At 40.8% G+C, this 57671-nt stretch carries 49 protein-coding genes, 1 tRNA gene and 3 pseudogenes (1 of these 53 only partly in view); 26 read left to right on the forward strand and 27 right to left on the reverse strand.

Going from position 1 to position 57671, the window contains the following annotated elements; all coding sequences use genetic code 11:
* On the reverse strand, positions 1-106 hold the 5' portion of the coding sequence (locus tag GWK51_RS00260) for an aspartate aminotransferase family protein (protein WP_161932231.1). 1229 nt of this gene lie to the left of the window's left edge; only the first 106 of its 1335 coding nucleotides appear in the window; its start codon is at positions 104-106; the stop codon falls past the left edge of the window.
* A gap of 582 nt (positions 107-688) precedes the next feature.
* Between GWK51_RS00260 and dapA the strand changes: the two genes are divergently transcribed.
* The 9 genes from dapA (at position 689) to GWK51_RS00305 (ending at position 15504) form a co-directional block, all read left to right on the forward strand.
* Positions 689-1564, forward strand: a complete 876-nt coding sequence (gene dapA, locus GWK51_RS00265) for a 4-hydroxy-tetrahydrodipicolinate synthase (RefSeq protein WP_161932232.1) — start codon at positions 689-691, stop codon at positions 1562-1564.
* A gap of 95 nt (positions 1565-1659) precedes the next feature.
* On the forward strand, positions 1660-2916 hold the full coding sequence (locus GWK51_RS00270) for an NAD(P)/FAD-dependent oxidoreductase (protein ID WP_161932233.1): 1257 nt from the start codon (positions 1660-1662) through the stop codon (positions 2914-2916).
* A gap of 27 nt (positions 2917-2943) precedes the next feature.
* Positions 2944-4422: an aldehyde dehydrogenase family protein gene (locus tag GWK51_RS00275; protein ID WP_161932234.1), complete on the forward strand. Its 1479-nt coding sequence runs from the start codon at positions 2944-2946 to the stop codon at positions 4420-4422.
* Between the two features lie 12 nt (positions 4423-4434).
* Entirely contained in the window at positions 4435-5457 is a 1023-nt protein-coding gene (locus GWK51_RS00280) for a proline racemase family protein (protein ID WP_161932235.1), read from the forward strand.
* A gap of 42 nt (positions 5458-5499) precedes the next feature.
* Positions 5500-6201: a GntR family transcriptional regulator gene (locus GWK51_RS00285; protein WP_328703721.1), complete on the forward strand. Its 702-nt coding sequence runs from the start codon at positions 5500-5502 to the stop codon at positions 6199-6201.
* Positions 6202-6735: 534 nt separating this feature from the next.
* The gene (locus GWK51_RS00290; protein ID WP_161932237.1) at positions 6736-8253 is read left to right on the forward strand and encodes an alanine/glycine:cation symporter family protein; all 1518 of its coding nucleotides are present in this window, start codon (positions 6736-6738) and stop codon (positions 8251-8253) included.
* Positions 8254-8351: 98 nt separating this feature from the next.
* On the forward strand, positions 8352-9521 hold the full coding sequence (locus GWK51_RS00295; RefSeq protein ID WP_161932238.1) for a TonB-dependent receptor: 1170 nt from the start codon (positions 8352-8354) through the stop codon (positions 9519-9521).
* Between the two features lie 231 nt (positions 9522-9752).
* Positions 9753-13190: a pyruvate carboxylase gene (locus tag GWK51_RS00300; protein ID WP_161932239.1), complete on the forward strand. Its 3438-nt coding sequence runs from the start codon at positions 9753-9755 to the stop codon at positions 13188-13190.
* A 259-nt stretch (positions 13191-13449) separates the two neighbouring features.
* Positions 13450-15504, forward strand: coding sequence for a TonB-dependent siderophore receptor (locus GWK51_RS00305; RefSeq protein WP_171519121.1), 2055 nt, complete (start codon positions 13450-13452; stop codon positions 15502-15504).
* Between the two features lie 202 nt (positions 15505-15706).
* Here GWK51_RS00305 and GWK51_RS00310 read toward each other — a convergent pair whose 3' ends face one another.
* From GWK51_RS00310 to GWK51_RS00330, 5 genes are read right to left on the reverse strand one after another with little or no spacing between them, the layout of a single operon-like run.
* Positions 15707-16894: an MFS transporter gene (locus GWK51_RS00310; RefSeq protein WP_161932241.1), complete on the reverse strand. Its 1188-nt coding sequence runs from the start codon at positions 16892-16894 to the stop codon at positions 15707-15709.
* A gap of 41 nt (positions 16895-16935) precedes the next feature.
* The gene (locus tag GWK51_RS00315) at positions 16936-17961 is read right to left on the reverse strand and encodes an alcohol dehydrogenase catalytic domain-containing protein (RefSeq protein ID WP_161932242.1); all 1026 of its coding nucleotides are present in this window, start codon (positions 17959-17961) and stop codon (positions 16936-16938) included.
* On the reverse strand, positions 17958-19070 hold the full coding sequence (locus GWK51_RS00320; protein ID WP_161932243.1) for an FAD-dependent oxidoreductase: 1113 nt from the start codon (positions 19068-19070) through the stop codon (positions 17958-17960). The genes GWK51_RS00315 and GWK51_RS00320 overlap by 4 nt, the downstream gene beginning before the upstream one ends.
* Positions 19063-19749, reverse strand: coding sequence for a cupin domain-containing protein (locus tag GWK51_RS00325; RefSeq protein WP_161932244.1), 687 nt, complete (start codon positions 19747-19749; stop codon positions 19063-19065). Before GWK51_RS00325 ends, GWK51_RS00320 begins: the two co-directional genes overlap by 8 nt.
* A 10-nt stretch (positions 19750-19759) precedes the next feature.
* Positions 19760-20260: a DUF2938 domain-containing protein gene (locus tag GWK51_RS00330; RefSeq protein ID WP_161932245.1), complete on the reverse strand. Its 501-nt coding sequence runs from the start codon at positions 20258-20260 to the stop codon at positions 19760-19762.
* A gap of 143 nt (positions 20261-20403) precedes the next feature.
* On the opposite strand from GWK51_RS00330, the gene gcvA reads away from it, so the two are divergent.
* Complete coding sequence (gene gcvA / locus GWK51_RS00335; RefSeq protein ID WP_161932761.1) at positions 20404-21321, forward strand: transcriptional regulator GcvA; 918 nt, start codon at positions 20404-20406, stop codon at positions 21319-21321.
* Between the two features lie 68 nt (positions 21322-21389).
* On the opposite strand, the gene rarD is transcribed toward gcvA, so the two are convergent.
* A complete protein-coding gene (rarD, locus tag GWK51_RS00340) occupies positions 21390-22289 on the reverse strand; it encodes an EamA family transporter RarD (RefSeq protein ID WP_161932246.1) in 900 nt (299 codons plus the stop codon).
* Between the two features lie 109 nt (positions 22290-22398).
* On the opposite strand from rarD, the gene GWK51_RS00345 reads away from it, so the two are divergent.
* Both GWK51_RS00345 and GWK51_RS00350 read left to right on the forward strand, forming a co-directional pair.
* The gene (locus GWK51_RS00345) at positions 22399-22860 is read left to right on the forward strand and encodes an Lrp/AsnC family transcriptional regulator (protein WP_161932247.1); all 462 of its coding nucleotides are present in this window, start codon (positions 22399-22401) and stop codon (positions 22858-22860) included.
* 190 nt (positions 22861-23050) lie between these two features.
* Positions 23051-24386: pseudogene (locus GWK51_RS00350) on the forward strand (ISNCY family transposase).
* Positions 24387-24649: 263 nt separating this feature from the next.
* On the opposite strand, the gene GWK51_RS00355 reads toward GWK51_RS00350, so the two are convergent.
* Genes GWK51_RS00355 through GWK51_RS00365 form a run of 3 tightly spaced genes read right to left on the reverse strand, consistent with a single transcriptional unit; the run spans position 24650 to position 26313 of the window.
* Entirely contained in the window at positions 24650-24910 is a 261-nt protein-coding gene (locus GWK51_RS00355) for a hypothetical protein (protein WP_161932248.1), read from the reverse strand.
* The gene (locus tag GWK51_RS00360; RefSeq protein ID WP_161932249.1) at positions 24900-26084 is read right to left on the reverse strand and encodes an Arm DNA-binding domain-containing protein; all 1185 of its coding nucleotides are present in this window, start codon (positions 26082-26084) and stop codon (positions 24900-24902) included. The genes GWK51_RS00355 and GWK51_RS00360 overlap by 11 nt, the downstream gene beginning before the upstream one ends.
* A 19-nt stretch (positions 26085-26103) precedes the next feature.
* Positions 26104-26313 (reverse strand): hypothetical protein, encoded by a 210-nt coding sequence (locus tag GWK51_RS00365; protein WP_161932250.1) that lies wholly within the window; start codon positions 26311-26313, stop codon positions 26104-26106.
* Positions 26314-26428: 115 nt separating this feature from the next.
* Here GWK51_RS00365 and GWK51_RS00370 point away from each other — a divergent pair, with 115 nt between their 5' ends.
* Positions 26429-26638, forward strand: a complete 210-nt coding sequence (locus GWK51_RS00370; protein WP_161932251.1) for a helix-turn-helix domain-containing protein — start codon at positions 26429-26431, stop codon at positions 26636-26638.
* A 424-nt stretch (positions 26639-27062) separates the two neighbouring features.
* On the opposite strand, the gene GWK51_RS00375 is transcribed toward GWK51_RS00370, so the two are convergent.
* Positions 27063-27138 (reverse strand) — tRNA-Gly (locus GWK51_RS00375).
* Positions 27139-27203: 65 nt separating this feature from the next.
* Positions 27204-28625, reverse strand: coding sequence for a cysteine--tRNA ligase (cysS, locus tag GWK51_RS00380; RefSeq protein ID WP_161932252.1), 1422 nt, complete (start codon positions 28623-28625; stop codon positions 27204-27206).
* Positions 28626-28880: 255 nt separating this feature from the next.
* Here cysS and GWK51_RS00385 point away from each other — a divergent pair, with 255 nt between their 5' ends.
* The 8 genes from GWK51_RS00385 (at position 28881) to GWK51_RS00420 (ending at position 34594) form a co-directional block, all read left to right on the forward strand.
* Complete coding sequence (locus tag GWK51_RS00385; protein WP_142770022.1) at positions 28881-29858, forward strand: KpsF/GutQ family sugar-phosphate isomerase; 978 nt, start codon at positions 28881-28883, stop codon at positions 29856-29858.
* Between the two features lie 3 nt (positions 29859-29861).
* On the forward strand, positions 29862-30401 hold the full coding sequence (locus tag GWK51_RS00390; protein WP_161932253.1) for a KdsC family phosphatase: 540 nt from the start codon (positions 29862-29864) through the stop codon (positions 30399-30401).
* Between the two features lie 44 nt (positions 30402-30445).
* Complete coding sequence (gene lptC, locus GWK51_RS00395) at positions 30446-31000, forward strand: LPS export ABC transporter periplasmic protein LptC (protein WP_100242973.1); 555 nt, start codon at positions 30446-30448, stop codon at positions 30998-31000.
* Complete coding sequence (lptA, locus tag GWK51_RS00400) at positions 30984-31550, forward strand: lipopolysaccharide transport periplasmic protein LptA (protein ID WP_161932254.1); 567 nt, start codon at positions 30984-30986, stop codon at positions 31548-31550. Before lptC ends, lptA begins: the two co-directional genes overlap by 17 nt.
* Entirely contained in the window at positions 31550-32296 is a 747-nt protein-coding gene (gene lptB, locus GWK51_RS00405; RefSeq protein ID WP_100242971.1) for an LPS export ABC transporter ATP-binding protein, read from the forward strand. Before lptA ends, lptB begins: the two co-directional genes overlap by 1 nt.
* A gap of 126 nt (positions 32297-32422) precedes the next feature.
* Positions 32423-33019, forward strand: coding sequence for an IMPACT family protein (locus GWK51_RS00410; RefSeq protein ID WP_161932255.1), 597 nt, complete (start codon positions 32423-32425; stop codon positions 33017-33019).
* Positions 33012-33629: an acyltransferase gene (locus GWK51_RS00415; protein ID WP_100242969.1), complete on the forward strand. Its 618-nt coding sequence runs from the start codon at positions 33012-33014 to the stop codon at positions 33627-33629. Before GWK51_RS00410 ends, GWK51_RS00415 begins: the two co-directional genes overlap by 8 nt.
* Before the next feature lie 122 nt (positions 33630-33751).
* On the forward strand, positions 33752-34594 hold the full coding sequence (locus GWK51_RS00420) for a universal stress protein (protein ID WP_161932256.1): 843 nt from the start codon (positions 33752-33754) through the stop codon (positions 34592-34594).
* Positions 34595-34722: 128 nt separating this feature from the next.
* On the opposite strand, the gene GWK51_RS00425 is transcribed toward GWK51_RS00420, so the two are convergent.
* From GWK51_RS00425 to mutS, 4 genes are all read right to left on the reverse strand, one after another.
* The gene (locus tag GWK51_RS00425; RefSeq protein ID WP_161932257.1) at positions 34723-35388 is read right to left on the reverse strand and encodes an O-methyltransferase; all 666 of its coding nucleotides are present in this window, start codon (positions 35386-35388) and stop codon (positions 34723-34725) included.
* A gap of 126 nt (positions 35389-35514) precedes the next feature.
* Positions 35515-36231 carry a D-Ala-D-Ala carboxypeptidase family metallohydrolase gene (locus tag GWK51_RS00430; protein WP_100242966.1) on the reverse strand — a complete coding sequence of 239 codons (717 nt, stop codon included), beginning with the start codon at positions 36229-36231 and terminating at the stop codon, positions 35515-35517.
* A gap of 134 nt (positions 36232-36365) precedes the next feature.
* Positions 36366-36689, reverse strand: coding sequence for a ferredoxin FdxA (fdxA, locus tag GWK51_RS00435; protein WP_004938070.1), 324 nt, complete (start codon positions 36687-36689; stop codon positions 36366-36368).
* 462 nt (positions 36690-37151) lie between these two features.
* Positions 37152-39788 (reverse strand): DNA mismatch repair protein MutS, encoded by a 2637-nt coding sequence (gene mutS / locus GWK51_RS00440; RefSeq protein ID WP_161932258.1) that lies wholly within the window; start codon positions 39786-39788, stop codon positions 37152-37154.
* Positions 39789-40224: 436 nt separating this feature from the next.
* Here mutS and GWK51_RS16535 point away from each other — a divergent pair, with 436 nt between their 5' ends.
* Positions 40225-40548: a hypothetical protein gene (locus tag GWK51_RS16535; RefSeq protein ID WP_235941026.1), complete on the forward strand. Its 324-nt coding sequence runs from the start codon at positions 40225-40227 to the stop codon at positions 40546-40548.
* Positions 40549-40893: 345 nt separating this feature from the next.
* Here GWK51_RS16535 and GWK51_RS00450 read toward each other — a convergent pair.
* A pseudogene (locus tag GWK51_RS00450) lies at positions 40894-41708 on the reverse strand (IS5 family transposase).
* Positions 41709-41784: 76 nt separating this feature from the next.
* On the opposite strand from GWK51_RS00450, the pseudogene GWK51_RS00455 reads away from it, so the two are divergent.
* A pseudogene (locus tag GWK51_RS00455) lies at positions 41785-42600 on the forward strand (amino acid permease); the annotation flags it as partial.
* Between the two features lie 65 nt (positions 42601-42665).
* On the opposite strand, the gene GWK51_RS00460 reads toward GWK51_RS00455, so the two are convergent.
* The 8 genes from GWK51_RS00460 to GWK51_RS00495 all read right to left on the reverse strand — a co-directional run bounded on the left by GWK51_RS00460 (position 42666) and on the right by GWK51_RS00495 (position 52422).
* Positions 42666-44420 carry a tannase/feruloyl esterase family alpha/beta hydrolase gene (locus tag GWK51_RS00460; RefSeq protein WP_161932259.1) on the reverse strand — a complete coding sequence of 585 codons (1755 nt, stop codon included), beginning with the start codon at positions 44418-44420 and terminating at the stop codon, positions 42666-42668.
* 32 nt (positions 44421-44452) lie between these two features.
* The gene (locus GWK51_RS00465) at positions 44453-44845 is read right to left on the reverse strand and encodes a PaaI family thioesterase (protein ID WP_161932260.1); all 393 of its coding nucleotides are present in this window, start codon (positions 44843-44845) and stop codon (positions 44453-44455) included.
* 54 nt (positions 44846-44899) lie between these two features.
* The gene (locus GWK51_RS00470) at positions 44900-45436 is read right to left on the reverse strand and encodes a DUF3237 domain-containing protein (protein WP_161932261.1); all 537 of its coding nucleotides are present in this window, start codon (positions 45434-45436) and stop codon (positions 44900-44902) included.
* A 55-nt stretch (positions 45437-45491) separates the two neighbouring features.
* Positions 45492-46745 (reverse strand): OprD family porin, encoded by a 1254-nt coding sequence (locus tag GWK51_RS00475; RefSeq protein ID WP_216071651.1) that lies wholly within the window; start codon positions 46743-46745, stop codon positions 45492-45494.
* An 81-nt stretch (positions 46746-46826) separates the two neighbouring features.
* Positions 46827-47966: an acyl-CoA dehydrogenase family protein gene (locus GWK51_RS00480; protein WP_161932262.1), complete on the reverse strand. Its 1140-nt coding sequence runs from the start codon at positions 47964-47966 to the stop codon at positions 46827-46829.
* Positions 47967-48041: 75 nt separating this feature from the next.
* Positions 48042-49919, reverse strand: a complete 1878-nt coding sequence (locus GWK51_RS00485) for a feruloyl-CoA synthase (protein WP_161932263.1) — start codon at positions 49917-49919, stop codon at positions 48042-48044.
* A gap of 89 nt (positions 49920-50008) precedes the next feature.
* The gene (locus GWK51_RS00490; protein WP_407925950.1) at positions 50009-51550 is read right to left on the reverse strand and encodes an aldehyde dehydrogenase; all 1542 of its coding nucleotides are present in this window, start codon (positions 51548-51550) and stop codon (positions 50009-50011) included.
* A 38-nt stretch (positions 51551-51588) separates the two neighbouring features.
* Positions 51589-52422 carry a p-hydroxycinnamoyl CoA hydratase/lyase gene (locus GWK51_RS00495; RefSeq protein WP_142767939.1) on the reverse strand — a complete coding sequence of 278 codons (834 nt, stop codon included), beginning with the start codon at positions 52420-52422 and terminating at the stop codon, positions 51589-51591.
* A 259-nt stretch (positions 52423-52681) separates the two neighbouring features.
* Between GWK51_RS00495 and mhpT the strand changes: the two genes are divergently transcribed.
* The 3 genes from mhpT to GWK51_RS00510 all read left to right on the forward strand — a co-directional run bounded on the left by mhpT (position 52682) and on the right by GWK51_RS00510 (position 55272).
* Positions 52682-53914, forward strand: coding sequence for a 3-(3-hydroxy-phenyl)propionate transporter MhpT (gene mhpT, locus GWK51_RS00500; RefSeq protein WP_161932264.1), 1233 nt, complete (start codon positions 52682-52684; stop codon positions 53912-53914).
* 92 nt (positions 53915-54006) lie between these two features.
* Positions 54007-54435, forward strand: coding sequence for a MarR family winged helix-turn-helix transcriptional regulator (locus tag GWK51_RS00505; RefSeq protein ID WP_216071652.1), 429 nt, complete (start codon positions 54007-54009; stop codon positions 54433-54435).
* A 150-nt stretch (positions 54436-54585) separates the two neighbouring features.
* Positions 54586-55272, forward strand: coding sequence for a GntR family transcriptional regulator (locus GWK51_RS00510; RefSeq protein ID WP_161932266.1), 687 nt, complete (start codon positions 54586-54588; stop codon positions 55270-55272).
* A 39-nt stretch (positions 55273-55311) separates the two neighbouring features.
* On the opposite strand, the gene GWK51_RS00515 is transcribed toward GWK51_RS00510, so the two are convergent.
* Both GWK51_RS00515 and GWK51_RS00520 read right to left on the reverse strand, forming a co-directional pair.
* Positions 55312-56256, reverse strand: a complete 945-nt coding sequence (locus GWK51_RS00515; protein WP_161932267.1) for a PDR/VanB family oxidoreductase — start codon at positions 56254-56256, stop codon at positions 55312-55314.
* A 10-nt stretch (positions 56257-56266) separates the two neighbouring features.
* Positions 56267-57343: an aromatic ring-hydroxylating dioxygenase subunit alpha gene (locus tag GWK51_RS00520; protein WP_161932268.1), complete on the reverse strand. Its 1077-nt coding sequence runs from the start codon at positions 57341-57343 to the stop codon at positions 56267-56269.
* Between the last annotated feature and the right edge of the window lie 328 nt (positions 57344-57671).

A 57671-nucleotide genomic window follows, 5' to 3' on the forward strand; every position in this document is an offset into this window, starting at 1 on the left:
TTAAATTTCCCTGTACAGACCATGAGTGAAATACATATTCACGATCCTTGTCATGAACTTCATCATTATTAATGACAGATACATGTGCAATTGAAGACATATCCATAATTGTTCCTATTAATGGTTAAAAAATTAACCGTTTACACTCATCAACGAATAACCACTTCTTAATTCTAGATGGGCTGATTATTCAATCGGTTCACAGAGGTCATGTTAGACATATGAAATTAATGTATGCAATATTGTATGCACTGAGATTATGGTATGAAAATTCTCCTGTCAATCAATAAATGAGAGTTTTTTTCATATTATTGTTTTTTATCGACTTTAATTTTATTAAGTTATTGATATATATGATTTAGATATTTTAAAAATAGATTCTGTTAATGTTCTAGTAAGAATAGTTTGAAATTACTCGAAAAAATAAAATATAAAAAATAAATTTATCCAATTAAGTTTATTTTTAGAATTTAAAGTTATTAAGTGACTGAAATTTAATAATAATATTTGAGTATTTTTGATGGTTGTAAAATTATTGACATTTAAATGAAATAATTATAATGTTTGTGTATGCAATATTGTACGCAAATCAAAATCTGATGCTAATCAAGCTGCCATAAACTTATTTAGTACATGCTGATTATCTGAAAAGAGCAAAGGATTTATAAATTAATTTAAGGAGATAAAAATGTTAGAAGGTATTCTTCCTGCATTGGTTACACCATTTGATGACAACAACCAAGTGGACTACAAGACTTTAGTTGACATTATTGAGTATCAATTAAAAGCAGGCGTAAAAGGTTTTGTACCGTTAGGTTCTACTGGTGAATACTATGCTTTAACAAATGAAGAGCGTCGTGAAATTCTCAAAGTCGTAAAAGAAACAGTGGGCGACCGTGGCATTTTGATTGCTGGTGCGAATGGTTCTTGTACACGTGAAGTTCTAGAACAAGTACAGCAAACAGTTGATCTAGGTTATACAAACCTACTTATTGCACCACCGTATTATGCATTACCTTCTCAGGAAGAATTGATTGCGCATTACAATGCAATTCTTGAAGCTTTCCCACAAATTAATATTGTTTTATATAACTATCCAGTTCGTACAAATGTCGAAGTGGGCTACGATGTTCTAGAAGCGTTTAAAGATCATCCGCGTGTAATCGGTATTAAAGAAAGTAGTGGCAACTTGTTGCGCGCAATTGAAATTGGCGGGAAATATAAAGATAACTATCAGTTATCTTGTGGTTCAGATGACCAAGCCCTTGATTTCTTCTTGTGGGGTGCTTCTAGCTGGATTTGTGGGCCTGCGAACTGTTTCCCAAATAAAGTAGTGGACATTGTTAACAAGCATACTTCAGGTGATATCAAAGGTGCGCAAGATGTAATGCGCCAATTATTCCCTGTAATGGCTATTATGGAAAATGGAAAATTTGTTCAGAAAGTCAAATACGGTTGTGAATTGTCAGGTTTTAAAGTTGGTAATGCTCGTATGCCATTATTACCTTTGACTGATGCAGAAAAAGCTGAATTTAAAGCTGCTTTTGATGCAATCAATGGTTAATCAGTGAAATGGAATCCATGTATGTAACTACATGGGTTCTATCTCGACTTTCTTAATCAAGAAGTTTACTTGATATTAATCAATGGAATGCTGAAATGTCAGAAGAGTCTAATACAAAAAAAGCAGTAGTAGTGGGTGGCGGTATTGTTGGGATTTGCTGCGCATTGTATCTACAAAAACAAGGTTTCAATGTTACTGTAATTGATCCTGCAGAAGCAGGAGAAAGCACAGCTAAGTGGAGTTGCGGTCAAATGGCTGTGAGCGAAATTATTCCACTTTCTAAAAAAGGAATCTTGAAAAAAATCCCTGGCTGGCTAATAGATCAGCAAGGTCCATTGGCTTTAAGACCTTCAGCATTTCCAGGCATTATTCCATGGTTTTTACAGTTTTTAGCATGTTCTCGTGATGCGCGAATTGAAGAAATTGCGAGTTCTTTAGCTTCATTAACTCATCATGTTTATGAGGATTATGAAATACTGCTAGAAGATTGTGCAGATAAAAGTTTGTTAGGCACTCGACCAATTCTTGAACTTTTTGATAGTCCAGATGATATTGAGCATGAAAAGAAATATCTCGAGCTTAGACAGCGCTTTGGTTTCAAGCATCAAATTTTAGATGAAAAAGATATTTCAGATCTTGAACCAGTTTTTGCAGGAAAATTTAAACACGGTCTTTTATTTAATGATTGGACTGCTGTAAAAGATACCAAAGGATTCATTGCTGCGTTGACTGAAAGTTTCATTGCAAAAGGGGGTAAAAGAATATCCTCTGAAGTGGTTGAACTAAGAGAAAATGGGAATAAAGTAAACCAAATTCTTTTAAGTAATAATCTGTTAATTGATACTGATTATGTTGTTATGGCTGCTGGCGTAGGTTCAAAACTGTTCTCTAAACAATTAGGTATTAATCCACCTTTAGAGGGAATAGCTGGATACCAAGTTGTACTTCCAAATTCAGGTGTTGAAATTAAACATTCTACAATTTATGCCTCTGGCGGTTTTTGTTTTGCGCCAATGACAAGAGGATTGCAAATTGGCGGAACAATTGAATTTGCTGCAGCTGGTGCTAAACCGAATATGAAGCGTGCTGAAATTATTTTAAATAAGGCCACTAAAATCATACCTGAGTTAAATACGGATGGTATTGAATATGGGGTTGGATACCGCCCATTTTTGCCAGATACCAAGCCTATTATTGATATCAGCCCACGTCTCCCTAATGTTGCCTTGGCTTTCGGACATGGGCAACTCGGTCTTACTTTAGGTGCAACCACTGGACGTTTAGTTGCAGAAATCCTGACCCAAAAAACCCCAAAAATTGATTTAACACCTTTTAAAGCTACGCGATTTTAAGTTTTTAAGAAATTAAGGAAAATAGAAATGAGTTATGACCAACTTTATATTAATGGACAATGGATTCCGACACAAAAAGGTGGAACCTTTGCAAGTATCGATCCGAGTAATGAACAAGTAATTGCTCAAGTTGCAAGTGCAACAAAGGAAGACGCAGAGAAGGCAGTTATTGCAGCTCGTGAAGCATTTGATAATGGTCCGTGGTCAAAATTTACGGGTAAAGAAAGAGCGGTCTATTTAAGAGCAATCGCAAATGAAATTCGTAATAACTTACATGAAATTTCTTCCTTAGAAGTTAAGGATAACGGCAAACCATATCCTGAAGCTGAATGGGATATTGCAGATGCAGCGGGTTGTTTTGAATTCTACGCAAATCTAGCTGAAACTTTAGATGAGGAAAAAGAACAAAATATTCAATTAGGTGATGATCGTTTTAGCTGCGTAGCAACTAAAGAACCTGTTGGTGTGGCTTGCGCGATTATCCCTTGGAATTATCCTTTATTAATGGCTGCGTGGAAAGTCGCTCCAGCATTAGCTGCGGGTTGCACTATGATTTTGAAGCCGGCAGAAGTAACCTCTTTGACTGCGATTGAACTTGGACGGATTGCTGAAAAAGTTGGTCTTCCAAAAGGTGTTTTAAATATCCTAACTGGTTCAGGTCGTGAAATTGGTCCATATTTAACAGATCATCCAGATATTGATAAAGTTGCTTTTACTGGTAGCGTCCCAATTGGTCAACAAATCATGCGCTCAGCAGCGTCTAATGTGAAGAACATTAGTTTAGAGCTGGGTGGAAAATCGGCATTCATTGTTTTTGATGATAGTGATATTGAAGACGCTGTTGAATGGATTATGTTTGGTATCTTTTGGAATCAAGGACAGGTTTGTTCAGCAACTTCCCGTGTATTAGTGCAAGAAGGGATTTATCCAAAACTATTAGCACGCTTAGCTGAAGAAAGTCAAAAGATTAAAATTGGTAATGGGTTTGAGGAAGGCGTCAAGCTAGGACCTCTTGTCAATCAAAAGCAATATGAAAATGTCACAGCTGCGATTCAACGTGGTGTCGAGGACAATGTAAAACTTCTAAGTGGTGGTAAAAAGCCAGAAGCTTTTACTCAAGGCTATTACATTGAGCCAACGATTTTTGTTGATGTACCAGAAGATCATCCACTCTGGGTAGAAGAAATTTTTGGTCCAGTCGTCAGTATTCGTTCATTTGCAACTGAAGATGAAGCGATTAAATCTGCAAACAATTCTATCTTTGGTTTGGCTGGTGCAGTAATGTCAAAAGATATAGAGCGTTGCAATCGTGTAGCTCGTAAACTTCGTGCCGGCATCATCTGGATTAATTGTTCTCAACCGACATTTACAGAAGCACCATGGGGTGGTTACAAACAAAGTGGTATTGGCCGTGAATTAGGAATCTGGGGACTTGAAAACTATTTAGAAGTTAAGCAAATTACGAGCTATAACAGTCAAGAACCTTGGGCTTGGTATATTCAATAAGGAAGTAGCATCATGCGTTGGGAAAAAACGATTCAACTTGTAGATGTTCATTGTGAAGGTGAAGTTGGAAAAGTGATTACTGGGGGAGTATTAAATATTCCTGGTAATACAATGGTCGATAAAGTGAATTACCTGAATGAAGTTGATGATAGTTTGCGTCGGTTCGTAATCCAAGAACCGAGAGGATGTTTACAAATATCGGTCAATCTATTGTTACCTCCTACAGTACCTAACGCTGATGCTGCGTTTGCAATTTTCCAAGCCGATAAAACTCATCCCATGTCTGGAAGTAATAGTATTTGTGTGACGACAGCGCTATTAGAAATGGGTATGGTTCCTATGCAAGAGCCAGTGACAACTGTTGTCTTAGATACAGCCGCAGGACTGGTTACCGCTCAAGCGCATTGTAAAGATGGGCGATGCGAAGGAGTTACATTGGAAATGATGCCAGCCTTTGTCGAGCAATTAGATGCTGAGATTGAGGTTGAACCCTTTGGGAAAATCAAATTTGATATCGCATTTGGCGGTGTTTATTACGCATTAATTAATGTTGATCAAGTAGGTTTAACTATAACGCCAGATAATGCGCGTAAATTAGCTAATTTAGGAATTGAGCTTAGAAATATCATTAATAAAAGATTTCATGTGCAACATCCAATATATTCAGATATTAATGAAATTGCTTATGTAATGTTTAGAAACCAATTAGATCGCACAACTGTGCAAACTTGTACAACACTACCTCCAGGTCGAGTTGATCGTTCCCCATGTGGTACAGGTAGTTCTGCAAATCTTGCAACGCTGGCTAAAAGAGGTCTCGTTCAACTTGGTGATGAACTGATTTCTCAGTCAATTATTGGTGGCAAATTTAAAGTAAAATACGCAGATAATGCTCAGATTGGTAATAAGTCAGCGATTATTCCTAATATCACTGGTCGAGCATGGTTATATGGTATTCATCAACTTGGGGTAGATCCGACTGATCCATTATCTGAAGGCTTTATGGTGAGTGATACGTGGGGAGAAGGTCTATAATTAAATATATTCAAAATTTGGGCAACGTCTATGAATAGTATAGTGAAGAAAGAAACGGAAGGCGTTAAGAGAAGGCATAATGGTAAATATGTCTATGATCAATTACGTGAAGAAATCTTAACTTTACAACTTAAACCGAATTCACAGCTAGATGAAATATCTCTAGCTGAAAGGTTTGATGTGTCTCGTTCACCTGTCAGAGATGCTTTAGCTCGTTTAGTGGCTGAAGGTTTGGCAATGACCTTACCGAATCGAACCACGATTGTACGACCATTTAATTTGCAAGATTTTTCTCAATACATTAGTGCATTAGACTTATTGCAGAGAGCAGTAACTCGTCTTGCTGCTGCCAATTGTACATTAGCTGATATCAGGAAAATCAAAGAGTTTGATATCTCTTACGTTCAAGCAGCAAAAGAAGGTGATTACAAACTTATGCTGGAACAAAATAAGCTGTTGCATCTTGAAATTGCCCGTGCAGGACGTAATCCTTATTTAGTTGAATACTATGAACGGTTACTAGAAGAGGGGCAGCGGTTATTTTATTTACATTTCGATTATTTAGCTAAATCAACAAATTTTGAAAATTTAGAGAGTGATCATTTCGAGCTTATAAAAGCAATTTCTAATAAAGATATGGACCGAGCTGAACAAGAAGCCCATATTCATACAATATTATTTAGAGATCGTTTTATGGATCATATGAGAGAAAATTTAGTACAAGACATAAGCGTATCAATTTAATAACAATAATAAATCATACAGTTTTCAATTATACCAGTTCAGACTTAACTATCGGTCTGAGCTGGTTTTTTTATTTAAAAAACAATTAATTATATTGCAATAAAATGGTCATTTTTTTGTCATTTTTTTTGTTGACACAGCTTAATTATGAAGATATTTTAAATGTATGCAATATTGTACACATTGATTGAGCGTTAAAAATTTCATGTTCCTCTGCTCAGGAATTTTTAACAGAGAATCTCTTATTTTATTAAGAATTTTAAATGTGCAGTAGCTAAGACATATGTAGAGCAATTTGTGCATTTATTCTGATGTCAACAATATTGATTGTACGCGTGCTAAAAAATCGAGGTAACCCAAAGTTAGATCAAGGGATATTGATCTGACTTGAAATAAACCGAGCACCAAACTTATTAAAGAAGTAACTAATAATTTTGGTTAATAAGATAATTGTAAATATAAATGGAGTTAGGTTTTTATCTCTACAGACATAAACCTACGATATTTATAGGATGTAAAAATAAGGTGAAGGGAATGGAGCAAGTAATAGAAACAATAGTAGGGTATTTATGGAGCGATGCGCTTGTCTATCTGGCATTGATAGTAGGTATTTACTTTACTGTTATTACTCGTGGTATTCAATTTCGTTATTTCCGCGAAATGTTTCGAGTTATTCGTGAAAAGAAAGAAGATAGTACAGGTATTTCACCACGACAAGCACTATTTATGGCATTGGCTGGTCGTATTGGTGTAGGAAATATTGCTGGTGTAGCTTTTGCTATCGGTATGGGTGGACCTGGTGCAATCTTCTGGATGATTGTAATGGGTTTCCTAGGCAGTGCTTTAGCATTTTCTGAATCTACAATTGCACAACTCTATAAATTCAAAGAAGGTGATCAATACTATGGTGGTGTTCATTACTACATTGATCGTGGATTAAAGCTTAAACCTTTTGCTGCAATCTCCGCCTTAATTTTAATCGTTGCTTATACAGTCATGATGCCTGGTATTCAAATGAATACGATTGCAACAACATTCAAAGCAACCTTTGATATTCCACCATATGTTTCCGGTATTTTTGTCACGATTGGTATTGGCTTAATTATTTGGGGTGGAGTGAAAAGCATTGCACGTGCAGCAGAAAAAATTGTACCAACAATGTCTGGCTTATATGTTCTAGCTATGGTTGTACTATTGATTGCTCACTATGACCAAATCCCAGCTACTTTCATGTTAATTATAAAAAGTGCTTTTGGGATGGATGCTGTGTTCGGCGCCATTATTGGACATGCAGTGAACTGGGGTGTACGTCGTGCAGTATTTGCAAGTGCTGCAGGTGCAGGTGAATCTACATTTGCTTCTGCTGCGGCGATGACCTCTCATCCTGTAAAACAAGGATTAATACAAGCATTTTCTATTTTCTTTGAAACAGCCTTTATTTTAACAAGCTCAGGTTTAATGGTTTTAATTACAGGGATGTACAACGTTACTCCTCCAGGAAGTTCAACGCCTTTAGTAGAAAATGTACCTGGTGTTGCTGCTGGTGCTGAATGGACATCACTTGCCTTACAAACCACCTTCCATCAAGCAGGGTCATGGCTAATTTCTTTAGCAATTCTAGTATTTGCATTTACGACTTTAATGACCTATTACTACATTGCTGAATCAGGCATCTCATATTTTGATCGTAAAGGGAAATATCCAATTATTAAAACTATTGCAAAAATAGCCAGCTTAATTGCTCTATTCATGGGAAGTATCATGAATACGAAAACATTGTGGGCACTAGGGGATATTACTTTTGGCAGTATGGCATATGTCAACTTAATTACATTGGTGCTATTAAGTAAACCACTCATGAAAGCCTTAAAAGATTACGATTATCAACGTAAGCTTGGGCTAGATCCAGTCTTTGATCCGAGAAAAGCGGGTATTCAGGATGCTGGCTATTGGGAAGCTTATGCTGACAAAAAAAATGCATCAAATTCTGCTGTAATCAACAATGATCAAATAAATTCTATAAAAAAAAACTCCGATCGTAAAAGTGCATAAATCTGATTACTTATAAAAAGTTGTCAGGTGTCTCAATAATTTCTCTCTTCTAATTTCGAATTTTAAGAGAGAAAAGACCTACATAAAGGAAGTATGAAATGGTTAATTGGAGAAATTATCTTCTTCTTGGCGGAGCTTTATCTATAGTTTCAACTCAGGTACTTGCCGAAAATTTTAGCTACGGCAATAGTGATACTGATTTAGGTAAAGTTACAATTTCTGGATGGTTAAGAGCGAATATTCAAGATAAAGATTATTCAGACAATGACCATAAATTAAAATTTGACGCAGCTAAGCTGGCTGTGAAATATGATGCAAAGCATTTCTTTGGAAATTTTGAATATCGTTGTTACCAGTTCGATAAAATCTGTGATTTTTCATCACTTGTAGATGCAAACTTAGGATATAAAGTTAATGAAAATAATAAATTAACTTTAGGTATTCAAGAAGTTCCATTTGGTCCTGGTCGAGGCTGGTCAACTAGCTGGTATGGTGGCGTTTTGATTAATGCTGGCTTGGAAGATGTGCATAACCTAGGCATTGGTTATTCAACTAAACTTTTTAATTCAACAACAATAGATGCGACTTATTTTGTTAAAGATGCAGGTAATTATGTTGGTAAAAGTTTAGATTCTTCGCGTTATTCAGCTAACTATGTAAAACCTGATGATACGACGGATCCAAATGTAGAAGAAAAGAATATGTTCATTGGTCGTATACAGCAAGATATACCAATTTCGAGTTTTCCTGATTTTAAATTGAATTTAGGAGCATCCTACTGGTACTCCGATATTGAAAACCAAGATAACAATGAAACAGGACATAGAAAAACTTGGTCAGTGTTTAGCAAAATCAATTACAAGGATGCCAACATTACTTTAACTGCTGGAAAGCATGAATTAAGTAATCGAGACAGTTTAGGTCGTGATTATTCGGTAGTTGGCTCTTTTGATAGCTCTTATCGTTTAGCAAATGATGGAGATTTTTATACTGCTGATATCAATTATGTCTTTAAAGATATTCTATATGGTTGGTCATTAACACCTTATGCAACCTATAGTGCATATCATAAAGATAATAAAGAATATAAAACATCAACTCGAAATATATTTGGTGCACAAGCGGATAAAAATGATTTTTCAGTCGCAGTTGAGTATGTCGTAGGTAAGAATGATCCATTTGTTGGTGGTAATGCTAACTCATTCGCCGAAGGTGATAGTGGTGAATGGAGTAAATTATTGAATATATTGTTTTTTTATAGATTTTAACGATGCAAAGGTCTTCAAATATTCAATAGATTTGAAGATCTGAATTTTATTTAAATAATTTCTTATTTCTCCAAGTCTATTAAAAATGAAAGTTCGTTTTCATTTTTAAAAAATATAAAACTTGGCTGGTTATCCTTTTATAACAAAAGGATAACTAGCCAAAGAGATCACTATTTAAATTCTATCTCGTGATAACTACTAGGTAGAATTAATATTAATTGTTAGCTGACTATGAACACTATCCAAAAAATCCTCGTAGCAAACCGTGGTGAGATCGCTATTCGCGTCATGCGTGCAGCCACAGAATTAGGCATCCGTACCGTGGCGATTTATGCTGAAGAAGATAAATCAGCACTGCATCGCTTTAAATCCGATGAAGCTTATCGCGTAGGTGCAGGGAAAAAACCCATTGCTGCGTATCTAGATATACAGGACATCATACGCATTGCCCTTGAAGCTGGCGTTGATGCGATTCATCCTGGCTATGGTTTTTTATCTGAGAACCCAGAGTTTGCCGAAGCCTGTGCCGCCGCGGGTATACACTTTATTGGTCCAAAGCCCGAGGTTATGCGCCAATTAGGCAATAAGGTGATGGCGAGAAACGTGGCCATTCAAGCCAATGTACCGGTTATTCCAGCCACCAAAGCTTTACCGATGGAGATTGAACAATGCCAGCGCTTGGCAGCAGAAGTCGGTTATCCATTGATGCTGAAAGCCAGTTGGGGTGGTGGTGGTCGCGGCATGCGCGTGGTCGAGCATGAAAATGAGTTGGAAGATGCAATTCATGTTGCACGACGTGAAGCCAAATCTGCCTTTGGCAATGACGAAGTTTATCTAGAGAAGTTAATTCGTAATGCCCGCCATGTCGAAGTCCAGATTTTGGGCGATACCCACGGTAACTTGGTGCATTTATTTGAGCGCGATTGTACCGTTCAACGCCGCAATCAAAAGGTGGTTGAACGCGCACCCGCTCCGTATTTATCTGAGACACAACGCGAAGAATTATGTGAAGCTGCACTACGCTTAGCCCGTGCGGTGGATTATACCCATGCAGGAACCGTTGAATTCCTCATGGATGCAGTGACAGAACAGTTCTACTTCATTGAAGTGAATCCGCGGATTCAGGTTGAACATACCGTAACCGAAGAAATTACCGGCATTGATATTGTGAAAGCACAAATTCGAGTGACGGAAGGTGCACAGGTGGGGGATGGCAAAAGCTTTATTCCAGAGCAAGCCAACATCAAATTATTGGGGCATGCCTTACAATGCCGACTCACCACAGAAGACCCTAAAAATGGCTTTATGCCAGACTACGGACGCTTAACCGCCTTCCGCAGTGCGACGGGTTTTGGTGTACGTGTTGATAGTGGTACAGCCTATACAGGTGCGGTGATCACGCCTTATTACGACTCCTTACTCGCCAAAGTCACCGTTCGAGGTGCCAGTCGTGAAGAAGCCAATGCTCGTATGCTACGTGCATTACGTGAATTCCGAATTCGTGGGGTATCCAATAATTTGGCATTTTTAGAAAATGTCATTACCCATCCTTTATTTACCTCAGGGCATTGCACCACCAAATTTATTGATACCGCAACCGAATTATTTGAATGGAAGCCCAAACAGGATCGCGCGACCAAACTGCTCGATTTTCTCGGGGATATTACCGTCAATGGTCAGCCTGAAATGAAAGGGCGACGGATCCCCGCCGATGTTCCGACTGTGGTGGCCACCCCGAAGTTTGATCTGACTCAGCCACAAGCAGCGGGAACACGAGACCGGTTTAAATCACTGGGTGCTGAAGGTTTTTCAAAATGGATGCGCGACCAAAAACGCGTCTTGATTACAGACACCACCATGCGTGATGCCCATCAATCATTATTTGCTACGCGTATGCGTACTGAAGATATGTTGGAGATTGCACCTTACTATTCACACATGGCCAGCGATTTGTTCTCCATGGAATGTTGGGGTGGTGCGACCTTTGATGTGTCCATGCGCTTCTTAAAAGAAGATCCTTGGGAGCGATTAGCCAAGTTACGCGAAGCGGTGCCGAATATCTTATTCCAGATGTTACTGCGCTCATCCAATGCAGTCGGTTATACCAACTACCCAGACAATGTGGTGCGTCACTTCATTGCTCAGGCTGCGGCAGGAGGGATTGATTTATTCCGTGTATTTGATTCGCTAAATGCGGTGGATAACATGCGCGTCGCGATTGATGCGGTACGAGAATCTGGCATGTTGTGTGAAACCGCCATTTGCTATACCAGTGATATCTTTGATCAGAGCCGTCGCTATAACCTCAACTATTATGTGGATATGGCGAAACAACTACAGAAAGCCGGTGCCAATATTCTGGCGATTAAGGATATGGCCGGTATCTGCAAGCCAGCTGCAGCACATGCCTTGGTCAAAGCCTTAAAAGAAGAAACAGGCTTGCCGATTCACTTCCATACCCATGACACCAGTGGGATTGCGGCAGCAAGTGTGCTGGCAGCCATCGATGCAGGTGTAGATGCGGTAGATACGGCCATGGATGCCATGAGTGGCTTAACCTCACAACCGAGCATGGGTTCCATCATTTCGGCACTCAAACACAGTGAACGAGATACAGGACTCAAATCCGAAAATATCCAGCAACTGTCGAATTACTGGGAAGATGTACGCCAGATTTATGCGCCATTTGAAGCAGAAATGCGCGCGGGCACAGCAGATGTCTATCATCATGAAATGCCGGGTGGACAATATACCAACCTGCGTGAACAGGCACGTTCACTCGGACTTGAACATCGTTGGTCTGAAGTTTCTGATGCCTATGCCGAAGTGAATTTGATGTTTGGCGATATCGTCAAGGTGACACCAACCTCGAAAGTGGTGGGAGATATGGCATTATTCATGGTCTCGAACAACTTTAGTTCACAAGACATTGCCAATCCAAATCAAGACATCGATTTCCCTGAATCAGTGGTTTCGCTGTTTAAAGGAGAACTTGGTACGCCAGCGCATGGTTTCCCTGAAGACTTGCAACAGAAAGTCCTGAAAGGTGTAAAACCCTTAAGTGATCGTCCTGGGGCAATTTTACCTGCGGTGGACTTAGATGGACAGCAAGCCATGCTGGCTGAAATCTATGACCAACCGATCAGCGAACAGCAATTGGCGTCTTACCTGATGTATCCCAAAGTATTTAAAGAGTTTATGCAACATCAACTCAAATATGGCACGGTCTCCAGCATTCCATCTTCGGCATTCTTTTATGGCTTAAAAGAGCAACAGGAAATCTCGGTCGAATTAGAAGCTGGAAAGACCCTTGAAATTAAACTGTTGGGACGTTCCGAGCCTAAAAATGGTCTGATTGATTTATTTATAGAGTTAAACGGACAACTGCGTTTGGTTCAAGTCAAACAGGCAGGGACCGAGGAAACAGCTCATCATCCGAAAGCCGATCCAAGCAATCCATTGCATGTGGGTGCGACCATGCCAGGCATGATCAGTACGGTAGCAGTGAAACCTGGTCAGACAATTACCAAGGGTGAAACACTGTTTACCATTGAAGCCATGAAGATGGAACTGGCGATTAAGGCAGAGAAAGACTGTGTGGTTCAAGAAGTTCTATTGGGTCCGGGCAAACAGGTGAAAAACTTGGATTTGGTGCTTGTAGTTCAATAAAGGGGTTTTAAATCTTTCAATGTAGGCTTATTCATTCTTTTAGGTGAATGAGTCTACAGAATTAAGTGGTTATTTAATTACTAAAAAGCTCAAAACTTATTCATTTTTGTATAAAAAGCAAAATATTAATATGCAAAATTAAGAATTTAAGATGTATTTTTATAAATTGTAAAATATAATCATTATCAATAAATTTTAGTGAAATACTCCTGTGTTTAAACGTCGCTTATTGCCTAGCCTCTTGCCACTTAGTTGTATAATGCCTGTATTTGCTAATGATCAAATCAGTGCTCTGCCTACCATCAGCTTACAAGCGACGAGTTCTTCCGAAGATGCTAAAAAGTCTTATAAAGTCAGCTCAGCCAGTTCCGCGACACGCACCAATACTTCACTAAAAGAAACACCTCAAGCAGTGACGGTTGTTCCTGAAACAGTATTAAAAGATATTCAAGCAACCCGTTTATCTGAGGCATTAGATGTCGCAGGTGTAGGGCGGGCAAATAATTTTGGAGGGCAAGGCTTAACGACCTTTACTTCACGAGGTTTCACCAGTGGTGAATATTATCGTAATGGTTTTCCCATTAACCGTGGATATCCGAATGCCCCTGATAGCAGTACCGTGGAACGCGTTGAAGTCCTAAAAGGAGCATCATCCAGTTTATATGGTCGTGGCGACCCAGGTGGAACATTTAATATTGTCAGTAAAACACCACAAGCAGAAAGAAAAACAACACTGGGATTAAGTGTAGATCAGGAAGGTCTATACCGTAGCACTGTAGATACGACGGGGTCTATAACAGACGATGGAAGTCTAACTTATCGCCTCAATTTAATGGGTGAAAATGGGGATACCTATCGTGATCATGTCGATTCCAAACGCTGGAATATTGCACCTGTCATTCAATGGACACCTACAGATGCGACCAAGCTCACATTAGAGGCTGATTTTTTACGTAATCAGCATGCCCTAGATCGTGGTTTTACCCGTTATGATGGACAACAAAAAGATTCTTTCGATTCCTCCGAATATTGGTGGGAGTCAGGCAAAGATCGAAATCGCTTATACAACAATAACGACATGCTACAGTTCCGTGTTGAACATGCGCTCAACGAAGCATGGAAATTGAATGTTGGTGCTCAATATTTAAATGGTAATCTGCATGGTTATGCTGTTGAGGCCAATGGGGTAAAAGCCGATAGCAATGGTGAAGTCATTACTCGCAACTATAATTGGCGTAACTTAGATTGGATTGATAAGAATTTCCAAGCCAATGTGGTTGGTCACTTTGATTTATTCAATTTAGAGCACACCTTGATTTCAGGGATCGAGCTTGAAGAGTATGACTATAAGTCTTATATCATCCGCTCTAAAGACGCTTTTGATCTCAATATCAATCAACCTTATGCCATACAATCCTTGCCAGAATTGGTGAATGTAACGACCAATGACCGAGAAAAATTAAAAAGCCAAGCATTTTTTGTGCAAGATCAAATTCGTATCACAGATCGTTTAAATACTTTGATTGCGATGCGTTTTGAAAACTACCAACAAGATTACAGTAATTTCGTGAACAACACGTCTTGGTCTACAGACAATAATGCATTTATTCCACGCGTTGGTTTAACTTATGACCTGACCGATCAATTCACTATGTACAGCAATATCAGTAAGTCATTTAAACCAAATTCTGGGGCAGATCGGAACAATCAAGGGTTTGATCCTGAAGAGGGGATTTCATACGAAATCGGCTCAAAATATGCTTTGTTAAATAATCAGCTTTCATTTGATACAGCAATCTATTATGTGAAGAAAGAAAATGTCTTAACACTCGATCCTTTAGATTCCACCAAAAGCATTGCCGCAGGCGAAGTGACCAGTAAAGGCCTAGATTTAAGCCTAGTTGGGAACATCACTCCTGAATGGAAAATTATTGGTAATTACGCATATGTAGATGCTGCTGTCAGCAAAGATAATACGTTGGAAAAGGGCACACGTTTAGCCAATATTCCTCAGGATTCATTTAATCTACTGAGTATTTATGAGTTTAAATCAGGCACATTCAATGGCTTGGGTTTAGGAATTAATCAACGATTTGTTGGTAGTCGTAAAGGGCAAACAGCCAATAACACCTACAACTTGGGAAGTTATGCGACAACAGACCTTATATCTTATTATGATTGGAACAAAGATATACGTTTAAGCTTTGATATCAAAAACATCTTTAACGAAGAATATGATGATAGCGCCTTTAACCGTTATGTCTATCCTGGACAACCTCGCACTGCGAAGTTTGGAGTGAGTTATAGTTTCTAATAATCAATAAAGCCAGCGTGAAAGCTGGCTTTTTTTACTAAACAGGAAAAGCTACTCTTAGGTGTTGTATCAGATTTAACTAATATAGATTAAAAGTCTAATTGATCAGTAATTTTTAAACTTTATTAATTTTTAACTTAGATACACTAATTGGTTCAATTAAAAAAAGTTTAAAAACTTAATCAATATATGATTTTTCCTTCTAAACTTTAACAGGAACTTTCTTAACACTCAGCCAGACTAAAGATATCGCAGTAATTGCCAACCAAGGAAGCAAAGCTAAATTCATCGTCTTCCAGCCAAAGATATCGAGCACAGCACCAGCACTAAAAGAACAGATTAGCCCAACCACAAAAACTGTCATATCATTGATAGCTTGAGCCTTGGCCTTCTCCTCTAAAGTGTATGTCTCTGTTAAGAGAGAAGTGCTGCCAATAAATAAGAAATTCCAGCCTATACCTAATAGAATTAATGAGGTTGCAAAAGAGAAGAAGTGGAAGCCTGATAAAGCCATTGCTATATAGCAAAGAAACAGTATTACTCCCATCAACATAATTTTTAGCGTACCAAAGCGAGCGATTAAGTTACCTGTAATAAACGAGGGCAAGAACATGCCTAAAACATGCAGCTGAATGACTGTGGTAATTGCACTGAGTTCATGATGGGAATGGCGCATGGCAATTGGCGTTGCCGTCATCCCTAAAATCATAATTCCATACCCAGTAATGGAGCCGAATAAAGCGACTAAATAAGTAGGCTGCGATACGATTTGGTACCACGGTCTACCAGCGCTAAAATCCGTTTTTATTTCAACTTGATCAGGAATTTTCAGGCCAGATAAAATTCCGATTGCCAATAGTGATACCACTGTAATAATGAGGAATGAACCGACATATTCCAAATGATTAAACATTGGACCACCAAAACGTGCGAGTGTAGGACCAATAATTGCAGCGACCACACCACCAGCCATTACGAAAGAAATGGCACGAGAGCGGAAAGCATCATCTGCAACTTCGCTGGCTGCAAAGCGATAAAACTGAGCAAAGGATTGATAAGAACCAACACAAAAAGTCCCTACAGCGAGCAGCGCCAGTGAACTATACATAATGCCTAGAGCTGCAATAATCCCTCCGATTACCCCTAATAATGCCCCCAAAAGAAAGCCTTTTCTTCTGCCAATATGAGCCATAAGTATAGATGCAGGGAACATCATAGTTGCAGTACCGAGAAACATCGCTGCAATTGGTAAAGTGGCAAGCAGTGGTGTATTGGCAATATTGGCGCCAGCTAAACCACCAATCGTCATGACCATCACAGATACAGTTTGAAAAAGGGACTGAGAACTCGCCAAGATAAGAACTTGGCGATGCATATTATTTTGAAGCATAGGAAACCTTTTTAAATGAGGCTTTTATCATAAAAGTTGGACTAAATATCTTGAGTCATTGTGAGTACAACACGGAATTGGGCACTTCCAGTTTTCATTCTTTGGTAGGCTTGCTGAGCCTGATGTAATGGAAAGACTTCTGTTTTGGCACGAACATCTGCAAGCACACTAAAATCCAATGCTTTACCTACCTCAAAAGGTGTACCCGTAATACTGCCTTGCACAGCTCTTTCCCCGCCAACCAGTAAAGGAGATGAAATTACAAGAGGTTCTTTCCCAACCCCAACTACAATCAATTTTCCTTGAGGTACTAATCCTGCAAAAAGTGTAGATGAAATTTCTCCATTAGTAATGGTACTCAAGATTACTTGAGCTTTTCCTAACTCCTTAAGACGATCCACAGCATTTTCTAATTGGGTATCAATATAAATATGTGCCCCTAAAGCATGTATCAGTTCAGCAATATCTTGTCCACGACCTATAGCAACTACTCTAAATCCCATTCTTCGTGCATACTGAATCGCAAGATGTCCTAAGCCACCTATGCCGAGTATTGCAACCGTATCTCCCGCTTGGGCACCAGATTTCTTCAGTGCATTAAAAGTTGCGATCCCTGCACAAAGTAAGGGGGCTGCTTCTACCGAATTCAGTTCATCAGGGATTAAAACTAGGCCAGTTTCTTTTGCAATCATCATTTCTGCATAGCCACCATCATGGGTACTGCCCATGATGGGTTGCTTATTACATAAGTTAAATAGACCCTGACGGCATTCAGGGCATTGATTACAATGCCCACCTAAACGTCCTACACCAACACGTTGACCAATTTTCCAATAGTCGGAATCAGGGTCCCCAATCGCAACAATACGTCCAACCACTTCATGACCAGGAATACGGGGGAAAGTATCAGGATTTGGATTCTCGATCGTCATGGCATCGGCTCCACAGATTCCACAAGCCTCGACAGCGATTAAAACTTCATCTTTGTTTGGAGTGGGTACAATACGTTCAACTAGTTCTAATTCTCCAGTTTGACTGGCTTGTATCGCCTGAAATGTATTTTTCATGGTTCAATCTCACTGATTTTTTTATATTTCATAGGATTTAAAACTTGTTCAACACCTATTTCAGCAGCATCAATAGCACCCGCTAAATATCCTGAATATTTTTTAGACCATTCACTAGAGATACCGATGATCCTATGCTGCCAAATGCATTGGTTAGGTGTATTTTCAGGCGCAATACCATGAAAAAGGGCGGGGTCCCTCCAATCTGACTCTACGGCAGTACATTCATCTTCAGACCAATCTTTGAGATATTCTGATTGAGGTATCGCTGCTAAAGAACCAAATAGGCGGACCAGTTGTGCTCGACAATGAGCCATTAAAGTTGTTGCTTCCATTTCTTTACGTATAGCGTAAGGAATACTGAAGAATCCGAAAAGTGCAGCATGCTTACTGAATGTCGATGCATCATGAATTTCACCCAATGGACCTGCATAACTTCGAGCTTGACCTGAAAGGCCTTGTTGCTTCCAGAAGGCCTCAGAATAAACAGCAACATATTTAGCGTGTGGTGCCATCCAAGTAGGTGTATTTGTCCAATGTTTTAAGGTTGTCGTTGATAATGGGGGATCAAATATAAATTGGTGTGCAGATAATCTGGGTGGAGTAGCCAATAGGAGTTGATTACACCCAAATCGTGTTTCTGTTCCCAAATGATCTTTTAGTTTCACACTTAAAGTACGATCTTCTAAATAGGTAATTTCTTTCACTTGATGCCTAAATAGAATTCGGTCAACTGAAATACCTTTGGTTAAAGCTAGAATTAAACTTTCCATACCGCCTTCCAGTCGAATAGAGGGTGTTTCCAATGAGCTACTAGAAACACGTATGGCAGGTTGATTACGTTGTTTTTCAAACATAATTTCCCCAGAAGATTGCTGGTAGAAATATGGAAGATTTAATTTGTGTACCAGTTTCATTAATCCAGGGTTTAGGTCGGGCCAAATCCATGTTGCACCAAGATCAATCTCGTCTTTTGACTGAATTCGACCTCCAAGGTGATCTTTTGCTTCAATGAGTAGATAATCTTTAAATCCTGCTTGTTCTAATAAATAAGCTGCGTATAGCCCACTTAGACCACCGCCAATGATGATGATGGAGGTCTTAATCATTTTTAATATTCCAAATTTGCTGAGCATGGAGTAGATGTTTAGTTTTTATATACAACGTGGTATTTCTTTCACAAACCTGAAAATCTGCATGTCGTTTAGGCGGCAAGCGAATCCATGAGCCTGTAGGATAGATTTGATTGCTTTGCTGGAGTTGACCTGAAACTATGAATATCTCGATACCTTGATCAGACATATTGGTAAAAATTTGGTCAGGATTTAGTCTTTCTAGATAGGTATATTCGAACTCAGATTCAAATAACGGGCAGATTACTTTACGGTTTATAACCATCCAATTTGCAGGATCGTTAGTATTGATTCGTGTTTGTTTAGTTTCATTCTGAGACATTTGCATCAGTTTGACAAAAATTAAGGCTCCATCTTTGCTTGAAACATGATGATGAGAATTATGAGGGTTTCTTAAATACCATCCAGCTGGAAAATGATTTGTATCATTTTCTGTAAATATACCTGATAGCACAAGAACCTCTTCACCTAGCGGATGCTGATGTGCAGGAAATTGAGAGTTCTTATCAAATTTTACAAGGCTTGTTGCACGGGCTTGCTCTGTACCAATACGATCAAACATGACTCGTTTTACTTCTCCATTGGGGGAATAAATCCAATGGTAATCTTCCGGTGTGATGAAAACACTTTTTGAGAAATCTGCATGAATGAACATAATTTTTTTCTCAACTCATTAATATATTTAAAACAACTGCACTGATGTAAATACCCAGACCAAAGACGGTATGTCCAACAATACTCATTAGTCTTGTTTTTTTGGGGTTAGGGGTGTTTGAACCAGCAATACCTACACCCATACCTGGCATCATGATGAAAAAAGGAGCTATTAATAGGAACCATGAAATGAGTAGTGGTGAAGTTATCGTGGGTTGTGAGAGCCATATATCCCCTTCATAAAGTACAAGAATGACGATATAGCTAATACCAATGAGATAGTGTGCAAGCCAACCTAATGCCAACTCATGCGAGAGCGGTGGGGTTTTACCAAGGTTCTTGTGAATCCATTTTCCTGAAGGTATATAACCAATCCAACGACCAACCATAGCCCAATTGGTGATAGGTGTCTTGAATAATTGATTGATGAGAATAGCCCATAAGTCAAGAATTGCTGTTGCACCAATACCAATGAGGATGATTTTACAAATAACGTATAAAGTTTCGGACATTTTGTAACTTTCTCGGTACGCTCGACATGCCAAAATAATTTGGTCAACTTTGATGATTTGAAGAATGACCATAGTGTTGAAGGATTTTTAAGTTTGAGCAAATCAGATAAAATATCTTGAATAGAAAGAAAATCTTTATCGCTATGAATTCACCAATACATCTAAATGCTTTGAGAGCATTTGAAGCGAGTGCACGACATAAAAGTTTTTCTGCTGCATCCAAAGAGCTAAATGTCACTCCTGCTGCGGTGGGGCAGCTCGTTCGCACTCTAGAAGAGTATTTGGGTTTTTCACTGTTTCATCGGCAGATCAGTGGTAACACACGCCTTATACCAACAGAACAAGCTGAATTAGCTTTAACTGATATCCGTGCTGGATTTGATAAATTAAAGCAAGGATTTGATAAATTAAAGCAAGGAGGAACTTCTGGAATTTTAACTGTAACGGTGAGTCCTGCTTTTGCTGCCAAATGGTTGTTACCGAGAATTGATAAATTTCAAGAACTATATCCAGATACTGATGTTCGCTTAGATACCAATCTGAAGACGGTAGATTTTATTGAGAATGGAATTGATATTGGCGTTAGATATGGTCTGGGTATTTGGACTGGACTAGTTGCTGAAAAGTTAATGGATGAAGAAGTATTTCCCGTGTGTTCTCCAACATTTTATCGAGAACACCATGATAAATTACAAAGTCCAATTCAGCTTTTGGAACTTCCGCTTATCCATGATCTATCAATGGAGCAACACGTTGATTTTGCAACTTGGGATAAATGGCTGCATTGCAATAAAATTACAAAAGAAAATACAAAGCGCGGATTAAAAATTAATAATTCTGCTGCTGTTTTACAAGCTGCAATTGATGGTCAAGGAGTCGCACTCGCACGTAGTGTGATGACTCATGATGATTTAAAGACAGGACGTTTAATTCGGCTTTATCCTGAATTACAATGTGCTTCTGTGCTTGCATACTATGTTGTATATCGTGAGGAAAGCCAATCACTTGCCAAATTAAGTGCATTTAGAGATTGGCTTAAACAGGAAGCAAAAGCTAAATAATTTGATTAGGCATTTTAAGTTAAAAGAACACCTTTACCTTTTGAATTGAAATCCATCAGTTCTGATAATTAAGCAATATGCTTTTTCTTTAAGTTGATAATGCCTTCAAGCATGAGGGCACACACCGCGAACCAAATCGCAATATAAGTTGGCCATTCTGCTGACTTAATTGTTTCTCCAAGTAATATAGAAATGGTCAGTAACAATACTGGTTCAACATATACAAGAAGACCAAAAAGACTAAGATTAAGATGCGGAGCTGATAGCGACTGGAAACCTAATGCCAATGCACTGATGAGTCCTAAGCCTAAAACCAACCAAAGTATGTCAAATAGAGGGCCAAATTCTCCGGATAAGACTCCACCTTGAAGGATAAAAAAAATACTTATCGGCAGGCTGAAGATCATATCAAACCAAACACCACCAATATTGTTGGTATTTGTTTTTTGTCTTAACCAAAAATAAATGGGATAACCTAAACAAATCAGTAAAGTTGGCCATGTCAACGTTTGTGACAGAACCAGCATGTTAATAATGCCCAGTATTGCAAAGATACAGGACAACTTTTGTAATCGTGACATTTTATCTTTAAATGCAATTCGACCTAGAATCACCATGGCAATAGGCATCATAAAATAGCCCAAAGATACATCCAGCCCATAACCATTACTGGGTGCCCACATGAACAACCAAAGTTGTATTCCAATTAAAAATGAAGATATAACCCGAGTAAAAAAGAAATAGCGCTCATTGTATAAACGTCTATAAATACTGATAACTTGTGACCAATTTCCTTGAAGAATAATGAAAATCGTCAGGCATGGGAATGTAAGTAATATACGCCAACCATAGATTTCACTTCCCTGTAATGAATGGAGTAGAGAGGTATATGCAAACATTAACCCAAATAATAAAGAGGCGATAACATTAAAGGTAATACCAAGAGCCGTATTAGATTGAGTATGCATGGGTTTGAACTTGTTGAATCATTTAAACGATATTTTATTTCAGAATAATTGATAATAAGGCTCTAATTTTTTATCCTTAACGAGAAAATTTCTCACAGCAAAAACTAATATGGTTCTAGATAAATTTGATTTTTTATTGCTAAAATTGCTTCAAAGAGATTGTTTAATTCCATTACGTGAATTAGCTGAAGCCGTGCACTTATCGACTGCTTCAATACAAAGACGTATTCAGAAATTACGTGAAAACGGTTATATCGTTAAGAATGTTGCTGTTCTTGATCCAGATAAGCTGAATCAAGTGATTACTGTTATTGTCGAAGTTAGGCTTAATAAAACTCATATTACAGATCTTGAAGCAATAAAAGAAAGTTTCTCTAGGTCAGAGATACAGCAGTGTTATTACGTCACAGGTGAAGCGGATTTCATGCTTGTTTTATTAGTACCAAGTATGAAACGCTTCCAAGAGATTTGTGATGAACTATTTCATAACAATTCAAATGTAGAATGGTTTAAAACAACGGTTGTATTAGATCGGGTAAAAGTATCTTTAAATGTGCCCGATATAATTTAAATTTTCTTGAGATGTTGAAGTGTAGTAGCAAACGAGTTGTGTAGGCTACAGTATCATTTACTCAATTTAACATAATCTCTATTATACGAAATAACAANTGTTAGAACCCATTTAAAGTGTCTATATTCTCACCAATAAAAATGTCTGGTCTATGATGCACATCAACATCATGGACTGGATAAAACTTGAGATGCTGATCACTATGTCTGACAAGGAAATACAACGTCTTGCAGTCCTGCAAGATGTTCGAGATCAACGTATTACACAAGTCCGTGCTGCTGAAATTCTGAATCTTTCAACCCGTCAAATTACCCGNGTTATTGCAGAAGCTAAAGCAAGACGGTGTTTCAGGCCTGACACATGCCAGTCGTGGCCAACCTGGTCATCATCGTCATGATGAAGCCGTAAAGTCTGAATGCCTTTCCATTATTTCTGAACATCTGCTGGGCTTTGGTCCAACCTTGGCTCATGAGAAGCTCAGCAGCATATTCGGTCTGAATATTCCTGTAGAAACGGTTCGACGCTGGATGACAGCCAATGAACTCTGGATTCCGCGATCCAAACGCCTGAAACGTCCATATCAGCCTAGATATAACCGTGATTGCTTCGGTGAATTGATCCAGATCGATGGCTCATATCATGACTGGTTTGAAGGTCGAGCTGCCAAATGCTGCTTGCTGGTCTATATTGATGATGCCACTGGAAAGCTGCTGCATCTGCGCTTTTGTGAGGCTGAAACCACCTTTGACTATATGCTTTCGACCAGAGCCTACATTGAGCAATATGGCAAGCCACTGGCCTTTTATAGTGACAAACATTCGGTATTCAGAGTGAACCAGAAATCCAGTCAGGACAGCCAGATCACGCAATTTGGACGAATTCTCAGCGAGTTAAACATTGATATTATCTATGCCAACTCACCACAGGCCAAAGGGCGTGTGGAACGAGCGAATAGAACACTACAAGACCGTTTGATTAAGGAAATGCGTCTGGAAGGCATCAGTTCGATTGCGGAAGCAAATGCATGGTTACCTTGCTTTATTGAGCAGTTTAACCAGAAGTTCGCCAAGTGTGCGAGAAACTCAAAGGATTTGCATCGTCCCTTAATAGAGTCTGATGCTGAGCTGGATGATGTGTTTACCTGGCAGGAACCGCGTAAGGTCACGAGGAGTTTGACCATTACTTATGACAAATGTATTTATCTGCTTGAGCCAACAGCGCTGAATCATAAGCTCGTTGGGCAATACATTACTTTCATGGAATATCCAGATGGTACTGTGGCAATCATGCATGAAGGACAGAAGATCAACTACAGTATTTTTAACAAGTTGTCTGGATTACAGCAGAATGAAGTGGTTGAGAATAAAAGATTAGGCTCAGTTCTGGCCCATATTCAGCAACAACATGAAGAGTTGGAAAAACAGAATAAACGTACTCGTGCCAAGAAAAGTATGCCAAGTCGTAAAGCTCAGAAAGCTGTGATTGAACAAAGAAATTTAAATCCTGTTCTTGACTGTTGTAATTAAAAACAGGACATTTTAAATGGTTTATCGCATAGACATTTTAATTGGGGAATAACAANCAACAACAACAACTGTAAGTCCTAAATATTTATAAATTCCTCTATTGAGGAGAAATTCAAAAATCAACTGACTTTATTATAATTCAGCTGATTTTTGAATAGGTTTGTCATCATTCGAAGTGGATATCAGATCGTAGGAAAGTTTTAGACATGTTGAGTTTAAGAGCCTTAAAGGGCTCTTTTAATTTTCAAACTAACTTTAGTACCCTATAAATTTTGATTCAACCGACTGATCAATTGCCGGCGAGCCAAAGTGTATAAGTCCTCTAGATCTAGTTGTCCTTGTTCATCAGATAGTTTTTGAACCCAGAGCCTTAGAGTCTGATGATCATCAAAGCATTTATTAATTTGTAGAAGGAATGCCAAGTTATATAATTTAGGAATAGCGAACTCTTGTATCAGCTTTCTGGCAATATCATCAGCTTCTGGGCTTACTAGTACTCCACCAAAAAAAGCTTTAGTCTTCATAACTCATCTCCTGATGAAGCTTAGCAAGCATAACTTCAAATGCACTTCCATCCTGACGCGTAATATTTGGAATATAACGACTATAAACACGGAACAACATTTCAGTTGTAGAGTGACCAAGTTGTCTTGCAATCCATTCAGGATTTTCTCCAGCAGCGAGCCAGAGCGTAGCCGCAGTATGGCGAGTTTGATAAGCACGTCGAGGTTTTAAACCTAAAATATGCAACAGGGGATGCCAGACACGTTTGCTGACAAGCCGATAATCTAAGGGACCACCCTCGCGATTAAAAAATACAAATTCAGAATTCTTTTGATTCCGACTCTGCTGTTGTAACAATGCGTGATAAACGGGTTCACTCATTTGAATTGTTCGATCTGAACCATACGTTTTTGTCGCACCTAGCTCACCATTAACCAATGCTTCTCGAATATGGATTTCTCGTCTTTTGAAGTCAATGTTGTGCCAACGCAAACCATCAATTTCACTGGTTCTCAAACCTGTGTAAAAACGAACACAATAGTAAGGCTTAAAGTCATCTCGGACGGTGGAAAGAATAGTATTCACCTCATTCAGAGTAAAAGGAGCAACATCAATCCTAGTTTCTTTGAGATTCTTAATATTCTTATAAGGTGAAACAAATTCATACCGTTCAGCGGCATCATTTAGTATCATGCGTAAGGGCGTCATGATTTGATTAATTCGCGATGCTTTCAGACTTGTTTGCTTTGATCCGTAATTCACTTTGGCGAGGGAGGCACGGAAGGCAAGCAAGTCTGACTTTCTAATTTGGTCTATACGCTTAGTTCCAAATGCTGGGACTAAATAGTTGTTTAAAACAATTCGAACTTTACCTTGATAGGACTTTCTCCATTCAATTTGTCTTTCTTGATACCAGACAGATGAAAAATGACTAAAGCTTGGTGCAGATGAATTTAATTTGTGCACCATTGGCTCAGTATTTTGTTTAAATTCTAGAGCTAGCTTACTTTTAGGGAAATACTTTGCATAGTCAAAGGTTCCTAAAGTGATTTCAGCTTCCATTTGTTCTAGACGTTTCTTAAGAATTCTGCGGTTAGAGGCATTAGCTTCAAGATTTGTTGTTTCTCTACAGCGTTTACCCTTATATCTAAAGTCGACAACCAACTTGCCATATCGCTCTTGAATGTTAGCCATAAGTTTATCTCCTGATAAATCATTGCAATGGATTTAGGTTTAAACCTGAGAGCTTAAGCATTTCTTCTTCGATTCTTTCCCATACGAAAAGAATTTTGCGTCCACCAAATGGCCGAATGTAGTGAATACCTTCGATAAAGATACTGTCTTTTAATTGATTACGAATAGTTCGCGCATCGTAATGAATTTTTTCTGCCAATTGTTGGGCAGTCATATATGTATATGTCATAATTGTATTCCTATCATAATTCATCGGATGTAGGTAAAAATTCATCCTTGTACTTAAAATAATCTTAAATTTAATTCAATGCAATTAAATATTCATTGGATGTGAGGAAATTATTGTGATTGTTTGTAAACTTCCAGTCTTGTTAGCTGAAAGAAAAATGCGAGTGGCTGATTTGATCAGAGGTACAGGAATTAATAAAACAACTTTGCATAAGCTTTATAATGAAGAGCTCACAAGAATTGATTTAGACACAATTGATCGTATTTGTGCTTATCTTGATATTCAGGTTGGAGATTTATTCATTTTTGAAAAAGATAAAGATTGAAACTTTTGGTCTTAATTTACCAAATTATTCTGTATTGAAAGTTTTGGACAAGAATTTAAAAGTGCCGTTATAAGGATAATGTCATCTATATCTTTTTAGCGTCCATATTTACTCGAAAAAAATATAGTTCGATGTGTGACTTAATTAGAGTTTAAGAATGAAGGTAGATGACTTTGTGGCAGTAATTTTAAATAGCAATATTTTTTGTTTTAAACGTGTAATTACAGAAATATGTGATTTATGAATCAATCTCAGCTGGCATAACCCTGTTCTTAAAAATCATGGTCACTTCTTGGTCACCATTTCTTCTGAGGGGGAAATGGGGTTGATGATAGTGAAGGGACAAGAAAAATCGATGAAGATAAAACTTTATAAAATACAATAAGAAAAGGCGCTTATCTTTCGATAAGCGCCTTTCAAATTCTGGAGCGGGAAACGAGACTCGAACTCGCGACCCCAACCTTGGCAAGGTTGTGCTCTACCAACTGAGCTATTCCCGCAATATGGATGTGCATTATAGAGAGTTTAATTACACTGTCAACTCTCTAACAGCACAACTGCTGAATTAATCGGCACGACGCCAAACGGTACCTTGACGTGTATCTTCTAAAACCACACCTTGATCCAATAGTGACTGACGAATACCATCAGCTTTTGCAAAATCTTTGGCTTTTTTCGCATCTTGACGTTGCTGGATTAAATCTTCAATTTCAGCTTCAGATAAGCCTAAAGCTTCTTGTCCGATATCCGATTTTAAAAACTCTTCCACGTCATGTTGTACCAAACCAAGAATATTGGTGAGGTGGCGTAGAGTCGCGTAGTAGACAGCCGCTTGTTCAGCATTTTCGTCTTTTACCGCACGATTCAGTTCTTTGTTAATTTCAAACAATACTGCAATTGCTTCAGCCGTATTAAAGTCATCACGCATTGCCGCATTAAAACGTTCAACCAAAGCGTCATCCAACTGTTCAACTACATGGGTGTCATAAACTTGTTGATAAGCTTTAAATGAATGGTAGAAACGGCTTAACGTTGTTTTCGCTTCTTTGAGTGCTACATCAGAGAAGTTTACTGGGCTACGGTAGTGTGAAGACACAATGAAGTAACGGATCACTTCTGGGTGGAATTTATCCATTACATCGCGAATGGTGAAGAAATTGCCCAAAGACTTCGACATTTTCTCGCCATCTACATTAATAAAGCCCACGTGCATCCAATAATTCACATATTGTTCGCCTGTAGATGCTTCACTTTGTGCAATTTCATTTTCATGGTGAGGGAACATCAAGTCTGAACCGCCACCGTGAATGTCAAAATGATTACCTAAGCAGCAGGTTGACATGGCTGAACATTCAATATGCCAGCCTGGACGACCATTGCCCCAAGGTGAAGCCCATGCAGGTTCATTTTCTTTGGCATGTTTCCAGAGTACAAAGTCAAACGGATGTTTTTTCTCAACTTCTACATCAACACGTTCAGATGCGCCTGCTTGCATATCTTCAAGTTTACGACCCGAAAGACGACCATATTTGGCAAATTTTTCCACTTGGAAATACACGTCACCATTGCTTGCTGGGTAGGCGGTGCCTTTATCAACCAAGTCACCAATCATGCTTTGCATTTGGTCAATATATTCTGTCGCACGTGGCGCTTCATCTGGGTGTAAACAGCCTAAATTCTCTGCATCTTCATTCATCGCCTGAATAAAGCGGTCAGTCAGCGCTGTAATGCTTTCGCCATTTTCATTGGCACGTTTAATAATTTTGTCGTCAATGTCGGTAATGTTGCGAACGTATTTCACGTTCCAGCCCTGACTACGTAAAAAACGAATAATGTAGTCAAATGCAACCATGACGCGCGCATGTCCAATATGACAGTAGTCGTACACAGTCATGCCGCAGACATACATATCGATATGACCTTCTTTACGCGGTACGAATTCTACTTTTTTACGTTGCTCTGAATTGTAAAGAACAAAAGGTTGCATAGGGCTTACATATTGCGATAACAAAAAGATTTCTCATCATAACGTAAGGTCCATGATTCACAAAGTTTTATACGTTATTTTTATAAGCAAGTGAAAAGTTATACATTTAGAAACGATGCATTTGCATAGATATGATAAAATTGCGAAAATTATTTTTTGCTTGAGACTGGGGTAAGTCATTATTTCTATAATGATGAAATTCCCTAAAATCAACTCTTATTGAGTTTAAGGTTGCCAACGTTGAATCTACAAACCATGCCGAATCCAATCGATTTTCAGAAAGCCGCATTAGAAACTTTGCGCATTGAAGAACAAGCTTTAGGGGTATTAGCGACTCAAATTGATGAGCGTTTTAGCCGTGCCTGTGAAATTATCTTGCAGTGCAAAGGGCGCTTGGTGGTTACAGGTATGGGGAAGTCAGGACATATTGGTCGTAAAATGGCAGCGACTTTTGCTTCTACAGGCACACCTTCATTTTTCATGCATCCTGGTGAAGCGGGGCATGGTGATTTAGGAATGTTGGTACGTGGTGACGTACTCATTGCAATTTCAAACTCGGGCAAGAGTGATGAAATTATGATGTTGATGCCATTAATCAAGCATTTGGAAGTCCCTTTAATCACGATTAGTGGTGATGGTACGGGTCCAATGCCACAAAATGCCGATGTCGCGTTGACGCTAGGTAATATTCAAGAAGCATGTCCATTGGGTCTTGCACCTACCTCAAGTACTACTGCAACTTTGGCATTGGGTGATGCTCTAGCCGTGGCTTTGTTAGAAGCGCGCGGTTTCACCGCAGATGATTTTGCGCGTTCACACCCAGCAGGTGCGTTGGGTAAACGCTTGTTATTACATGTAAAACACTTAATGCACACAGGTGCAGAACTGCCAAAAGTAGCACCTGAAACACCAATGAATAAAGTGTTGTATGAAATCTCCAATAAGCGTTTGGGCCTAACCACGGTTGTAGATGCAGAAGACCGTCTATTGGGTATTTTTACCGATGGTGATTTACGCCGTTTAATTGATAAACAGCAAGGGTTCGATGTGAATTTGCCTGTTTCAGAAGTGATGATTCAACATCCAGCGACGATTTCGCAGGAAGCACGTGCTGTGCAAGCCTTAGAACAATTACGCGATAAAAAAATTAACCAATTTGTAGTGGTTGATGCTGCCAATAAAGTTATTGGTGTCATCAGCATGCATGACTTAATTCAAGCAGGGGTAAACTAATCCATGGCATCTTATGTTTTATTAGAGCAAGCACGTCATATTCAAGCGCTAGTGTTAGATGTCGATGGTATTTTAAGTGATGGTTTTGTGACTTTGACCAATACAGGGGATGAAATTAAATCCTTTGATATTCGTGATGGTTTAGGCATGAAGTTGGTGCAAAAGTCTGGCATCAAAGTCATTATTATTACAGGTCGTAAAAGCAATATCGTTGAAAAACGTATGTCAGATTTGGGTGTGGACTTGGTATTCCAAGGTCGCGAAGATAAAGGCGTGGCTTTACGTGAAGCTTGTGCACAACTCAATATTTCCTCTGAAGATTGTCTCTACATGGGTGATGACTGGCCTGATCTTTCGGCTTTTGCCATTGCAGGCATGAAAGTGACAGTGCCCAATGGTCATGTAGAAGTTCGTCGCCGTGCAGACTTGGTCACTCAAGCAATGGGTGGTCGTGGAGCAGTTCGTGAAATCTGCGACATGCTGCTGATGGCGAAAGGGACTTACCAAGAGCTACTTGAAAAATTTATTACAATCCCGCATTAATGTTTATATACGTACATAATTGTTTTTAGTGAAGAACCACACTTATGGATACTAAAGTTTTATATATCACAGCGATTGCAATTGCTGCTGTAAGTGGTGGTTATTACTATTACAGTGGTAAGGGAAATAAATTAGAAATTGAGTCTGCACGGAGTATGACCTACTCCGCAGAAAAAATTAATCTAACCCAAACTGATGATGCGGGCAATCTCTATGTTCGTGCTCAAGTGGACCGACTAGAACAAGACATGCAGAAGCAAACGTCCAAACTCGAAAACTTGACTGCCTCTCTGTATAAAAATGGTGCTGTAGATGCAACATTCTTTGCTAAACAAGCCAATGGCTATGAGGATAACAAAAAAGTCGTGTTATCTCAGCAAGTTGTAGCAACCAAGTTGCTCGATCAGGGACAAGGGAAAATGCAGTTTTTGACAGATGAGCTGACTGCATATCCTGAAAACCGCGTAATAGAAACAAACCGTCAAGTGACCGTACAATCTCCACAAGCTGAGTTTGTGAGTCAGGGACTGAAAGCCAATTTAAATGATGGTCAATACGAATTTTTTAATATTCGAGGAAAGTATGAACCAAAATCTTAAGTTTCAAGCTTACAAAGCTTTCCTTAAAAAAGCAGTTGTTCTAAGTTTTGGGATCATTGCTGCATCTTCTGCTTTTGCAATTCCATCGGATCGTAATCAGCCGATTTCTTTGGTGGCTGACCGTGCGACCTTTAATGAAAAAACAGGTGTAACCACATACTCGGGTAATGTGATTATTGAACAGGGCACCATGCGTTTACAGGCAGCATCGATTGTTGCCAATCTAAACCAGAAAAAACAGATCAGTTCAATTACTGCATCGGGTTCGCCAGCACGTTTCCAACAGCAGCTAGATGCCAATAAAGGCTTAGCCAAAGGGCAAGCACAAAAAATTATCTATAATGCGGAAACAGGCATTATTACCATGTCTGGCGGTGCGTTGTTAGAGCAAGATGGCGCCAGTATTCGTGGTAACACCTTAAAATACAGCATGAACAAGGGTGATATTGAAGCGACAGGTACGCCAAACAGCACAGGTTCATCATCTGGTCGTGTGCAAATTGTGATTCCACCTTCAAGTACTAAATCCTTCCCAGGAGCGCGTGATTAATGGATCAGGTTGAGACTGCGACACAAACCCTTTGTATTAAGCACCTTGCGAAGAACTACAGTAAGCGCTGGGTAGTGAAAGATGTTTCATTTAGTATGCAAAGCGGACAGATTGTCGGTTTGCTTGGTCCAAACGGTGCGGGTAAAACCACCAGCTTCTATATGGTGGTTGGACTGGTGCGTATGGACAAAGGTGAAATCCATCTGGATGATTTGGATATGTCAGACCTTGCTATGCATGAGCGCGCGCGTAAGGGCATTGGATACTTACCGCAAGAAGCCTCTATTTTTAGAAAACTTACCATTTCTGAAAATATCATGGCGATTTTAGAAACCCGTAAAGATTTAGATAAGCAACAACGCCAAAAGCGTTTAGCTGAATTATTGGCGGATTTCAAAATTACCCATATTAAAGATTCATTAGGGATGAGTGTGTCAGGTGGTGAGCGCCGTCGTGCTGAAATTGCCCGTGCTTTAGCGGCCGACCCTAAATTTATGTTGCTGGATGAACCTTTTGCGGGGGTCGATCCAATTTCGGTGAATGATATTAAAGATATTATTCGTACGCTTAAAGATCGCGGTATTGGTGTACTTATTACCGATCACAACGTGCGAGAGACTTTAGCAATTTGTGAACGCGCTTATATTGTGAGTGAAGGTTCCGTGATTGCAGAAGGCACACCACAAGAAATTTTAGAAAATGAAACCGTTCGTCAGGTCTACTTAGGCGAAGATTTCATGGTTTAAGCTTAAACGCTGAATAATCTTTAAGAGAAAACCTCCATAGAAATGGGGGTTTTTTTATTAACTCGTGTTTAGTTTAAGAATTGAAACACGTTACTATTGTGCTATTCCTGTTGGTTATCTTTACATATGCCGTTCACTATTGCAGCTCAAGTCAGTTACGAAGAAGAAATTAAGAAAAGTCGTTTTCAAGCCATCGCAGTGCCTGTTGAAAATGAAGAAGCAGTTAAGGCATTTCTGGAAGAAAATAAAGACTTCACGACGACGCATCAATGCTGGGCTTGGAAAATTGGACATCAGGTTCGATTTAATGATGATGGTGAACCCTCAGGCACAGCGGGGCGTCCCATTCTAGCCACTATAGAAGGCAATGAGCTGACCAATGTGCTGGTATTGGTGAATCGCTGGTATGGCGGGGTCAAACTGGGTACAGGCGGCTTGGTGCGTGCCTATGGAGGCAGTGCAGGGCAATGTCTACTTTTGGCTGAAAAAATTGAATTGATAGAAAAGAAAATGGCACATTTTAATTGCCAATTTTCAGAGTGGTCTATTTTTCAATATGAAATGCAGCAGCAGGGCATCGAATTCCAAGAACAATATACTGCGGATGGTGTTGATGTCGAATTGCAATTACAAGTCCATCAAATTCCAGAATTGACAGCTAAAATTCGTGATGTCACGCGCGGACGTGAGCAACTTAAGCTAGTGGAAGAACAGCATGACTGAGCCAGATCCATTGCTGAAATATCGTGAGCAACATAAACACCGACTCAACTATATGCCTTGGTTGTATTGGAGCTTAAAGCCGAAACATCGTGCGTGGGCAGAACAGTGGCAAAACGAATATCAGCAGTATTTACGTGAGATGGAAACGGTTGAGATAGGGAAGAACTGCTTTATCTCGCCACTCGCGCATATTTTTGCAGAACGTGGTCGTACGATACGCATAGGCGATAACTGTTTTATTGCTGCGGATTGCACCCTGCATGGGCCACTAGATATTGGCAATGAGGTCGCCATTAATCATCACTGTATTTTGGATGGTGGACGTGTGGGGATTAAATTGCATGATCAAGTGCGTATTGCTGCCTATAGCCATCTGTATGCATTTGATCATGGTATGCAGCTTGATCAACCCATTTATCAGCAGCCAGTTCGGTCACAAGGCATCGAAATTGGACGTGATGTTTGGCTGGGTGCACACGTGGGCATCAAGGATGGTGTGAAAATTGGTGATCATGCCATTGTTGGAATGCAGAGCATGGTCACCAAAGATGTCGGTGAAAAAGAAATCGTGGCAGGTAATCCAGCCCGTTTTATTCGTTACCGTGAATAGAATAATTGTATATTTTTCATCACTCTCGGTTACAGAAAAGCTGCCAACTCTTGTATAGATGTGCTAAGTTTAGAGTCAACAACTAGACCTATAGTCACAAGAGACTAATTGAGAGGCGAACAATGAAACGGGTAATAGCGTGTATAGATTCTTCTCCCTGCATCAATGCTGTCGCAGAAGCAGCAGCTTGGATTGCAAAACAAACACAACGCGAACTCGTGTTATTACAAGTGCTAGATTACTATCCAGCCAGCTATCATTTGGGTGAAATTAGCGGGGTTATTGGTTTTGAAAGCAATGCCATGCTGCTTAAAGAGCTGGCAGAGCTTGAACAAAAACAAAGCCAATTGGCTTTGGACTATAGCAACAACTTACTCAATCACATTTCTGAAATGGTCAAAGACAAATATGGCTTAGAAGCGACCCATATTCAGGAAAAAGGGGACTTTTTAGAACAAAGCTTCCATGTGCTGAAAGAAGATGATATTGCGGTGATTGGGCGGGTCGGGGAGCGCTCAGCGGAACGTAATAAACCAATAGGTGGCAATGTTGAAAACTTTATTCGTGGGGTGAGTAGTACGGTACTGACGGTGGGAGAGAACTTTGTTCCACCAACGCGTTTTATTTTTGCCTATGAATATTCACCAACCTGCGTCAAGATGATGCAACGCATTGCACAAAGTGATTTGCTGCGCCTATTACAATGTCATTTGCTGTATGTGGGAGATCATCCTGAAATCTTGAATGAGCCTTCGCAGTTCTTGCGTGATGCGGGTCTAGATGTGGTGGTGGAATACCGTTATGGCGATGTTTCAGAAAACATCTTGGAATATCAGCGAGAACATGATATTAAATTAGTGGTCATGGGGGCATTTAGCCACAGTAAAATTCACCAGTTCTTTTTGGGAAGTATTACCACCACCATATTCAGGAATTCTACAGTACCACTCTTGGTTGCTAAATAAACAATTGAAGTGTGAGCAGTGAGCGATATAGTTATCCGCATTATATGTGGATAACTATATGGACAAGCTCTGTAAATAATTGTATTTTAAAATAAAAATACAATAGATTGTTTTTTGTCCTTTCTTTGTTATTTTACGATTGCAATCGCAAAACCATCATGCCCTTTACTCCCTACAGTTTGTAGCGCAGTACATGATAATAAGCGTGTATGGTTTTGTAAGCGCGCAAACATTTCACGTATGCCTTCGATACTTGGCTTGTGATTGTCAGGATTAATGATATCACCCGCACGAATCACATTGTCTAGCACAATCACTGTACCAGAATGCGACAGATCTAGGCTCAGCTCAAGATATTCAGGATAGCTTTGTTTATCCGCATCAATAAAAATGAAATCGAAAGGCTCAAAGTCTACAGGTAGAGCTTTAAGCACATCTGCTGCACGGCCTACTTTCAACTCAATGGTTTGCGGTAATTTGGCGCGGTCAATATTCTCTTGTCCTAAAGCCGCATGTGTATCACGCCCTTCAATTGTAAGAATATAGCCATCTTCAGGGAGTGCGCGCGCTAACCACATGGTGCTATACGCTGCAAAGGTTCCAAGCTCCAGTACACGTTTACAGCCATTCATCTGAATCAGCATTTGTAACAGCATGCCTTGATTTGGCGCAACAGCGAGGTGGTCAGGAAAACCCTTTTGAGCAGTATTTTCAAGGGTTTGTAACAGGATTGGGTCTTCAGGAATTAAATGTGTATCGATAAAATTATCAATCTCAGACCACATTTCTTGCATAATCTTAGCGCCTAAATTTCGAATCAGAGCATTTTAAACTTTTCCAGACAGAGTGCAATTCTCTCTGAAGATTAATAACCAAAATAAAAAACAGAGGTACGAAGACCTCTGTGATTTAATAATGTTCTAGTAATTACACATGGATGAATAACGACTTAAGTCAGGTCCCCAAGTGCGATAGCCTTGAGTATCAATATGAATTTGACCTGAAGCATATAAGCCTAAGCCCATATTTAGGCTTTGACCGTGTTGTTCCCAGAATTGACACAGTTTGAACTTGGTATTTTCAATAAAAGCATAATCTTCAGGTTGTGGATATTCAGGTCCAATACGGAAGTCGATGGCTGAATTAAACAAGTGACGCGAAGAGCTTGCTCCACCTGCACATTGGTTAAGTGTTAAATCACGATACACCGACGTAACTTCAAAGTCGGTGAGGACTTTTGCTGCCACCAAATATTTGAACACTCTTAAGGTCGGCACTTGGTTTGCCCATAATTCACGGGTTGGAATCATGTATTGTGAGCGACCACATTTTTGCCAGTCTCTTGCGGTACGTAACAATTCGAAGCTCGGAATAATATTACCGACATTATTCTTTTCTAGGAAAACCTCATATTCACGAACACGGCGTAAGTTATCACTGGCTGCGACCCAGCTGTTGTAGGTATAGGGAATGATTTTGGGAGGTATTGGTCTTTCAATAATGACACGTTCTTGAGGAATGAAAATCCGTTTTCCATGAGGTGTGCCTTGCCCAGATTTATGAGGAGATGAACTACATCCGATCATAACCAAAGGGATCATACTCAATGTGAGCACACCCTTGAAAAAATGCTTCATGTATGAAAATCAAATGCTTAGAAATATAGGTGCTTATTTTAATCGAAAAGGGGGATGTAAATTAGGAAATTTTGCAATCAAATGTGTGCTTTTGGTATAAAAAAAGATCAGCAATTGCTGATCTTTTGTATGGCTTATTTTTCCAAGTATTGTAACTTGTCAGCTTTGCCATTCCATTCTTCGCGGTCTGCAGGCTGGTCACCAATTTGAGTGATGTTTGGCCATTTTTGTGCAAGTTCAGCATTTAGTTCGATAAATACTTCTTGACCCTCTGGAAGTTCATCTTCAGAGAAAATTGCATTTGCTGGGCATTCTGGTTCACATAGTGCACAGTCAATACATTCGTCTGGATTAATCACCAAGAAGTTAGGACCTTCGTAGAAACAGTCAACAGGGCAAACTTCTACGCAATCTTGATATTTACATTTAATACAGTTTTCAGTGACAACAAAGGTCATGGCGACAGCTACCTAAATAATATGGTTTTATTTACTCATGCAGTATTTTAGGCAAAAAAAGGGGCAACTAACAATTCCTTTTATTGATATTTGTTATTTAAATGCATGAAATACATTTAAGTAAATGATAATTAATAGCAATAATTCAATGTTTGAGTTCAGATCTGTATGATGGATTTTATTTTTATTTTATATAAAACAAGTGTTTAGGGTTTTATCTGGTTTGGTGTTTCTTTTGGGTGGTGGAAATTAAAACATATCAATAAATAAATTAAGTGTATGTTTATAGGACTATATTTTAATTTTTTTGTCTATAAATTAGTCCAAAGTATTTAAATGACGATGCTGTACTTAGGTATCACAAAGATATGGTCAGAGATTTAGATTTTTAGTTGCATGATTTGTGGCTTAAGCTGATGAAACCATAGATTGGTTCAGTTGAACCAATCTATGGTGAAGGGCTTAATTTTCTAGCTGTTCTTTTAACATATACAAATGTTGTAAAGCTTCGCGTGGCGTGAGGTTATCGACATCCAGCTCTTTTAAAATTTCCAGCGCAGGAGAGACTTTCTCTACTTCAACCACGCGTTCAATAATGTCGGGTTCAACAGGCGCAGCAGGGGCAAACAAATCACGCTGTACCGCGATATTTACATGTTGCTGCTGTTGACGTTCCAAAATCTTCAAGCGGTTTTGCGCTTCTTTAATAACATTGGCTGGAATACCTGCCAATTTTGCAACTTGTAAACCATGACTTTGGCTGGCAGGACCTTGTTGTACCTTATGCAGTAGAATTAAATTACCATTTAGCTCTTTGGCACTCACATGGTAATTGTAAATACCCGACTCTTTACTGAGTTCGGTAAGTTCAAAATAATGGGTTGCAAACAGGCACAAACATTTTACACGTTTGGTCAGGTCTAAAACGCAGGCCCAAGCCAGAGACAAACCATCATACGTACTGGTACCACGACCAACTTCATCCATCAGTACTAATGATTGATTGGTTGCATGATGCAGAATTTGCGAGGTTTCGGTCATTTCCACCATAAAGGTCGATTTGCCTGTCGATAAGTCATCGGCAGAACCAATACGCGTGAAAATACGATCAATTGGACCTAGTACAGCGGACTGTGCAGGGACAAAGCTACCACAGTAAGCGAGCAGGCTAATCAGGGCTGTTTGACGCATAAAGGTCGATTTACCGCCCATATTTGGACCCGTGATAATTGCCATACGATGTGCATAATCCAGATGGGTATCATTTGGGGTAAAGGCAGTTTTACTCAAAGCCTCCACCACAGGATGGCGGCCCGCGATAATTTTGATACCCGTTTCAGGGCTAAATTCAGGTCGAGTCCAGTTTCTTAAACGCGCTTGATGGGCAAAGTTGCTGAGTAAATCGATCTGTGCAATCGCAGCACTCATCATTTGTAAAGCTGCAATCTCTTGGCGTAGCTCATCCAAGAGCATTTCAAACAGCATTTTTTCGCGCGCTAATGCACGAGATTCACTCGAAAGTACTTTATCTTCAAAACTTTTTAGTTCTGGGGTGATATAGCGTTCCGCATTTTTTAAGGTTTGACGGCGGATGTAATGTGCAGGCGCCTGTTCTGCTTGAGCACGGGTAAGTTCAATATAATAACCACTGACACGGTTGTAGCCGATTTTTAAGGTTGAAATACCAGACTCTTCGCGTTCCTTAATTTCCAGATCAATCAGGAATTGTCCTGCATGATCACGGATTTTACGTAATTCATCTAGCTCACTGTCAAAACCTTCCGCAATGACATTACCATCACGCAACAGTACAGGTGGGTTTTCGACAATGGCTGCGAGTAAGCGTTGATGCAAACCATGAAAATCTCCCAGTTCATCATTTAATTGCTGAACCAATTGAGATTCTTGGTTGGCAACGATGGGATTGATTGCATGGCGCAAGAACGGGAGTTGAGCACTAGCATGGCGGAGTTGCACCAAGTCACGCGGACGAGCACTACCTAAAGCGACACGGCTTAAAACTCGCTCAATATCGCCAATTTCTTTGAGGACTAAGCGAATCGGAGACTCATGGTAGCCTTTAATAAAAGCATGAATGGCATCCAGACGCGCATCGAGTAAGGCGGTATCACGCAGTGGTTGCATCAGAGTACGACTGAGTAAGCGCCCGCCCATAGCAGTTTGACAGTCATTGATCAGTTGAAATAATGAGGTGCCATGTTCAAACAATGGCTCGACAATTTCGAGGTTACGACGTGTGACGGGATCAAGTGCAATAAAGTCACCGCTTTGTTCGAGTTGAATGCTACGAATGTGCGGCAAAGCGGTTTTTTGCGTCTCTTTGGCATAATGAATCAATGCGGCTGCCGCAGCTTTTGCCAACGGTAAATGATCGATGCCAAAACCTGAAAGAGTTGAAACACCGAGCTGATCACACAAGGTTTTTTGCGCATTATTTAAATTAAAATCTACATTTGGGCGCTTGGTCACTGGGCAGTCGAGCTGTTTTTTGACTTGCTCTAAAATATTCGGATCAACAATATCCTCATCGACCAGAATTTCACTTGGCATCAGACGTGCCAATTCAATGCTGAGTTGTTCCAGTTTGAAATCTTGCTGTTGTACTTTGAAAATACCAGCACTCAAATCCAGTAGGGCAATACCAATTTGGTTCTGTTGTAGGCACAGTGCTACCAAATTTGAAGATTGATGGCTATTCAGCAAAGCATCATCTGTGAGCGTACCCGGGGTGAGAATACGAACCACCTGACGATCTACAGGTCCTTTGCCTGTGACTTCGCCGACTTGTTCGCAAATTACAACGGTTTCGCCTTTTTTGACTAAACGCGCAAGGTAACCTTCTGCGGCATGAAAAGGTACGCCTGCCATCGGGATGGGGTTGCCATTGGTTTTGCCACGATGGGTGAGTGTAATACCCAGCAGTTTGGCTGCTTTATGAGCATCATCGAAAAATAATTCGTAGAAATCGCCCATACGATAAAACATTAAGGCATGAGGATGCTGCATTTTGACTTTTAAATACTGCTGCATCATAGGGGTGTGTGAATCAATATTGGCTATGATGTCTTGCAAGCTCATGTATATGAAATCCTTAAGTTTCAATAATTTGTAAAATAATTCTGATTATCCAACCAGATCCTACTTATTCTGAATTACCCGATCTAATCCAATAATAAGTATACCTTTTAGTATAACTTGTTTAAGGCATAATCATTTTAAAGGAGTGCGGGAGTAAACTTAATAACTCAGACACGGTATGGTAACAAATTCAATTGATTGTACAAAAGAGAAATAAAATGTTGGAAAACATAGAGGTTAAAAAAGTTACTTTATCTGCACGTTAAATCAAAAAAAATGAAAGCAGATGACAACGGCAAAACTGATGTAGGTGAATATTCATGCTTGAGGGTAAGCTGTGGTAAGACGGTTGTTCAGAGCTTTAAATACAGATATCGTAGCCCTATAGATAACTCTCTTAAAAACAATAACCCTTGGTCACTATACAGCGCTATCTTTGGCTGAGGCTAGAGTAGAACTGCAAAAATTAAAATTATTGCGTGTCTTAGGCATATGCCCAATTTCGCAGCGGAAAAATTCTAAAATTGAAAATAAGATACGGCAAGCGGATGTACCTGAAGTACTACCTGCCAAAAATGTTGTTGATTTATATTTAGAGAACGTAATTGAAGATAAACATATTGTTGATGAACAGAGTAAGAAAAAGAAAATTGTAAAGTGTAGCCGAGCAATCAAAGGACAAGTTGAAGCTAGACGTACTTTATATATAGATGTAGTCGGAAGTGTTGGTGAAAAAGCTGCTGTAGAGATTACCCGTTAAGATGTAGTGAGTTTGATTAAAGGTATTATTGATCGTGATGCCCAAGTTCAAGCTGGGAAAGTACTATTTGAACTGTATGTTTAATTTTCACGGCAATGCATAGATTACTTGGAAAAACTTTCAAAATTTGGAAGTGAGCTTGTATTTCCCTCCTATCGAACTGGAAAACCGATTGAACAAAAAAACAATTACTGAAGCCAAGTAGTTACTAAAAGAAAAGGCTAGGTCAAAAAGACAGTCATATAAAGATGAACAACTCTGGCCTGATGAAATGGAGAACTGTACGCACAGGATTGTCAAGATTAGGTTGTCCAAGTGATGTTGCAGAAGCAATTCTAGGGCATTCTAAAAAGGTAATTGAAGGAACTTATAATTTGCATGGATATGAATTCGGCGATGGTATCGTGGCCACTTTATTCATATTGTTCTGCCTAAATGCTTAACTGTTCAAAGTAGCTCATTGCGTTCTAGCGAGTTCAGCTTTTTATCTTTCCAAGGCTTAGCATTTTTCCTAGGTGGAATCACTGCATTTGCTAGCCAATCTGCAATGACCTGTCGGCACTGCTTGGTATCATAAGCTCCATCAGTATATACGGAGTCGATCTGCTCATCGTGTGGAATTTAATTAAGTAAATCACCAAATACCTGAAAATCACTCACATTGTTGGTCGTGTGCTGAACTGCTCGAATTTGAAGGGTTTTAGCATCTATACCAATATGTAATTTACGCAATTTTCGGCGATATTCAGGCTGATGTTTCTTTCGTTTCCATTCACCTTCACTTCAAAATTTTAAGCCAGTAGATCTAGTTCATTACTACATTTTTAATAGCCAATCGCAATATCGATATGCCTATGTCTTAGTCAAATACGAATATCACTGATATTCAGAGCCATACAATCTAGTCCACACAGTTTAATGAGACTTTGAACAAAGCCAGTGACAATTCGCAAAGATAATTGAAATTAAGACTTGATCATCAAACAACACTGAATAGCTACATCAAAATAGGCTGGATTTTAACCATGTTTGCCTTTAGATTGAGCATACCATTGGGTTGTAGAATCAAACAAAATGGCAATATTTCCACGATTAATGAGAGCTCTGTTTTATGAAGACTAATTGAAATTACGATAAACTTTAGGCATAGGCTTATTCATTGGAAAATTATATTTCTGAACAAGCCCTTAACGATAGGTTTGTGCAACAAAGCCCATTCCATTCGCCCATCAAGCTGCGGGTGCTAGTGCATTTTTACCCTTTGGCTATATGGGGATTTGGGCGGCTGTACCCTTAGCAATCTGGTTTTTTCTAGCCGTAGAAGGGGTGCCTTTGGCAGCAGAAGAAGCCAAGGATCCAGTAAAGTCCTTGCCTCGAGGCTTAATTGGTTCCATGCTGATTTTGGCTGCCTTTACCTTGCTGATTCTATTCTTAAGTGCAGGTGCAATGGGTGCAGATCAAATTAAAGATTCAGGTGCACCGTTGGTGGATGCACTGGTGGCGGTATATGGTCAAAATGCTTGGGTGGCAGGTTTTGTCAATTTTGTCGGTTTGGCAGGCTTGGTTGCCAGTTTCTTCTCGATTATTTATGCCTATTCACGCCAAGTGTTTGCCTTGTCTCGGGCGGGTTATCTGCCTTCAGCCTTATCACTGACCAATAAAAATCATGCACCGACATGGGCAATTGTGATTCCTGGGGTGATTGGTTTTATTCTGTCTTTGACAGGTGAAGGGGATTTACTGATTTTAATGGCAGTGTTTGGCGCGACCATTTCCTATGTGTTGATGATGTTGTCACATATTAAATTACGCATTTCACGTCCTGAATTACCACGTCCTTATAAAACCCCTGGTGGAATGATTACTTCGAGTATTGCGCTGGTGTTGGCGTGTATTGCAGTTGTGGCAGGCTTAATGGTCGATCCAAAAGTTTGGTTCATGGCAGCACTGATTTATGCCGTATTTATTGTTTATTATCTAGTCTATAGCCGTCATCATTTGATTGCAGGAACACCTGAGCAAGAGTTTGCATCAATTCAGCAACAGGATTAATGCGGCATCCTTTTATCTAAAGGCAAAAAAGAGAGCAAGGATTTGCTCTCTTTATTTTTTAAAGTTTATTTACAACTGAAATTTTCAGCCAGTTCACTATCGCCCTGACCGTTATAGCGGGCAATCAGTGGGTATGGACAAAGCGGGCGCGTACGGGTTGCCGACCAGTCTGTCGGCAGTTCAGTATTTTGACCACCTAGGTTGCCTTCACCGCGTGCGGCAGCAATAATTTGGTCAGGGGCTTGACCATACTCCACCCAATTCACCAACGCCGTTAGGGCATCAAACTGGTCGGTGGCAATCCCTCCGCGAGAGTGATTCATACCCGGCACACGGAAGAAACGGGCAAAACTCGGAGCATTGCCTGAAGCATTATTTTGATATTTTTGCAGCAATTTATCGTACCAGTTCTGAGTATCATCAACTGAAAAGACGCCATCTGCTGTGCCTTGAACCACAATCATTTTACCGCCATGTTGCTGCAGTTTGTCCAGATTCAATTCATCAGGTGGAATCATGAACGACATGGCACTTTCGGTATAAGTCTCATTGGTGGCAGACAATTTTGCATAGTCCGTGTCGAAATTAAAATTAAAGGCAAATTGGCGGGAATTCAGCATCATGTCTGGATTAGGTGGCACCTGAAAAATAATCCCGACCGCGACAGGGTCTCGTGCTGTGCCGACGGAAGATTCAAACTTCCAGCTGGCCCAATTACTGCCGATCAGCCCCGGATCAAAGGGTTGCGTGGCATATAAGGCTTCGCCTGTTGAATTGACTGGACCACGATAGATATTGGCAAGCACATCAATTTGGTCTGAAGATAAACAACTGCCATCGCGTGTGTTGGCACAGACAGGGACGTCACGCTGAATATCAAAGGCTGTACGACAGGCTTCAACGTCTTGGACTAAGCCATCTGCCACACCATCCAGCCCATCACATTGATCGAGAATGGCTTGAGCCAGCACTTTTCGTTCAGACAATGTCAGGGCTGTACTTAAATCATTTTCATCGGTCGCCACTCGGCGTAATTGTTGTGCGGTATATAGTTGTGCTGCCGCCGCACGAGGCAAGTGAAAACCGGGGGTGCTGGCAAGAATGCCATCGTACTGATCTCCCAAACGTGTGGCTGCCATCATGGCATGCCGTCCACCATTTGAGGTTCCACCCGCATAAGAACGGTCGGGCAATTTGCCATAGGCCGCTTGAATCAGATTTTTCGCCATTGGTGTGAGTTTGGTGATGGCACCATACCCATAGTCAATGCGGGCTTGAGGATCTAAACCAAACAATGGGTTTTGGGTAGCATTGTGTCCCGCATCGGAGGAAATCACCGCAAAACCATTATGCAGTGCATTGGTCAGTGGTCCACCACTGCCGACCTGACCCGTTGCGGTTGCAATATTGCCATCGGTACCGCCATTGCCTTGATAGAGGAAACGACCATTCCAGTCGATCGGGAGTCGCATTTCAAAACCAATTTGATAGGTTTGTCCATCCACAGGACTAACCCGTTGATGCATATAACCCGTAATCAGACAGTGTGCCGCAATGTCCTGCCCTGCCACTTTAAGCGTACCTGCGGCTTGTAAGCTTGCAGAGGTAATTGTGGTTTGCTCATATTGGAAACCGGTTAAATCTGTGCAGGCACCTTTTAAATTAGTACCCACGGCAGGTGTGAGTTGCGGAACACTGACCGTGGTTTGGCTTGTGGCAGTGTTGTCATTTTCCCCATCGCCACAGGCAGCAAGGGTGGTACATAACATCAGATAGCTGAGCTGTTTCAGCCATTTTTTTTGTTTTAAGGTTGTTTGCATTATTGAAGTTCCATATCAATCAATGTTGGAGGTTAAGGATGGAGCACCATGAAATTTGCGGTACTGCGCGCGATCATTTTGTGGTTTTGCCATGCTTCACTCTCTAGGCAAAGTATGGCTTTGCCTTGTTTGGTAAAACGGCATTTGGTGAGTACCGTGCCGACTTGGCAGGGGCGCAGGAAATCCATGGTCAGGTTAATGGTGGTTGCAGGAGTTTCATGATTGGCAAGATACGCAAACAGTCCCATCACATCATCCAGCATGGCGCAGACCATGCCGCCTTCAACGCTGCCGCGGGGATTGGTAAAGCTGTCTAGTGCCACATAACTGATTTCCAGTTCAGTCTGGTCGGCATTCCATTGAATATTGTGTCCGCCCAACAGAAGATGGATGGGAGGCAGGTTGACTAAAGTGCTGAGGGTCATAAAGAAAGATCCATTTTTCAAACAATGATTAAAAGATGGGTGCGGCAAAGTGGCTTATTGCAGCGTATAAGCATCGTAAATCACGGCTTTGCCTAGACGCATGGCACTTCCAACGGCAACGGTTTGATTAAGCCACGCATATTTCGGTGCGCTGGTTTCAAATTGCATGGTGATTTTGAAATAGTATGTGTTCGGGTCGACATCTTTGCCTTGCGCCAGTTGCTTTAAAACCTCGCTGGAACCATGTCGATAGCCCTTGGTTTGTAAATAAATTAATGCACCATCGTCAGTTTCGAGCAGGTAACGGGTGTCAATAATCGCAAGTCCCTGACTATCCACAATTTGCCAGTCGGCACCATTATTTAAAATACGGCCCTTAAGCTGCTTGCCTTGGAAAGTGCCTCCTGTAATCGGAATAATTCGGCGTTTTCCACCATCGCTGGTGGTGCCCAGTTCCCAAACAGGTGCATTCAAATCCACACTAAATTGCGCCAGCGGTTCCAGATGCGGTGCTGGTGGATGGTATTGCGTTTCAGCATAACTCTGGCTGAATAGGCTCAAGCCAAAGCAAAGTCCGAGTATTTTTTTCATTAGAATGTTCTCGCAATAAAAAGAGGTTCTGACAGCAGCAGAACCTCGCTAGGCATTATTTAAATTTCCAGGTGTAGTCGATATTGATGCGGGTTTCGTTGGATGGTTTGATGTTGGCGGTCGAGAGCATATTGTTGTCATACATCGCGTAGCGGGCGCGCAAGCCGAGATTTTTTAAAGGTCCATTTTGTACGGTATAACCAATGTCAAAATCGGTTTCATGTTCTTTTAAATTGGTTTCCCCTAAATTCGGTGCATAAATATTATCGCCTGTGGTGTAACGGGTCATGAAACGTAAACCCGGCACATAATTTTTAAAATCATATTCATAGCGGAAGCTGTAAACATGCTCTTTGGGATTTAAAAATTCCGCTGGCCAAGTATCAATCAGTAGCCCTGTTTCACCACCGGTTAAATAGGGAAATGCGGTATCACCGTTATGATGGAAAGTCGCCAAAATAAATTTGTGGTTCTGATGCTTCAGTTCAAAATAGCCATGAATCAGGTCGTTATCCACCAAACCTGCTTTGGCTTGCCCATCTTCACGGCTGCGGTAGTAGCGTAGTTGTGAGCTGAAGTTGTTGCTGTCATTAAATTTGTGATTATAGGTCATCCCAAACATGGACTGGTTATACAGGTCCTCTACATCCATATAAAAACTGGTCAGCTTGGTGCTAGGAATAAGCTGGTAATTACCGCCGAGATAATACAGTTGATCGGTATCGGCACTTTTAAAGCGACCATTGACGCCTGAAATGCGCATATTTTCCCAATTGGTCGAATCGCGTTGATTGACCTGATCGATATACGCCGATTGGAAATCCAGATTTGGAATATCTTTCGACTCTAAGGAAATACCCCGATAGGTTTGCGGTAACAGGCGCGCGGGCGATGCGACCAAAACCGGATTCATGGGGCGCAGCGTACCGACTTTTAACTCGGTTTTACTGATTTTAGATTTGCCTGTGACTCCGATTTGTCCATAACTGTCCGCCGGTTCGTTGGTGACAGGATCACGCGGTAAGTTGCCTGTGCCGGCATAATCGGCACTGGCATCCAGTTTAAAGCCTGCGGTGGCTAAAATGTCCAGACCAAAACCGATCGTTCCTTCGTTATAGCCTGAATTGGCTCTGAAAATCAGACCTTGTGTCCAATCTTTCATGGCGGGATATTTGGAGACTTCCTGATAGTCACGATCAAAATAAAAATTTCGCGTGGTTAAGTCGACCGTACTGTTATCAATAAAGCTGCCCGCAAATACTGAACTGGAAAGCATAAGGGTAGAGTACATCCATAATTTAGACTGCATTGCATTTCTTCCTGAAATATCATTGTTGTTTTACATGCAGACCTCACACCGAGGTCTGTTCTTCATTTCTTGCTAAAAGAATTATTTTCCGAGCATTTCCCGCGCCACGATTTCTTTCATAATTTCATTGGTGCCACCGTAAATTTTCTGCACGCGAGCATCGACAAAGAAACGAGAAATTGGATATTCCTGCATGTAGCCATAGCCGCCAAACAGTTGCAGTAACTGATCAATTACTTCACATTGGGTATCGGTGATGAAGCATTTCAATGCGGCAACATGGCTGACGGTGAGTTCATCTCGGCTATATTGCTCGGCACATTGCTCGACAAAGGCTTGTGCCGCTTTGGCTTTAATTTGGGTATTGGCAAGTACAAAGCGCGTGTTCTGCATTTGGCTTAACGGTTGTCCAAAGGCTTTGCGTTCCTGCACATAATCTTTGGTTAGTTCGATAGCACCCAAAATAGAACCCAGTGCCATCATGGAAATACTTAAACGCTCACGTGGCAGTTCCTGCATCAGGTAGGCAAACCCTTTGCCTTCTTCCCCGAGTCGCTGCGCTTTCGGGACTTTGACCTGATCAAAAAATAATTCGGCAGTGTCTTGAGCATGTAAGCCAATCTTTTTCAGTGATCGGCCTTTTTCAACACCGTCTAAGGTAGCATCGACCAGTAACAGGGAAATACCTTTGGCGCGTGCTTCGGGATCGGTTTTGGTGACCAGTACAATCAGGTCGGCATGAATGCCGTTAGAAATAAAGGTTTTGGAACCATCCACCAGATAATGGTCATCGTTCAAAATGGCTTGCGTGCGAATGGCTTGTAAGTCAGAACCTGCGTTGGCTTCGGTCATGGCAATGGCCGTCACCACTTCGCCAGAGACCATTTTCGGCAACCAATGTTTTTTCTGTTCTTCACTGCCGATGTTTTGAATATACGGGGAAACCAGTTCATTCTGTCCGCCAATGGCAACCGCTAAAGAGGTAAAACCGGCTTGTGCGGTTTCTTGTACCAGCATCAGGGAATAGTGTACTGGGGCACCATAGCCGCCATATTCCTCTGGTACATCCACACATAAAAAGCCGTTTTCACCCAGCTGATTCCATAGTTTTCTAGGGATCAGACCATCTTCTTCCCATTGCTCATAATGTGGCGCGACAAATTCTTTCAGGAAGCGGCGATAGTTATCGCGAAACAGTTCAAATTCAGTATCTTGCTGCATACTTAACCTTTTTTTTGGCAAAAGTAGGGGTAAAGCCCAAAATAAATTGAGCTTTTTTACTGTGATTTCAGTGGTTTAGTTGTTTAAGGTCGGAATCCGAATAATCAGAGAATTCTCAGTTTGCTTTTGATATAACTCGGCAATTTTCTCTGCGCGTCGCTTCAGAATATTGCTTTGATTGAGATTACCTTTATCGGTCACTTCACCTGCATCCAGTTGCGGTGGTTCAGTTTGCAGATACAGCATCGAAACACGATTGGAACTTCCTGTCGCATCCTTGTTGTAGTGCATCAAGAATTGACGGAACCATTGCTGAACTTTCGGATGTTTCAAGATTTCTGCAGCACTGTGTTCGGATAAAGCAAGTCCTGCATAATCGGCACAGGCATCCAGTTTTGGAAATATCAGGAAGCCAATCGCATTCAGGTTGGAACCAGTAATACACACATCCTGAATCAGTAAATTGCCTTGAATCAGCACTTTATTGCGTAAAGTCCCGACATTGACGAAGGTGCCTGTATTGAGTTTAAAGTCCTCGGCTATGCGTCCGTCGTACATTAGTCCTTGAGCGGGATCCTGATCATCCACCAAACGCACGGCATCGCCCGTGTGGAAAAAGCCTTCTTCATCAAACACAGAGCTTTGTTGATCTGCATTTAAACGCCAGTAGCCTTTCATGACGTGTTTGCCACGGACACAGAATTCCAGTTTGTCGCCATATGGCACCAGCTTGATTTCACAACCCGGTGCAGGGTAGCCAATGAAGCCTGCCATGACGCGAGGACCTGTGGTAAACGCACATGAGGGTGCTGTTTCGGTCATGCCGAGTCCGCTCATAATACGAATTTTTTCACCACAATGCTGCTGGGCAATCCGGTCTAAACGGTTCCAGCCCGCTTCAGACAAGGCGGCTCCTGCAAAAAACAGCACTTTGACTTTTGCAAAGAAACGATCACGCAGTTCGGCATCTTTTTCGAGGGCGTCGGTCAGTTCTTCCCAACCTTTCGGGACATTCAAATATACCGTTGGTGAAATTTCTTTTAAGTTGCGAATGGTTTCATCAAACTTGCCTGCGACAGGTTTGCCATCATCAATGTAAATGGTGCCACCGTTATATAGGGCAATCCCGACATTGTGGCTGCCACCAAAGGTATGATGCCAAGATAACCAATCCAGCAATACTGGCGGTGTTTCCTCAAACTCAGGGAAGGTTTGAAGCAACATCTGTTGATTTACGGTCAACATTAAATGGGTGGTTGGCACCGCTTTCGGCAGTTTGGTTGAACCCGAAGTAAATAAAAACTTGGCAATCTGGTGTTCATCTAAACCTTGATAATGCTCCTGCACATTGCTCACAGGCGTATCTAAAAGTTCTTGAAAGGCAGTACAACTATGATCCCCGATAATGCCTTTATTGGTCACAATTTCAATGTGAGCAGGGGCGCAGGCTTCAACGGCTTTGGCAAAAGCACGACCATCATTGGCATAGACCATGCCCGGCGTGAGTACATCAAAAACATGCTTTAACTTGCCGAAATCTTGCGAAACCAGAGAGTAGGCGGGGGAAATGGCAGAGAAAGGAACCCCTGCCAACATTGCGCCCATCGACAAGGTTAAATGTTCCAGATCATTGCCCGATAAAATCACTAAAGGGTGTTGTTCACTGAGATTGCGATTATGCAAGGCTTGGGCAATATGCCAAGCCCGTTGCAGCACTTCAGCATAATTGAGCTTTACCCATTCACCTTGCGTATTCCGTTTTGCTGCAAAAATATGCTCAGGTTTGGTTTGTGCAAAATGAATTAGGCGGTCAGTCAATTTTTGCGGATAGCTGTGAAGTTGTTCTTTCGGATGCAGATACAAAACCTGATCTTTGTAGACGTAATCAATATCATGACGCCCAAGTTTTACCAGTCGTTCGCGATCTTGTGATTGAGTGGCATTCATTTGCATTGTTTTTCACTCCATGGAAAGCGCATCACAGCGCTTTTATATTTTTTGCATCATGCAATTTATATTTTATTTCTACGCCAGTCCAAGCCTTAAATTGGATAATGGCGAGGCTGGGTCTGAATGGTAATCCAACGTAATTCGGTAAATTCTGCAATCGAAGCTTTGCTACCAAAGCGACCATAACCACTGGCTTTGGTGCCGCCAAATGGCATTTGCGCCTCATCATGCACCGTGGCACCGTTAATATGGCAAATACCCGAATCAATCTGTTTGGCAACATCCAGCGCTTGCGCAATATTTTGACTAAATACAGCGGCAGATAAGCCATATTCACTGTCATTGGCAAGAGCAACGCCTTCTTCAAGACTGCCAAAACGTTGCACCGTACACACAGGACCAAAAGATTCTTCGCGATATAATGCCATGTCAGGTTGAATATTCAGCACCAAAGTCGGCTGCATGGTGGTTGCTTCAATGTGAATTCCCAAAGGTAAGTCGGCACCTTTGCTTTGCGCATCTTCCAGTAAATGTTGAATACGCTGTGCAGCATGGGCGCTTTCCAAAACGCCAAGCGCATATTGTTGTGTACTTGGATTACCCGCACGAATCGTACTCGTTTTTTCAATCAGTTTCTGAATGAATTGATCGGCAATACCCTCCTGCACCAACACACGTTCGGTCGACATACAGATTTGACCTTGGTTAAAGAAGGCACCGAAGGCAACGGCATTCACCGCTTCATCCACATCGGCTTCATTCAGCACCACCACAGGGGCTTTACCACCAAGTTCCAACAGCACAGGTTTTAAATACTTTGCTGCGGTTTCGGCAATAATTTTTCCGACTTTGGTGGAACCAGTAAAATTAATGCGTTTTACGGCAGGATGTGAAATTAAACGTTCGACAACTTGTGGGGCATCTTCCGCGGCATGGGTAATTACATTGACCACGCCATCGCCCAAGCCTGCTTCATGCAGCACTTGCCCAATTAAGCGCTGCGTTGCAGGGCAGGCTTCAGAGGCTTTCAGCACCACGGTATTCCCGCAAGCCAGCGGCATGGCTAAAGCACGTGTCGGCAAAATAATCGGGGCATTCCATGGAGCAATACCAACCACGACCCCGCAAGGGACGCGAATGCCCATCGCCATATTGCCAGGCACATCGGAAGGAATCAGGCTACCATCCATTTGGGTGGTCATGGCTGCTGCTTCACGCAACATATTGGCCGCCAGATGGACATTGAACCCATACCAAGTTGCAGTCGAACCAGTTTCACGCATGCCAATTTGAATAAATTGCTCAGTTTTCTGATCCATCAAGTCCGCGGCTTTGAGCAGACGTAAGCGGCGTTCAGTCGGAGATAGCTTCGACCAAACTTGAAATGCCTGAGCCGCAGATTCAATGGCACGATCGACATCTGCTAGCGTAGCTGCAGCAGCAATGCTGGCAGCTTGACCATCAATTGGGCTGATCCGTTCAAAAGTAGCCTGATTGGATGCCGCAACAGCTTGACCATGGATCAGTAACGGTGTCAGTTCCAGTTTTTTAATCGCGCTGGTGGCACTGCCAAATGTAGATTCATTGCTCTGATCTACAGATTTATCATGTCTAAGTGACTGTACATTGTGCATGGGTTGTATCCTTACATAACCATTTTAAAAAGAGAAAGTTAACCAGTACGCTTGTAGCTTTGTAAACCAGGTTTAATTGATTTCTCATCTAAAAATTGTTTTAGACCTTCTTGGCGCCCACCTTCAGTATCACGATGGATACATTGATCTAGCTTGGCATATAAATAGTCTTCATTTTGATCCCAAGTCAGTTCGCGGCAACGTTTGAACCCATTTTTCGCAGTACGTAGCACCACAGGGTTTTTCTCAAGCAGGATGTTTGCCAGTTCAGTCACTTCAGCTTTCAATTCTGCTAAAGGTACACTTTTGTTGACCAAGCCCATGTTTTCGGCTTCCTTACCACCAAAAGTTTTACCGGTCATGATGTAATACAGCGACGTGCGATGACCAACGGTATCTGCCATGGCTTTGCTGACCAAGTTGCCCGGCGGAATGCCCCAGTTAATTTCCGATAAGCCAAAGGTTGCTTCATCTGCGGCAATCGCAAGATCACATGCCACTAAAGGTGAGAAGCCGCCACCAAAACACCAGCCGTTGACCATGGCAATGGTGGGTTTGGAATACATGCGTAGCAATTGCCACTGCCAACGGCATGAATCACGACGAATACGTTCTTGGAAAATTTCAGGTTGAGTATCCACTTCACGGAAATACTCTTTTAAATCCATGCCCGCAGTCCATGAATCGCCAGCACCTGTCAGCACCACTACGCGCGCATCTTGATCCAGTTCGATGGTTTCCAGTACATCAATCATTTCACGATTCAATGTCGGGCTCATGGCATTTTTCTTTTCTGGGCGGTTGAATGTTACCCATGCAATTCCATTTTCAACTTTAACATCAACAGTTTCCCAGCGTTTTTCATATGTCATGTGCTTACTCCTTGAATGACAGTTTGTTTGTTCTGTATTCAACATAATATCAGTTAAACTTACATTCAAGTGTTTTTTGAAAAATTTCTAATAAATTTTATAAAGCAATGAAAAATATATAAATTAAATATTTTTTAAAATTATATTAAAAATTACTACTGATTTTTTAATCAGTCTAACTGATATTTTATTGGGTGTTCAGTGAACAGCACAAAACAACAAAATCGAATGGAAATAACTGTGAAAAAAGGATTGAACTATGGAAAAAGTGTTACATCCGTCAGGAAAGGCGAAAATCACTTTATTGCTGTGTTTTGCCATCGCCATCTTTGAGGGTTTCGATCTTCAATCCATGGGGGTTGCAGCACCACGCATGCGCGCAGAATTTATGTTGGATAATGCACAAATGGCCTTGGCGTTTAGTACGGCAATTTTAGGTACCTTGCCAGGGGCCATTTTTGGAGGAAGACTGGCAGATATTGTGGGTCGTAAAAAGGTTCTTATTTTTAGTATCTTATTGTTCGGTGTGATGTCGCTCATGACGGCCTACGCTGGAAACTATGACTTGCTGCTGTTCATTCGTTTCCTGACCGGTCTGGGAATGGGTGGTGCCTTACCCATGATGATTACTTTGGCATCGGAAGCAGTTTCCTCAGACCGTAAAGGTACTGCGGTGAGTGTGATGTATAGCGGTATTCCATTTGGAGGGTTATTAACTTCGGTGGTGGCCATGATGTTGGCAGGTGATGCAGAGTGGCGTCATATTTTTTATGTCGGCGGTATTGCACCGATTTTATTAATTCCGTTGTTGTTAAAATTCTTGCCTGAATCTTCGGATTATTTGCAAGGGAAAACCCAAGGTCAGCAGACTACACCTTTTATGGAGGTACTGTTTGCCAAAGACCGTCGTATGTCGACCATTCAGATTTGGATCAGCTTTTTCTGTACCCTCGTGGTGCTGTATTTCTTGTTGAACTGGTTGCCACTGTTGATGGGGGCTCAAGGGCTTTCCAAACTAGAGGCGAACTATATTCAAATGGGTTACAACGTGGGCGGCATGTTTGGTTCAATCTTGATGGGCATGATGCTCGATAAAATGCGCATGAGTTTCGTGATCAAATTTATCTATTTGGGTATTTTGGTTTCACTGTGCTGTTTATCCTTTTCCCCGACGGTGGCATTGCTGGCGTTATCTGCAGTGGGTTGTGGCTTGTTTATTGTCGGAGGACAGTCGGCATTGTATGGTCTGGCAGCCATGTACTATCCAACCGAAATGCGTGGCACAGGTGTAGGTGCAGCGGTGGCGATTGGGCGTATCGGTTCATTTGCAGGTCCACTTTTGGCAGGCTTTTTACTGTCGATTGGTAAAAGTGCCACGATTGTGATTGGCTCAAGTATTCCTGTAATTTTGATTGCGGCAATTTCTGCCTTACTGCTTGTCAGAAAACCTAAACAGCCTGTACAGTTAATGCAAAGTTCAACAGCACCTTAAACGGTCTAGACCGAAAGAAGTATGAGATTGTACGCTCATGCTTCTTTCATTTTTTTGATTTTGATAATGAAAGATGAGTGCATATAAGTTCAATGGCTAAACTAGAAGATGGACCACGATTAAGCTATACCATTGCCCGTTTGGATCGCGTGGTGAGCCAATATTTAACTGAACATTTAAAAGATTATGAGATTACTTTACCGCAATTTACCGCGCTGTCAGTGTTGGCATCCAAAAGTAATTTATCCAATGCCAAGCTGGCAGAACGTTCTTTTATCAAGCCACAGTCTGCCAATAAAATTTTACAAGATTTACTCAGCAACGGCTGGATTGAAAAAAAACCTGATCCGACCCACGGACGCCGTATTCTCGTGACCGTGACTGAAAGCGGTTTAGTCAAATTGGCAGGATGCAATAAAATTGTAGAAGCTTTGGAGCAAAAAATGTTGCAGGGCATCGATATGAATTTGGCTTATCTGATTCGTAACAACCTCGACATCATGGTCAATAATCTCAAATAAACATCCGCTAGATGATGTTGAATGGTGAGGAAAGATCACGATCAGCAATAAATGCATCGGCGGGTACACGTTCGTGACCAGAAAGCTATTGTCACCAGCGGAATGAAGTTGTTAGCATGGCTTGAAAGTTTTGCTTATAGTGTGGCTAGGATGTCTTCAGGACAACAAGTTTTAATTAAATTAAGAAAAATGATTATTGCTGGGGAACTTGAAGGTGGTAGTCGTATCGCTGAAATTCCGACAGCAGAATTACTGGGCGTCTCGCGCCAGCCTGTGCGTATGGCTTTTCGCCTGTTAGAACAAGAAGGGCTGTTGATTAAGAATCCAACCCGCGGTTATACCGTTCGTGAAATTTCAAATGAACTGGTGAATGATGCGCTGGAAGTACGCGGAGTACTGGAAGGCTTAGCGGCAAAAACTTTGGCAGAACAAGGTTTATCGGCAGAGCAGCAGCAGACCTTAAAAAACTGTATCGAACAAATTGAACAGCTTTTTGCGGAACATACCGAATTTGGTGATGAAGAATTAGAACGTTATCATGAGTTTAATGTGATTTTTCATGACACCATCATTCAGGGCGCACAAAACATTGCCTTAATTCAGGCTTTGGCAAAAAATAATCAATTGCCTATGGCTTCGGTACAAGCCATCACCTATGACCAGACTCGTGCTTTATCTGAATATCGACGTTTGCATTATGCGCATATGCAACATTGCTCAATTTATGAAGCATTGCTGCAACGCCAATCGGGGCGTGCTGAAACCTTAATGCGCGAACATAGCAGTGTGGCGTTGTTGGGTGAAACCGTTAAAAATATATTGACCGCGACAGCTTAAAGTTTCCCACCCCAATACTTTCGGGTGGGGATCTATTTTTTATAACTCAATTACCAGATGTTTGGACTTCGAACGTGAGCAACATGGGGTAAATTGATTATTCAAAGCACGTTCTTCCTCGGTCATAAACATATCGCGATGATCCGGGGTGCCTGAAACTACACGGGTAATACAGGTGCCGCAAATGCCTTGCCCACAAGATACAGGCACATCAAAACCGTGAGCTAACAGGGCTTGAGTTACAGTCTGTTCAGCGTGAACTTCAATTCGACGTCCTGTACCTGCAATTTCCACGGTAAAGGCTTCATCATTTTCCTGCTTGCTTTGCTGTGCCACAAAATGCTCTTGATGCAGTTGTTTAGATTGCCAGCCTGCTGTTTCCGCAGACTGCATCACGAATTGCATAAAGCCAGTAGGACCGCAGACATAAAGATGCTTGTCTGAGGATGGATGCTGTAAAACAGTTTGCATATCACATTGCGTTGCGTCTTGATCCTGAATATGAAAATGCACCTGCTCGGCAAAATGCGTAGTCAAATTTCCATAAAAAGCGATCATTTCATGGGTGCGGACAAAATAATGCAATTCAAAAGGAATATTTTGCGCTTTTAAGCGATATGCCATGGCAAGAATAGGGGTAATGCCAATCCCGCCCGCAAATAACAGGGCTGTTTTCGTGTTTTCATGCAGGGCAAATAAATTGCGTGGTTGCCCAATATTTAATACATCTCCTTCACGATAGTCCGTATGCATGCAATGGGAACCACCGCGTGAGTTTTCATCGTGGAGGACCCCAATCACATAACGATGTTGTTCACTGGAACAATTGGACAGTGAATATTGACGGGTTAATCCATTTTTTAAATGCACATCAATATGCGACCCAGCCTCAAAACGCGGCAAAGCCGAACCTGAGCTGGAAACCAGTTCAAATGCACGAATGGAAGGGGTGAGCTGATGAATCTTATTGATAATCACGTCCATGTTTTTATCCTTAAATCACATGAATATTTGGAAATTTGACCACTTCAATTGGGGTTGCAGCCTGTCTTTCTTCACTCAATAAGCGGTCAATAATTTTGCGTGATTGAACTCCGCCTGCATCAATATTCAGCATCAGCAGTTTGCGCTGCGGATTATTCAGAATGTTCTGTTGTTGTTGCTCCAGCATTTCCAAATCTTCAGTAAAGATTTTGCCTTGTCCTTCACGAATTTGATCAGTCAGTTCAGTATTTTCAGGCTGGAAGTTGCGCGCCATGCCCCAGAAATACCAATGCGAGGTTTCAGTTTCAGGGGTAATAAAATCCACCACGATTGAAGAGACTTTTTTGTCTTTCGGTGCGTCATAGCCGCCATGACCCGCATGGGCAACCCCAACTTCAATATGTACATTGCTGGGTGCAAAGAAATGACAACGCTGCCAACGGTCGACAGGCACATCGTCTGCTAGATGATTGCCACGCAGTGCCATTTGCCAAAACGGCGGTGCGATGACATCGTCCATATAGCGTTCGGTAATGACATGATCGCCATCGACTTTGGTGGTCGGTAAGGATTCATCAATTTCCTTTTGCCCAATACTGCTGGAATGCACATAGGTTTCATGAGTTAAATCCATGAGGTTATCAATCATCAGGCGATAATCACAATGAATGTGGAACAAGCCACCGCCATAACTCCATTCAGGGTGATCTGCCCATTCCAGTACAGGCAGTTTGGATTCATCGGCTTGATCTTTTTCACCCGGCCAGACCCAAATAAAACCAAATTTTTCCACCACAGCATAAGCTTTGTTGCATGGGAAACCATTGACGCGTTGTGCAGGCATAGCAATGGTTTTACCTTCACAGCCCATCACCAGCCCGTGATAACCACAAACTAAATTGCCATCTTCAACATATCCGAGAGACAGCGGTGCGCCACGATGTGGACAAAAGTCCTCGACAGCAGCCACTTTATTTTCTTTGCCACGATAAAACACAATTTTCTCGCCGCAGATGGTACGACCGAGGGGTTTGTCTTGAACTTCTTCTGGTCGGCATGCCACATACCAAGCGTTTTTAATAAACATTGTGATGACTCCTTGTCAATTATTGGATCCAATTTATGTCTATTTATTCAATTTGTCAAATGCGATGAGGATGCTTTTATATGATTTATATATGTGAAATAGTAGTTCTTGATTGGTTGATATTGTTCTGTAGGATTTTAACTATGGATCCATTTATGGAGAAATTAAAACGTTTGATGAGTAATTTAGTGGATCCAAAGTTAATTTTGAATAATTTTTATATTTTCAGTTTTATATTAAGTAAATGATATTAAATAGTATATTTAGCTTTATTTATTGGTGAAATAAAAATCAGAGCAAATTAGTTGATTTTATGGATCCAATTATG

Origin of the sequence: Acinetobacter kanungonis (genome assembly GCF_009939195.1) — a bacterium.
GTDB classification, from domain to species: Bacteria; Pseudomonadota; Gammaproteobacteria; order Pseudomonadales; family Moraxellaceae; genus Acinetobacter; species Acinetobacter kanungonis.

Bases quoted from the DNA above. Each gene is read 5' to 3' on its own strand.
- GWK51_RS00480 (WP_161932262.1), bottom strand. From the start codon at position 47,966: ATGCAGCAAGATACTGAATTTGAACTGTTTCGCGATAACTATCGCCGC.
- gcvA (WP_161932761.1), top strand. From the start codon at position 20,404: ATGAATTCACCAATACATCTAAATGCTTTGAGAGCATTTGAAGCGAGT.
- GWK51_RS00320 (WP_161932243.1), bottom strand. From the start codon at position 19,070: ATGATTAAGACCTCCATCATCATCATTGGCGGTGGTCTAAGTGGGCTA.
- GWK51_RS00345 (WP_161932247.1), top strand. From the start codon at position 22,399: ATGGTTCTAGATAAATTTGATTTTTTATTGCTAAAATTGCTTCAAAGA.
- mutS (WP_161932258.1), bottom strand. From the start codon at position 39,788: ATGAGCTTGCAAGACATCATAGCCAATATTGATTCACACACCCCTATG.
- GWK51_RS00475 (WP_216071651.1), bottom strand. From the start codon at position 46,745: ATGCAGTCTAAATTATGGATGTACTCTACCCTTATGCTTTCCAGTTCA.
- GWK51_RS00490 (WP_407925950.1), bottom strand. From the start codon at position 51,550: ATGCACAATGTACAGTCACTTAGACATGATAAATCTGTAGATCAGAGC.
- GWK51_RS00385 (WP_142770022.1), top strand. From the start codon at position 28,881: ATGCCGAATCCAATCGATTTTCAGAAAGCCGCATTAGAAACTTTGCGC.
- GWK51_RS00330 (WP_161932245.1), bottom strand. From the start codon at position 20,260: ATGTCCGAAACTTTATACGTTATTTGTAAAATCATCCTCATTGGTATT.
- GWK51_RS00430 (WP_100242966.1), bottom strand. From the start codon at position 36,231: ATGAAGCATTTTTTCAAGGGTGTGCTCACATTGAGTATGATCCCTTTG.
- GWK51_RS00295 (WP_161932238.1), top strand. From the start codon at position 8,352: ATGGTTAATTGGAGAAATTATCTTCTTCTTGGCGGAGCTTTATCTATA.
- GWK51_RS00315 (WP_161932242.1), bottom strand. From the start codon at position 17,961: ATGAAAAATACATTTCAGGCGATACAAGCCAGTCAAACTGGAGAATTA.
- GWK51_RS00485 (WP_161932263.1), bottom strand. From the start codon at position 49,919: ATGCAAATGAATGCCACTCAATCACAAGATCGCGAACGACTGGTAAAA.
- GWK51_RS00290 (WP_161932237.1), top strand. From the start codon at position 6,736: ATGGAGCAAGTAATAGAAACAATAGTAGGGTATTTATGGAGCGATGCG.
- GWK51_RS00305 (WP_171519121.1), top strand. From the start codon at position 13,450: ATGCCTGTATTTGCTAATGATCAAATCAGTGCTCTGCCTACCATCAGC.
- GWK51_RS00520 (WP_161932268.1), bottom strand. From the start codon at position 57,343: ATGTTTATTAAAAACGCTTGGTATGTGGCATGCCGACCAGAAGAAGTT.
- fdxA (WP_004938070.1), bottom strand. From the start codon at position 36,689: ATGACCTTTGTTGTCACTGAAAACTGTATTAAATGTAAATATCAAGAT.
- lptA (WP_161932254.1), top strand. From the start codon at position 30,984: ATGAACCAAAATCTTAAGTTTCAAGCTTACAAAGCTTTCCTTAAAAAA.
- GWK51_RS00300 (WP_161932239.1), top strand. From the start codon at position 9,753: ATGAACACTATCCAAAAAATCCTCGTAGCAAACCGTGGTGAGATCGCT.
- mhpT (WP_161932264.1), top strand. From the start codon at position 52,682: ATGGAAAAAGTGTTACATCCGTCAGGAAAGGCGAAAATCACTTTATTG.
- GWK51_RS00470 (WP_161932261.1), bottom strand. From the start codon at position 45,436: ATGAAAAAAATACTCGGACTTTGCTTTGGCTTGAGCCTATTCAGCCAG.
- cysS (WP_161932252.1), bottom strand. From the start codon at position 28,625: ATGCAACCTTTTGTTCTTTACAATTCAGAGCAACGTAAAAAAGTAGAA.
- lptB (WP_100242971.1), top strand. From the start codon at position 31,550: ATGGATCAGGTTGAGACTGCGACACAAACCCTTTGTATTAAGCACCTT.
- GWK51_RS00515 (WP_161932267.1), bottom strand. From the start codon at position 56,256: ATGGACGTGATTATCAATAAGATTCATCAGCTCACCCCTTCCATTCGT.
- GWK51_RS00275 (WP_161932234.1), top strand. From the start codon at position 2,944: ATGAGTTATGACCAACTTTATATTAATGGACAATGGATTCCGACACAA.
- GWK51_RS00495 (WP_142767939.1), bottom strand. From the start codon at position 52,422: ATGACATATGAAAAACGCTGGGAAACTGTTGATGTTAAAGTTGAAAAT.
- lptC (WP_100242973.1), top strand. From the start codon at position 30,446: ATGGATACTAAAGTTTTATATATCACAGCGATTGCAATTGCTGCTGTA.
- GWK51_RS00355 (WP_161932248.1), bottom strand. From the start codon at position 24,910: ATGAAGACTAAAGCTTTTTTTGGTGGAGTACTAGTAAGCCCAGAAGCT.
- GWK51_RS00425 (WP_161932257.1), bottom strand. From the start codon at position 35,388: ATGCAAGAAATGTGGTCTGAGATTGATAATTTTATCGATACACATTTA.
- dapA (WP_161932232.1), top strand. From the start codon at position 689: ATGTTAGAAGGTATTCTTCCTGCATTGGTTACACCATTTGATGACAAC.
- GWK51_RS00325 (WP_161932244.1), bottom strand. From the start codon at position 19,749: ATGTTCATTCATGCAGATTTCTCAAAAAGTGTTTTCATCACACCGGAA.
- GWK51_RS00460 (WP_161932259.1), bottom strand. From the start codon at position 44,420: ATGCAAACAACCTTAAAACAAAAAAAATGGCTGAAACAGCTCAGCTAT.
- GWK51_RS00420 (WP_161932256.1), top strand. From the start codon at position 33,752: ATGAAACGGGTAATAGCGTGTATAGATTCTTCTCCCTGCATCAATGCT.
- GWK51_RS00415 (WP_100242969.1), top strand. From the start codon at position 33,012: ATGACTGAGCCAGATCCATTGCTGAAATATCGTGAGCAACATAAACAC.
- GWK51_RS00310 (WP_161932241.1), bottom strand. From the start codon at position 16,894: ATGCTTCAAAATAATATGCATCGCCAAGTTCTTATCTTGGCGAGTTCT.
- GWK51_RS00365 (WP_161932250.1), bottom strand. From the start codon at position 26,313: ATGACATATACATATATGACTGCCCAACAATTGGCAGAAAAAATTCAT.
- GWK51_RS00410 (WP_161932255.1), top strand. From the start codon at position 32,423: ATGCCGTTCACTATTGCAGCTCAAGTCAGTTACGAAGAAGAAATTAAG.
- GWK51_RS00510 (WP_161932266.1), top strand. From the start codon at position 54,586: ATGTCTTCAGGACAACAAGTTTTAATTAAATTAAGAAAAATGATTATT.
- GWK51_RS00505 (WP_216071652.1), top strand. From the start codon at position 54,007: ATGGCTAAACTAGAAGATGGACCACGATTAAGCTATACCATTGCCCGT.
- rarD (WP_161932246.1), bottom strand. From the start codon at position 22,289: ATGCATACTCAATCTAATACGGCTCTTGGTATTACCTTTAATGTTATC.
- GWK51_RS00360 (WP_161932249.1), bottom strand. From the start codon at position 26,084: ATGGCTAACATTCAAGAGCGATATGGCAAGTTGGTTGTCGACTTTAGA.
- GWK51_RS00465 (WP_161932260.1), bottom strand. From the start codon at position 44,845: ATGACCCTCAGCACTTTAGTCAACCTGCCTCCCATCCATCTTCTGTTG.
- GWK51_RS00280 (WP_161932235.1), top strand. From the start codon at position 4,435: ATGCGTTGGGAAAAAACGATTCAACTTGTAGATGTTCATTGTGAAGGT.
- GWK51_RS00390 (WP_161932253.1), top strand. From the start codon at position 29,862: ATGGCATCTTATGTTTTATTAGAGCAAGCACGTCATATTCAAGCGCTA.
- GWK51_RS00270 (WP_161932233.1), top strand. From the start codon at position 1,660: ATGTCAGAAGAGTCTAATACAAAAAAAGCAGTAGTAGTGGGTGGCGGT.